Consider the following 57,671-nt stretch of genomic DNA (forward strand, 5'->3'; position numbering starts at 1 on the left):
CATACGATTAATATTTCGAAATTGTCTGACGGTGTAAAATCTTTGCAAGCTATCGCTTACGATACGCAAGGAAATAGCACAGAAACGGTGGAAATGAGCATTCGCACTGAACGGTAAATAAACACCCGGTTCAACACCAAACCGATATACAAAAGCCCCGCAAGGGGCTTTTTTTATGACCGCAGAAAGTACCAGTGTTAGCTGTATTTTCTACGACCTGCGACAAGACCTAACATACCCAAAAACATTAGAGCAATAGTGCCGGTTTCAGGCACTTCTTGTGGTGGACCTGAAGGTGGTTGAGCACTATTGTAGAACGTTAGGTGTGATAGTCCGGCTTGATTTCCGCCATTATTTAATGGCGTTGACCAGGTACCAGTGGTAACGGATACCGCTGCTTGCATACAAGAGTCTGTAAAGGCTCCGCCTGCACAAGCACTTTCATCGCTTACATACCAAAACAGATTAAATCCATTCCCAGCTTTTGCTGCCCAATATCGAATGCTTGGGTCGCCTTGATCTGGATCATATGTCCAGGTGCCTTCTTTGTTGCTATCACTAAGAAGCGAAAATTCCCACTCATCACCATCGATAATGTCTTTATATCGTTCACTAATATCGCTAGTGGCGGATAACTCAGCATTAAATTTGGCGATAACAGGAGATATCAATCGTTCACTGTCAGGTGCAAACACCCAACATGAAGAAAAACCCGTATAGACTGGATCTTGATTCTTGAAATAGGTTCCGCAATCATTACCGCTAATTTTTGTCGACTTCAGCGTTAACGGTGTTGCATTAGCTGATGTTGAAAAAAATACAGGGATCATTGCTAGTGGGATGACAGCCTTTAAAAGACTTTTTATTGAAAAAGAGCTCATTGCTTTTCCTTTAGGTGTTATTTTTGTTAATTGTTTCCGGTGATTTCCGAAATTCCATGCCTCAATCCTGCGGGCACTAAACGTGAAGCACAAAGCATGCCCAAAAATAAAATCCCAGTAAAAACAGTTGCTTATCGATTTGATGGGTGGTCTACTCTTTTGGTTTGTAAAGGAAGCTGACAGTATTGATCATGCAGCTAGGGAAGTCGGTATTTATGTAATGAGCATGGATTATTAAGATCAAAAAAGGTTACAGATATGTTGATTGTAGATTTGGGGAACGCCGTATTTTCCGCTTTCGAAGGATAGTAGATTTTAAAGGTAGTAAAAACTTGCTGCTTGTTTAGGCATTGCAATCCTATTCATAAGATATTTTTGAAAATTGGCATTGATATTAGTGGGTTCGATAACAATTTTATGTAATGCATTTTTCATGCGCGCGAACATTATAATGCGGGCTTATCTTAAGTCATTCATTTCCCGAGTATTGAATCATATTACGCCAGATCTTAAGTTTGGTATCGACATGAGGTGTCTTAAGCAAAACCTACTTATGACTTTAACGCTATATAGGTTGGAGGGCGAGACATCGGTGCGGATGCCCTATGTTAATCTCATGCTTTTGGTGGATAGAGTCTCCTCAGAGTTAGACAGAGATTTCACTCATGGATACTGCACTGTGACTGTCTCTCGCCCATTAAAAGACAATGATGGCACCTTACCTAGAAGCTTTGCGCATTTGTAAAACGGTAGTGCACGTTTTCGCACAAACGCTGAGTTGCTCCTGAGGTACGCCAAGTATGAAGATTAATCAGTATTTATTGTTAGGCCTAAAGCGGTGCAGGCCAATAATACAGGAAATGCTTAATAGAAATAGGGGGAGACTACTTCCCAACGGTATTTTTTCCGAAGGTGGCAAACCTGAATCATAAAAGGTGATATGTGATAAATCTTTTCCTCCCGTATCCCATTCACCTTCGGTAACCGTTTGTGCAGCGCTCATACAGTCAAAGGTGTTAATCTGATCCTGGGGACTGCAAAACGCTTCAAAATCTTCCGGTGACACTTCCCAGTAAAGGGTAAAACCATTGCCGGCTTTCGCTACCCAAAAGCGGATGCTTGGGTCGTCTTCTCCGGGGTTGTAATTCCAATTACCGGTCATGTTGCCATCAATTGTCCATTCGTCGCCGTCAATACTGGGAAACATATTCGAACTGTCATCTAGTTCAGAAAATGGCGGTTCGAATTTTCCTATTACGGGAGAAATAAGCTCTTCAGGGAGATCTTCAGCAAAGATCCAGCAATCATCAAATCCTCTTTGCTCAACGGAAACACCTGATCGCAGAAAGTAGCTTTCTTCAAAGTTCGAACTGTTGGGGTTGAAAACTCCTGAACAATCATTGCCATCAAAATCTAAGGATACGAGTGTCGCGAAAGCGGATTGAGTCGACAGTGCAATGATTAAAATCGAAGCGGTTAACAATTTTTCGACGATTGAGCGAGTAATCGGTTTCATTATTGTTCCTAAAGTTGCGGTTCACATCAATTGAATGTTCTTCCCATCAAAGTTTATTCCTTCGATAGGGTATTTTGTTTGGTGCTCCATGCCACAACTATGCGGAACAAATAGTTCGTCATACTCTAGTATAGTAATTGTTTTTAAATTAACAGGTTGGAGATCTTATTTTATTGAAAGCGAAACTATGCACGCTTTATTGTCTGTGGGTGGACTGGGGTGCACTGGCTAAACGGCGCAGCCATAAAGCACCTTAGTTGAGATGTAATAAACAAGGTGAGTAAGACCTCAGCAAGAGAAGTAAATTTCAATTACGCGAAATATATTCATCATCTTGAGTCTCAAAAGGAGCTAACTTGATTCTGTTGCTTGACGTTCACTTTGCTGAATACGCCACTGCTGTAATTTTTTATAATAAAAATCCCACACACAAGGATCGCAAACGCCACTTTCGCAGCATTCACCGTCACCCGGCGGTTGTGGTTTATCTTGTAAATTTTCAGTATTTTGCGTCATAGAAGTTACAGGGTTGATTATTTGTGCGAATTCTACCATAACGTCAAGTTATATGGCTTTTTCGGGTATAAAAAAACCCTGCAAGCAGGGTTTTTACAATATCGGCTTGTTACTTAAAAGCAACTTACTTTATGTCAGCAAGCTTTTTCTCAAGATAATGAATATTGGCGCCACCGCGGGCAAACCCAACATCATTCATAATGTCTTCTTGCAAGGTGATATTGGTTTTAATGCCGTCAATAACGATTTCATTTAACGCATTTTTCATTCGTGCAATGGCCACTTCCCGGGTTTCACCGTAAGTGATCAATTTACCGATCATGGAGTCATAATGTGGTGGCACAGAATAATCCGTATAGACGTGAGAATCCCAACGAACCCCTAACCCACCCGGAGGGTGGAATCGCGTAACTTTACCCGGTGACGGGATAAAGGAACGAGGATCTTCGGCATTGATACGACATTCAATCGCATGTCCATGAACCTTGATGTCTTCTTGCTTAATGCTGAGTTTTTGACCACTGGCAATGCGCAGTTGTTCTTTGATCAAGTCAACACCGGTGATCATTTCCGTAACCGGATGCTCTACCTGGATGCGAGTATTCATCTCGATAAAGTAGAATTCACCATTTTCGTACAAAAATTCAAACGTACCGGCACCGCGATAGTTGATTTCAATACAGGCATTACAACAACGGGCGCCAATTTCAGCACGCAATTCTTCACTGATGCCCGGTGCAGGTGCTTCTTCTACCACCTTTTGATGGCGACGTTGCATTGAACAGTCACGCTCGCCTAAGTGGATAGCGCTGCCTTGACCATCGGCCAGTATCTGAATTTCAACGTGACGTGGGTTTTCAAGGAATTTTTCCATGTAAACAACATCATTGTTAAATGCGGCGCGAGCTTCAGCTTTGGTAAGTTGAATCGATTCAAGCAGATCTGATTCTTCACGGACAACACGCATACCGCGTCCGCCACCGCCACCTGAGGCTTTGATGATTACTGGGTAACCAATGCGACGACCATGAGCCAGGTTTAACTCGTCGTCTTCGGTTAGCGGACCATCAGAACCTGGTACACATGGAACACCAGCATCTTTCATTGCATGAATTGCGGAAACTTTATCCCCCATCAAGCGGATGCTATCTGCTAATGGTCCAATAAAGGCAAAACCAGAGTCTTCTACTTGCTCAGCAAAATCGGCATTTTCCGCCAGAAACCCATAACCAGGATGGATACCATCGGCATTGGTCACTTCTGCTGCGGTAATAATGCGTGGAATATTTAAATAACTGTCGGTCGCTGCGGGTTTACCAATACAAATGGTTTCATCAGCCAATAAAACGTGCTTCAGGTTTTTATCGGCAGTGGAATGCACGGCAACGGTTTCGATACCCAGTTCTTTACAAGCTCGCAATATACGCAGAGCTATTTCGCCTCGGTTGGCGATCACTACTTTTTTCAACATGGAATCAGCCTTCCTTTGAGAACTTATTCAATTACGAATAGTGGTTGGTCAAATTCGATTGTATCTTCGTTTTGCGCCAAGATCTGTTTGATTACACCAGACTTGTCCGCTTCAATTTGGTTCATCATTTTCATGGCTTCAACGATACACAGAGTATCACCGGCATTTACATGCTGACCAACTTCTGCAAAATCTGGCGCATCCGGAGATGGCGCAGCATAGAATGTACCGACCATCGGAGAGCGAACCACGTGACCGCTTAGTTCCGCGCTTGCTGGTGCTGATTCAGCCGCTGGCGCAGCAACTGGCGCAGCAACTGGTGCAGGTGCAGCAACGTATGTTTGCGGAGCTGCTACTGTGCTCGCACGACTAATGCGTACCGACTCTTCACCTTCAGCAATTTCTAGCTCGCTGATGCCTGACTCTTCTACGAGTTCGATCAATTTCTTAATTTTACGAATATCCATAACAGTACCTTATATCTCTTTATTTATTCTGTGCTAACAATTGTGCGGCGGCGTCTAGCGCCATGGCGTATCCTTGGGGGCCACATCCACAAATTACCCCTTCGGCAATATCCGAAAGGTAGGAATGATGTCTAAATGGTTCGCGACTGTGAATATTGGACAAGTGCACTTCAAAAAACGGAACATCAATACTCAGTAAAGCGTCTCTTAATGCCACACTAGTGTGGGTAAACGCTGCTGGATTGATAATAATACAATCGGTTTTTTGATAAGCTTGATGGATACGTTCAATCAATTCGTGTTCTGCATTTGATTGAAAATGATCCAGTGCAACATTCAGGTCTTTAGCTTTTTCCGATAGAGAATCAATGATATCTGTCAACGTTTGATGGCCATAAATTTCGGGTTGACGAAGACCCAAACGATTTAAGTTGGGTCCATTGATTACGAGCACATTATGTTCTGTAGTCATTATTCTCTAACTTCCTGAATTTTAAGGTCCTTAGACGAACCATTTCATATCTATGGTTATTCAACATGAAAAATGATGAAAAAACCATCAGAAATTGAAATTATCTGCACATTATAGAGAGTTCGAAGAATATAGCACCAAAATACTGGTCTAATCACCGAAGTTCGCAGTAAATTAACCTTTGATTTCGAGGGTTTGGCGAATTTTTCAGGCTTGGCATACCGCTAGGAAATCCTCATAAACAGGCGTTGTGAGAGGTAAGAAAAGGGCACTTTGCGGTCAATGGTAGCAAAATACCCTTAAAAGAAGGTCAGGGATTAATTGAAAATTTCATTGATATGAGTGGAAAATTTGTCCGCATTCATAAATCCGGTAACGCGGTTTTTATCGAGTTCGCGTCCGGTTTTATCAAAAAATAAAATCGATGGTAAGCCGAAGACGTCATATTCTTCCATAAACGCTAAACTATCCGGATTACCCAAATCGGTAAGATCCGCCTGCAGCATCACTGTGTTGTGCAGTGCTTGTTGTACCGAAGGTTTGGGGAAAGTTTTTTGCTCAAACTCTTTGCAGGCAGCGCACCAATCGGCATATAAATCGAGCATCACCGTTAGTCCCCCTGCATTGGCTTTTGCAATTTCGCGATCCAATTCATCCAAGCTTGCCACTTTAATAAATTCTTTATGGCTCGCGGCGGCTTGTTTCAATGGTGCATCAAATAACGTTTGATAGGCCAATTGACCGCCTGAAAACAGCATTAGAAAGATAATTAACGAGCGAATGCCGTAACCAAACGTTGCGGGAGACTTGCGATTGTCGTTATTAACTACATAGAAATAAGTCGCACTACCTAACAGCAGCGCCGCCCATAACAAATTGGCAACCGTTGCAGGAAGCAGGCGCTCAAGTAAGAAGATAGGTACGGCAAGTAACAGCAAGCCAAACACGCTTTTTATCACATTCATCCAATTACCGGCTTTCGGTAATAACTTACCGCCAGAGCTACCAAGAACCAGTAGGGGTAAACCCATTCCCATGCTTAGAACATACAAAGCGGTAGCGCCAAGGACAATATCGCCGGATTGAGCAATGTAAATTAAAATGCCGGTTAAAGGCGCGGTTGTACATGGCGATGCCACCAGCCCGGAAATCGCCCCCATGACAAAGACTGAGACTAATGAGCCGCCCCGTTGTGAACTGCTTAACTGATTCAGTTTTTGTTGCCAGGATGACGGCATCGATAAATTAAATACGCCAAACATGGAAAGCGCTAACACCACAAACAAAATACTCAGACCGATTAGAATCGCCGGATGTTGAAATGCCGCCTGGAACTGCGCCCCAGCTAATGCCACCACGACGCCGAGAATGGTGTAGGTAATTGCCATACCCTGTACATAGGCCATCGACAGCGAGAATGCTTTTCCTGTTGATAGTTTGTCTCCCTGACCGACAATAATACCGGTCAGGATCGGGTACATGGGAAAGACGCAAGGAGTAAATGACAATAAAATACCTAAGCCAAAAAACGTTAACAGAATTAATGCGAAATTTTTCGACGTAAGCAGGGAAGCCAATTCAAACTGTTCGCTGTCCGAACCGTTTGCCGCTGCCTGCTCTGTTGAATCCGGTAAAACGTTTTTCGACGAGTTGTTAATGCTGTCGACATTATTGCCGATGATAGCTCCGAGAATTGCGGAGCTGTTTCCCTGTTCGTTATCAGCGTTATCATTAACCCCATTACCCGACCCAACAGCACTCAGAAAAATTACTTTTTTTGTTGGTGGGTAACACAGGCCTTTTTCCGCACACCCTTGGTAGGTCAATTCAATCGAGCTGTTATCCGTTGCTGATTCGATGGGGATATCGAATTTGAGCTTTTGATAATATACCTGTTGTACGCCGAAAAACTCATCTTCGTGTTCGCGACCTTGTGGCAAGGTTGGTTGTTGAAATTCTGCACTGTCACTTTTAAATACCAGCTTTTCCTTGTAAAGGTAATACCCTTCGGCAATGTTGAAATAGACCTCAACACTGTTGCCCTGCTGATTAAAATCAAACTGAAATGCCTGATCAACTTGGAGAAATTCATCCTGGTTGGAAAATAACGAATCCATTGAGGTATCGAATGGAGAGTTCTGAGCTTGCGTACTTGTGCCAGTAACACAGAGAGTCAAGATTAATAAACGAAGTAGAGCGCGCATTATTGTTTTGTCACCATTGAGTCTATCCAGTTTAAATAAGCCTCATTACCTTGCTGGATATCCAGGGCAATAATTTCTGCTACATCATAAGGATGCAAAGCCGTGATCCTTTCTTCTATTGCTGCAAACAAGCTGTGGGTTGATTTGATTATCATCATCACCTCCTGATCTTGTTGTCGCTCCCCTTGCCACTGGTAAACAGAAGTTACCGAGTCTTGAATATTAACGCAAGCGGCAAGTTGTTCATCAACCAGTGCATTCGCGATTGTTAATGCGCTGTTTTTATCGGGGCAAGTACACAAAATAATTTGATACATAGGGCACTAGAAATTGGTTTCTTCAGAGCTATAGTTTATCTCAGAAGAAACTCGGTTGAAATAGACCAGAAAACCCCCATATATGTTTCACTTTAACGGTAATTTGTTCCAGTCATTATGTTTCGAGTGTTATTTTTACTTTTTATCGCGGTTCCTGTTGTAGAAATCATGTTGCTGATTAATGTGGGCGGCATGCTTGGCGCTTTGCCTACTATTTGTTTGGTAATTATTACTGCATGGCTTGGAGCCACGCTGGTAAAGCAACAAGGGATGTCGACGATGCAGTCAATGCAGGCGAAAATGGCCAACGGCCAAATGCCATCGGATGAGATCATCGCATCGGTGTTATTGCTGGTTGCTGGCGTTACCTTACTCACACCAGGATTTTTAACGGATGGGTTAGGGCTCCTGTTATTGTGGCCGGTTTCACGTCAATGGCTGGTCAACAAGTTAAAGCCCCATATCGTTGCCAAGCAAGGGCAGAGCTTTGGTTTCCAACAAGGTTTTGGTGATTATCAGCAGCCTTCCAAGGACTTTGATGCCGACCCATATACTCAGCCCAAAGATCTTAATTCAAATCAGTCTTCGACATTGGAAGGTGAGTTTGAACGCAAAGATTAGTGAACAAAACTTTTTTTGAATTTTTTTTGTTTTTCACTTGAGAGTCACTTTTTAACCCCCATTTGAAATACATAAACTTATATTGTTGTTATTTATTAAAAACCAAATCAGGAGAGATTAATGAGCATTCGTCCTCTACATGACCGTGTGATCATCAAACGTCAGGAAGTAGAATCAAAATCAGCTGGTGGCATCGTATTAACAGGTAGTGCCGCTGAAAAATCTACTCGCGGTGAAGTTATTGCTGTTGGCAATGGCCGTATTTTAGAAAACGGTGAAGTTCGTGCCCTGGATGTAAAAGTTGGCGATAACGTTATCTTCAGCGAAGGCTATGGTGTAAAAACTGAAAAGTTAGACGGTGAAGACGTATTGATTTTAAGTGAAAGCGATATTCTGGCGGTTGTTGAATAATCGTTGAGTTCACGCTTTCTCTGACTAAACATAATCGTAAGTACCCGATGTAAAAAGAAAATGTATTGATCAATTGTCAAAACAGCCGGGTCAAACAAATAATTAAAGGAATCTATCATGGCAGCTAAAGAAGTATTATTCGGAAATGATGCTCGCGTAAAAATGTTAAACGGTGTCAACATTCTTGCTGACGCGGTAAAAGTTACTCTTGGTCCGAAAGGCCGTAACGTGGTTTTAGATAAAAGCTTTGGTGGTCCAACAATCACTAAAGATGGCGTTAGTGTTGCCAAAGAAATCGAACTTGCAGATAAGTTTGAAAACATGGGCGCACAAATGGTGAAAGAAGTTGCCTCTAAAGCCAATGACGAAGCCGGTGACGGTACGACAACGGCAACCGTTCTGGCACAATCAATTGTCACCGAAGGTTTGAAATCGATTGCGGCCGGTATGAACCCGATGGATCTTAAGCGCGGTATTGACCAAGCGGTAATCGCAGCGGTTGAAGAGCTAAAAGGTTTGTCACAAAAATGTGCAGACAATAAAGCCATCGAACAGGTTGGTACTATCTCTGCAAACTCGGATACAACGGTTGGTCAAATCATTGCAACGGCAATGGAAAAAGTTGGCACTGAAGGTGTTATCACCGTAGAAGAAGGGCAAGCACTTACCGATGAGTTGGACGTTGTTGAAGGTATGCAGTTCGACCGCGGTTATTTGTCTCCGTACTTCATCAATAATCAAGAAAGTGGTGCAGTTGAACTAGATAGCCCATTCATTCTTTTAGTGGACAAGAAAGTTTCTAATATCCGCGAACTTCTTACTACGCTTGAAGCCGTCGCAAAAGCAGGCAAGCCGCTTCTTATCATCGCCGAAGATGTTGAAGGCGAAGCATTGGCCACCCTAGTTGTGAACAACATGCGTGGTATCGTAAAAGTTGCAGCAGTGAAAGCCCCTGGTTTTGGTGATCGTCGTAAAGCAATGTTGCAAGACATTGCCACGCTAACCGCAGGTACCGTAATTTCTGAAGAAATTGGTATGGAGTTAGAGAAAGCATCTTTGGAAGATTTGGGTCAAGCCAAGCGTGTCGTTATCTCTAAAGATAACACCACCATTATCGATGGTATCGGTGATGAAGCTGAAATCCAGGCGCGTGTTGCGCAAATTCGTGGTCAAATTGAAGAGTCTACTTCGGACTATGACAAAGAAAAACTTCAGGAGCGATTAGCGAAACTTGCTGGCGGTGTCGCGGTAATCAAGGTTGGTGCAGCCACGGAAGTTGAAATGAAAGAAAAGAAAGCTCGTGTTGAAGATGCATTGCATGCAACTCGCGCTGCCGTTGAAGAAGGTGTTGTAGCCGGTGGTGGTACAGCGCTAGTTCGCGTAGCTGACAAGCTTAAAGCCCTTGAAGGTGCAAATGAAGACCAAACTCACGGTATTAATGTTGCGCTTCGCGCAATGGAAGCACCACTTCGTCAAATCGTATCGAACTGTGGTGACGAAGCCTCAGTCGTGCTTAATGAAGTACGTAATGGCGAAGGTAACTATGGTTACAATGCGGGTAACAGCACTTACGGCGATATGTTGGAGATGGGTATCCTTGATCCGACTAAAGTAACGCGTAGTGCATTGCAGTTCGCTGCATCTGTTGCTGGCCTAATGCTAACTACCGAAGCTATGGTTACTGAAGTTAAGGAAGATGCACCAGCTGCGCCAATGCCGGATATGGGCGGCATGGGTGGTATGGGTGGAATGGGCGGTATGATGTAAACTATAAGTACTTTTTAAGTTCTTGTAAATCAACCGCTTACAAACCCACCTAGACAGTGGAAGGGACAATATTCTAGACAGTTTAATAGACAGTCTACGATACGTCCCTTTTTTTATATCTGCATATAGCGCAAACAACAATTCAACCGATGAAGCTTACTCAAGCGTAATCACTAGATAAGCGGGCAGAGTCCTACTTTGCTCTGGTTGAACCCAAACAGCAAAGGACTACTATCGACCGTCTCTACTTCCCTTGTAGCCACTTGGCTTTAACTGCGGGTACACGAACCGATATTACTAGAATTCAGCTTTAAGCTTTACCTAAACCCGATAAATGAATTGCGAGCTTTGAAATTATCTGACAACCTTATGCGAGCAATCTTGATTGCTTTTCTGAGGATGCTAGATCGGTGTCTGCATAGTAATAAGAATAATGTAAGGGAAGTTATGTGTTTGAATTTAAGATTTTTAATTTTGCCAGCTTTGCTATCGCTTGCGGTTGGATGTTCTGGTATGAATCCGAGAACAGTTACTCCAGAAGATAATCTATCTTCTATCAAGTTAGAAAAAGATTATATCTTCATGGCTGAGTACGCTACCGGAGTTAAGTATGAATATACGATTAAATCAGGTATTTACGAACCTGCTGGCCTTGATTCAAAAGGGGTATATTACGGTGGGAGTCCTAGCTGCATAATAACAAAGGTCATCGAAACGAGTTGGGTATTGACCGAATCTTTAAAAGGGAAAGTTTTAGGTACGGCAGACTGCGGAGTTTACGTACCAAATAATAAAAAATCATTGAAGGTATATACCGTTATTGGAACTAATGAGGCCTGGGGTAACTCTGAACCAACTACTATTGAATCACAAAAAGTATCAACATCTACCTTTACTGAACATTCAATAACTCCAGGAGGAGCTGCTGGCGTAGGTATAGGTGTTGGCGTAGTTAATGCACTAATAGAAGCAGAAAAAGGACGTTTTACATTCGTACGAAATCAAAAGATAACAAGCGAATTAATTGAATCCATAAGCTTTCTAACAAAAACCAATCAAAACGCAGAAGACGCTTCACCAATAATTCAAACAGATTAAGGTAATGCCATTTGAATTTAAAGACTACCTGCGGTGACAAGATAGCTGCAGGTAGTGGGTAGCTTAATAGTATATGTATTGACCATTTATTTAGTTAGAAAAATCTGAGGCCACACCTCGACCCTAACTGAGCCGCCATCCCCCCATAATCCGCACCGGATTATCAATACGTTTATAAGCCATTAAAACCTTATATACCTAAAAGAGCGATGCTTTAGCATCGCTCTTTTTTTTCGCCTTTTTTATTATTTTTTTCAATTTCCATTCCCTGTACGTAGCTGGCTTAGTTGCAGTGCGGTGCTTCATTCCTGTCTAGGGCTGACTATTTCTGCCGTGCCACATCTTTAAACATCAATATTTCTTTGGTCTTTAATGACGAGCCGTTATAAAAGCCAATTTCGTCAGCATAGTTTTTTGGGTTTTTAAATGTGCCAAATAGCATGTCAAAAATCGGTAATTCAGAATAATTGTAATGATGCACGCCTTTTTGATGATGCACAGAATGGCTTTCCGGGCGTTGGATGAGATAGCCCAGCCATTGTGGCGTGTGAATATTGGTATGGGTAAATGTTTGTAAAAACATGGTGATGTATAAAAAGTACGACGTTGCCTCAGGAGAAATTCCCACAATCACATTTAAGCTAAAGCTGCCGACAAACGTAAAGCCAATAATATCTAACGGGCTAAAATAAAATGCTCCGAAGACATCCAAGCGCTCGGCACTATGATGCATCTGATGACAACCGCGCCATAACCAAGTGTTCTTGTGTAGACAGCGATGCCAAACGTACACCAAAAATTCAAACACAAACACCGCGAAAAACGTACTGAGATATATCGACAGTTCGGATAAATCGAGCAATTGGTATTGACCAAGATATTGATCCCAAACCAATGGTAAGTAGCTTGATAGATAGAAATACAGTAGGAAGAATCCCAGAGTTTTCGGTATCCAGCCTTTTATTGGTTTTAAGTTTTGAGCGGGAAATAGGGTTTGTAATAGGATAAGACCGAAATAAATCAAAATTAAGCCAAGAGAGATCGGATCAAGTAGCACTTCCAGCGGGGTAGGCATAAATTGTTCCTATTGCGTTTATGTCATTATCAGGTAACGTTAAGCATGAAAGATTATTGATTTTAAACAATAATCTTAGATAACCATTGCCTAATGGTTGAGTAACAATTCAATCACGCTCAACTTTGTCCACTATTCGTGGTAATTAATTAAGGAAATTTTGGTGATATATCGCTTAACGAATATTGATATCGACACCAGTAAATTTGAGGTAAGAGTTGACGGCAAGCGTATTCATGTCGAACCGAAATTATTCGATTTAATTGCCTACTTGATTAAAAACCGCGACCGAATCATTAGCCGGGAAGAGTTGTTTCAGGAGGTTTGGCTCGGTCGCGATGTTTCCGATACAACTTTGAGCAACCATATTAACAGTGCCCGTAAACTTCTCGGAGATAATGCAGAAACTCAGCAGGTGATCAAAACCATTCGTTCTCGGGGTTATCAATTTATTGGCAACGTAGAGGATCCCAAGAAATTAGATGATCAAAAAGAGACAGCAGTCAGTTCTTTGCTAAAACCTTTAGAGACACTGTCAGAAACAACGCCAGCACTAATATCAGAGCTAAAACCAGAGCTAAAACCAGAGCTAAAAACAGAGCCTGTAGCGATACCTGAGAAAGCTCAACAATCGCATTCATTATCACTAATGGGCCATTTATTCACCAAGTCAACATGGATGTTTTTAGTTGCAATTGCCTTGGTTGCGGTCGTTTTATCTGTACTGAACACCAAACCGGCGCAGGACAGTGAAACCTTACCTTACCTATTAGTTGTGCCATTTTCGGTTTCAAGTCATGAACCTCGGCAATGGCAGCCGTTTGCCGATCAGCTCACTCGTGAATTGATTCAGGATTTGCGGAAAATATCGGCGTTAAAAGCACTACCCCCTCCGTCATCGTTTGCATTTAAGAAAAATAAACACCGAGACTATATTCGTAGTCAATTGCCCGATGTCGATTATGTTCTCGATGGTGTGGTGAGCGAAGCGATGGATGGCTCCATACAGATCACCGCAGAAGTTGAACACCTTGCAAGCGGGCGCCTTATATGGAATGGCGATTTTTCGGTTAATCGAGATCAAAGTAGTGTGTTTGCCATCCAAAATGAAATCGCTTCCGCGGTTTCTGACGCTTTGCAGGTGTTGTTGGTCAAGGAAGAAAAACGAGCGCTGGCCCATACACCTACCCAAGTTCCCGCAGCCCATAAACTTTATACTCAAGGACAATTTCAACTCTCGCAGATGACCCATCAATCGGTGTTGAATTCAATCCAGCTTTTCAATCGAGCCATTGTGTTAGACCCACAATATGAGCAGGCCTATTTTGCCAAATCCAATGCCTACCGCTTGTTAATGACGACCTATGAACCACCAAAAGATGTGTTTCCTAAAGTGGTTTCTTCGGCAACCGATGTATTGACATTAAGTCCCGACTCAGCCGAAATCAAATCGTCTTTAGGCCTAGCTTATGTGCATGTCTGGTTGTGGAAAGACGCGTGGAAAATGTTAAATGAGTCCTGGCAAGCTGACAACACAATCGCCAATACCCAACTGGGATTTGCGCTTTATTATTCGGCAATAGGGGATTCCAATCGCGTTAAGCAAGCGTTAGCAATGGCGGATAAACTCGACCCCTTAAACCCGGAAATTGCCGATTGGGGGATTTGGGCGTTGATGATGGGGGATGATATCGAAGCGGCAGTTGCTTTTGCTCATCAGAAAATTAATCTAAATCCCGAGTTACCCCATGCCTATACGGCGCTAGCGGTCGCTGAATATATCCGTGGTGATTTGGACAAAAGTTTGAGTATGGCCGAACAGGGGGTAAAACTTAGCCACGGGGAGCCCTATCACAAAATAATTTTGGCGCAGGCCTATGCGGCCAAAGGTCGTGTCAAGCAAGCGGAAACATTGCTGCTTGATGTCGAACAGTTAGAGCAATATGTATGCCCCTATGAAACCGCTATGGTTTACCTGTTACTCAAGGACACAAAACAAGCGTTCCAGTATTTTGATAAAGCGCTAGACAATAAATCTAACTGCCTGATGTTCATCCGTAATGATCCCAGGCTGAAAACGCTTAAAAATGATCGACGATACTTGTCATTGTTAACCGCAGTTGGCCTTAATGATGATGCGATTGGACACCTGATAAACAAATAATGCACAGCAAAACTTTTAATCGCAGAATTTAGTGGCTTTAACTCAGCTTAAGGGCTTTTCCTGTAAAGGTTTCGTAAAGAGGTGCTATGGCGTAAACTTTTGCGTAAATCGTCGGTCTTAATTGACAGTGATATCACAACGACTTGAGCTAAATGAGATTCTACCGGAGTCAATATGAAAAAATTAATCACGTTAATCATTACTACCCTAAGCTTGTCTGTTTTCTCAACTTACTCAAATGCAGGGACGGCAGAAACTGAGTGGGTAGAGCCTGAAAAATTTGTCGATGTAAGGCCTGCAAATGGAAGTCGCGCTAAGTTTCGTGAAACAACATTTAATCAGCTAGAAAAGCATTTTCAAAAGCGCGCTGCTGAATTACCGGAAGATCAGCTATTGAAACTAACCTTTACCGATGTGGATTTAGCTGGCGATGTTAAATACATGGTGGGACCCAGTAATAATAATTATCGTGTGATTGAAGATCTGTATTTCCCGCGTCTTAAATTTAAATACGAGTTGTTGGATGCAGATAAAAATGTGCTCAAAAGCGGTGAAGAAAACATCAAAGATATGAATTTTATGAATGGCGTTCGCAGCAGTCGTAGCAACGACCCTTATATTTATGAGAAAAACCTGTTTGATGACTGGTTTTATAAAATCATCAAACCCAAAGCGTAGCGAGGATAGTTACAATCGATAAGTCCATGCAATGGTCGCGGCATTGGTATCATTACCCAAACGGGTGGTGATACCGGTATTCAATATCAGTTTTATACTATGGTGCCTGTTAAGGGAGTAACGATAGGCGATTCCACCGCGGACGTTGGTCTCTTTGAGGCCGGATGGCTGACCATCGATGTATGTGTCACCACCGCCAAAATAATTGAGATCCAGAGCTAACCAATGGGCCGGACCAAGATCGTAAACCAGGTGAAATTGCAGGTTATATACGTTGTCCTGACTCAGCGTCTGCGTGCCCTGCAGTTCATCATTGTCCTCAAAGAAAAACGCCGATAACGCCAAGTCTACTTCCCAATTGCCCAATGGGATTGTCGCACCGATTTCCGGTTTTATGTACCAGCGATTAGAGCCGATATTTAATAACTCATCTTTTACGTAATGACCGTTAGGCACGTTGACCTGGACGCTGGCGCCAATTATCGTGGTTTTTTGATAACTGAGGAAATCTTTTGCAGAAAGCGCCGGCGACCCGAAAAAATTGTAAGTAAATTTCAACTTAGTATCGGCAAATCCACAAAACTTTCGTGTCGTGATCTGCCCTTGGAAAATCGCAGAGCCATCCCCGCAAGACGTAGCAAATACTGCATCGAATTTTGCCAATTTGTCGTCGAGCGCAAAAGTGCGACTAAATTGTCCTGCCCAAGTCGTGGTTGTTAATCGAAAATCTTCAATCGGCAGGCTTGACGATGTATAAACATCACCATCCGAGTATATATACATACCGGTAAAAAATGTCTGATCAATTGGAATATTTAAATAGGAACGAGGCTCAAGATCTTGGCCTTGAGCCCGAAACACGATAAGTAAAAACAACAAATAGCAAAACTTGCAGCGTACCAAGATGTAATCCTGTTTTAATGAAATCAGGCGTTAACTACTGCATTTAGCCTTTGTTTGTGTAATGACTCTCAAATTCCGTTAATACTTTGAAAAGCTGCTCAATTTTTTTAACCAGCTTGATTAATAATGGCTTAGATTTGCTTTGTTGCCAAATCAATAAATCATCGGCGATTTCTTCGATATAGGGTTGAAACGTATTTGCTTTACGATCAAACGGAGAGTCGGCACTAAAAATCTGTGAAAACTTTGCCTTGTCCTCACTTCTTAGCTGCTGCAAAGCACTGTCAGCGACGATTGAACGCTTGAGTAATTGTGAGATATTGTCGATAAGTTGTTGTTCAACGGGATCGGCCATGATTTGCATTTCACTTGCTTAAATTTGCCGTGGATTATGCCAGATTATTACCAATTACGATAGGGTTGCGAGCAATTCAGAATGCCAGTCGAGGCATTTATACAAGGCGTTGTTATTTTTAGGAATGGTGATTGCATTGTAAAGAACAACAAAGACAATATACTCTTGCATTGTCATCTTACCCTACGTCCATGCAGGGCAACGCAAGAGAAATGTCTGTCGGGCATTGTGGGCGAATATGAATTGTTTTTATCGCTTGGTCTGGCATTAAAATTTTGGCTACCTGCCGGGTTTAATCAATCGATTTAAATATTCGCGAAATGATCAATCTACTTTCGTAATTGGTATTAGTGTCTTGTTAGCTTCACCGGCGATTTCTCTCACCAGTTTTGGCATTAAGAAACCAGGTAGCTGAGCCATCATTTTCTGAGCAATCCTTTTTGCTTCGTCATCACCCACATCAAAATGCGCAGCGCCTTGTACGGCGTCAAATAAATGCAGATAATACGGTTGAATACCAATATCAAACAATGCCTCGCTTAACTGGCACAACACTTGAGCACTATCGTTAATTCCCTTTAATAATACACTTTGATTAAACAGAGGAATAAAGGCTTTCCTGAGCGGCTCTATCGAGCGAGTAAATTCATCGTCAATTTCATTGGGATGATTAATGTGAAATACCATTACCGCTTTGAGGCGTGACGCTTTAAGCAAATTGACTAACTCAGGCGTGATCCGTTGCGGAATGACTACAGGTAAGCGGCTATGAATTCGCAAACGTTTAACATGCGCTATCTTTTCTAATTGAGTGACTAACCAGCTCAGATGTTCATCGGATGCCATCAGGGGATCGCCGCCGCTGAAAATCACTTCATTGATCTGGGGATGGGTTGCGATGTAATCCAGAGCTTGCTGCCAGCGTAGCTTGTTAGGGCTGTTGTCCTCATAAGGGAAATGACGGCGAAAACAATATCGGCAATTTACCGCACAACCGGATTTTACAATCATTAATACTCGGTTTTGATATTTATGCAGTAAACCTTCTGCAACGGTATCGTGCTCTTCCAAAGGGTCGGTGCTGTATCCGGACACATGCTCAAATTCCAGATCCTGGACCATCACCTGTTTGAGCAATGGATCATTAACATTGCCTTTTTCCATGCGCTGGATAAATGGACGAGGTACCCGAAGCGGGAAAAGCCGGCGTGCACAAAAGTGCTTTTCCTGAGTCTTTTCGTCGATTTGCAGCATTTGCAAAAGTACTCTGGCATCGGTGACCACATTGGCCAATTCTTTTTGCCAACAGGCGTGTAAATGATCGTCATTTAAGTGTATTATTTGCGGCATTAATAATCTCTGCTTAGCGTTCACGTTATGCTACGTTATTTGTATAACGTTAAGTGAATCGTTTAAAAGCACCGTTTACAAGAGAACCCTATGGCTAACTTTAGTACAAATGAATTTAAAGCCGGTCTGAAGCTAATGATTGATGGCGAGCCGTGCAACATCCTAGAAAACGAATTAGTAAAACCGGGTAAAGGTCAGGCTTTTAACCGAGTTAAAATTCGTAAACTAATCTCCGGTAAAGTTTTGGAAAAAACCTTTAAATCCGGAGAGTCAGTTGAAGGCGCCGACGTCATGGAAACAGATTTGGCGTATTTATACAATGACGGTGAATTCTGGCATTTTATGAATAATGACACCTTTGAGCAACTAGCAGCGGATGCAAAAGCCGTTGGTGACAATGAAAAGTGGCTAAAAGATGGTGATATGTGTGTCTTAACTCTGTGGAATGGTACTCCAATCACAGTCACACCACCTAACTTTGTTGAACTGGAAGTGACTGAAACGGACCCCGGCCTTAAAGGGGACACCGCAGGAACGGGTGGCAAACCTGCAACTCTAGTAACAGGTGCGGTAGTGCGTGTTCCTTTATTTATTCAAATTGGCGAAGTCGTCAAAGTGGATACTCGTAGCGGTGAATACGTTTCTCGCGCGGGTAAATAATCAAGCTAACAATCAGATGATTTGTAAAAAAGGGAGCGAAAGCTCCCTTTATTGTTTGTTGCGTATTGTTTGATAGGTATTGTTTGATATGTATTATTTGTTACGTATTGTTTTATAAGTGCTTATCAAGCGCATTCCGAGAAGTCTGGCAAGAGCGAGTGTATTATGTGGCAACCTTCAGCAACGATTGAAACGTTAAAGGTAAGGGCGGACTTTATTGCTCAAATCCGTCGATTTTTTGCGGAACGTAAGGTACTGGAAGTGGAAACACCGGCGCTGAGTCAGGCAACGGTCACCGATATTCATTTACAAAGCTTTACGACCAAGCTGGCGGCGACGGTGAGTGATGACAATCAAGCACAAGCCTTATATTTACAAACATCGCCGGAATTTGCGATGAAACGTCTGCTTGCTGCAGGCAGCGGCGCGATATTTCAAATCTGCAAAGCTTTTCGCAATGAAGAACAGGGGCGCTATCACAACCCCGAATTCACAATGCTCGAATGGTATCGCCCCGGTTTTAGTTATTTACAGTTAATCGATGAAATAGATGAACTGGTGTGTTGTTTACTGGGCACGGAATCGGCCCAGCTCATTTCTTATCAACAAATATTTATCGATATCTTGGGCATTGATCCACTTACCGCATCGAGCGAGCAATTAAAGCAAGTGATTAGCAAGCATCAGCAAATGTCGGACTGGCTCGAAAAAGAAGAAGATATTGATACCTTATTGCAGTTTATGTTCGCCACCTTTATCGAGCCATCGATAGGACAAGAGCGGCCTTGTTTTATTTATCATTTCCCTGCCTCTCAGGCGGCGCTTGCCAAACTGGCGCCAGCAGACAAGCGAGTCGCTTGCAGATTCGAGTTATATTATCGCAATATGGAGCTGGCGAATGGTTTTGATGAATTGACTAATGCGTCAGAACAAAGACTCAGGTTCGAACAAGATAACCGTCAACGTAAGGCACGGAATCTGCCGGAAAAACCCTTGGATGAGCGTTTATTAGCGGCACTGGAGCATGGCTTGGCTGATTGTTCTGGAGTTGCATTAGGGATTGATCGCTTGTTAATGCTGAAATTGAATAAAACCGAGATTAAAGATGTCCTGAGCTTTGATTTACATCGATGCTAACCCTGAATTTTAAGGCTTCGCGATAACGCCGTTTACAATTTAAATGTGTGATACTATCACTTTTGTGATATTATCACTGTTTAACAATTAACCTTTCCAAGGTCGCAGATACCCAATTACCGGGTTATTGCTTATTATTGGGGCAGACTGAGAGTTACATGCTTGATCGTTTAGGCATTACAGCAACGTCATTGTGCGCGTTGCATTGCATATTATTACCCGTCTTGTTACCTTCCCTGTCGCTTTTAGGCCTCGGGTTTATTGGTGATCATGAAGCGGAACATTGGTTTTTATTTGCAACCTTGCTGCTAGGCTCCATTGCGCTTTTCTCTGGCTTTAAGCGTTACCACAAAAAAATCTATCCGTTTTATCTACTGTTTCTCGGCGGATTTATTTATTGGCACAAACATAGCGTCGATGAGGCGTTGCAACCGATGATGGTAATTATTGGTGCAGCCTTGTTAGTGGCGGCTCATCTGGTGAATTTAAAACTGTGTAATAGTTGCCGTAGTTGCCAGTCTCAAAGCTGTGACTCTTAATCGAACTTCCCTCTGCAAATTCCATCACCTTTGCAAGCTGAGAACTTATTTTTTCATATCGCAATAAGTTCTCGATGCTCAGAGCTAAAAACCACAATAAACTCACCGCAAAGCGCAATTAGCGTTATTGTAAATCTTTCAGTTTTCTTGTTAACGTATTTCTTCCCCAGCCCAGTTTTTTCGCAGCTTCCTGTTTGTGCCCGTGGGTAAAATGCAAGGCTCTGTCCAGGCAGATACGCTCAAACTCAGGTAACGCTTCTGAAAGAATATCCATACTCCCTTTCTTAAGCTGATCATCCATCCAAAGTGAAAGCTGGCTTTGCCAGTTGCTGGCATTATTACCGCTGGAGCTGGTGACAGTGGTAAGCTCTTCCGGTAAATCGCTGAGTAAAATCTCTTTGCCTGAAGCCATCACGGTTAAATATCGACAGATATTCTCCAGTTGTCGGACATTACCCGGCCAGTCGCAGGTCTGCATAAACTTCAGCGCTTGAGAGTCAATGCTTTTACACTCTACTCCCAGTTCATCGGCGGCTTTAGAAAGGAAATTCAAAGCCAGTTGTTCAATGTCTTCCTTGCGCTCTTTCAAGCTCGGTAACTGAATGCGAATGACATTTAAACGATGGAATAAATCTTCTCGGAAATCGCCACTATGCACCAATTCCTCAAGGTGTTGATGCGTTGCGGCAATAATTCGAACATCCACCTGGATCGGGCTGTGACCACCAACCCGATAAAATTGTCCATCTGCCAGAACTCGCAATAGTCGAGTTTGTATTTCTAAAGGCATATCGCCAATTTCGTCAAGAAACAGGGTGCCGCCATGGGCTTGCTCGAAGCGTCCCTGACGCACTGAATTGGCGCCGGTAAATGCACCTTTTTCATGGCCGAATAATTCCGACTCAATAAGATCTTTTGGAATCGCTGCCATATTCAGAGGAATAAAAGGCGCGTCTTTTCGGGGACTATGACGATGTAGTGCATTGGCGACTAACTCTTTACCGGTACCAGATTCACCATTGATCAAAACACTTATGCTTGAACGAGACAACCGCCCGATGGCACGAAAGACTTCCTGCATTGCTGGCGCTTCGCCGATGATGCCGACGTCGGTGCCTCTTTGCGAACTTTTTGCCTTTTTCGCAGATTGCTCCTGTGAATGGGTTAATGCCCGTTTGATCAGCGCCTGAGCTTCATCGATATCAAATGGTTTTGGCAGATACTCAAAAGCGCCACCCTGATACGCATTAACGGCACTATCTAGGTCTGAGTGGGCGGTCATAATGATAACCGGAATGTCCGGTGCATTCTCATTAATCCGGCTTAGCAAGGTCATACCATCCATTTGTGGCATGCGAATATCAGAAATAATCACTTGTGGTTGACTGATTTCCAATGCCGTTAAGACATCCATGGCATTACTGAATGTCGCAGCAGATATATTTGCACCTTTGAGTGCTTTTTCTAAAACCCAACGAATTGAGTTGTCATCATCGACTATCCATACTTGTTCTGCATTCATTGATTCGGTCTCTTTGGTAAAGGCAATATAATCGAAAATTCGGTACGTCCGGGGTAACTGTGGCATGCGAGCTTGCCATGGTGTTGATGTACCAGTGTTTGTGCGATGGAAAGCCCAAGGCCAGTGCCGCTGGCTCGGCCTGATACCATGGGATAGAAAATTTTGTCCTGTAATGAGGCGGGGATACCCGGGCCGTTATCGATAATGGAAATCTTAATCGCCAGTTTTACTTTTTCACCGTTGATTGTTTGATTGGTCGCGATCCTGGTTTTCAATACGATTTGGCCATCTTCATCGAGTACTTGTAAGGCATTGCCGACGATATTTAGCAAGGTTTGCTGAAGCTTCTCGGGATCGACATCGATTTCCGGAATCGACGGGTCATAATCTCGAATAAAACGAACGCCTTTGGCATTATCATACTTTTTTAACTGGTAAACGGTTTCCAATACTTGATGAATATTCATCGGCGCAAGCTTAGGCAACTGGTTAGGCCCGAGCAGGCGGTCAACAAGGTTGGTTAAGCGATCGGCCTGCTCAATAATGAGGGATGTATATTCTTTTTGCTCCGTGGATAACTCGCGATCGAGCAATTGTGCCGCCCCACGCAAACCGCCAAGCGGGTTTTTAATTTCATGGGCCAGCCCACGAATCAAATCACGGGCCGCTTGCCATTGTTGCTCCTGGAACATTTCCGTATTGATCTGTTTTTGTTTATCAATTTGTTTGCACTCAAGTAGCACACGAGTTTTACCGTCGATACGAATCACCGACACAGAAACTTCCAGGGAGATACGGGAACCATCGATCAATTCAAGAATCACATCTGAATCGGTAAAGTCCTGACCGGTGCGAACGACTTGAGCTAAACGTTCCACATCTAATGAACAATGAACAAAGCATTCGACAAATGGCGCATCTAACAGTCGATTTAGGCTTTTATTGAATGTTGCTTCCGCAGACGGGTTTAGATATTTGACTTCCAGACGATCATTCAATACCACAACAGCTGTGCCTAATTGTGACACGAGTTGTTGTTGATAATATTGACGAATTTCTTTTAATTGGGTTGAACTGTGCAATCGCTTCTCCGTTTGCACCAATGTGGTGCGGTACAGATTTCAGTGTACGTAATAGCGATTTAAATTGCACGAATTTCGTGAGGTATAGCTTAGTTGACCCTGGCTCGGTGCAAATAAATCGTCCTTTCCTTAGACGATGCAATAACCTTGCCTTGATTGTTGATTAGCTCTAATTTTATTTTATGTTCGCCACGATCGACGTTTCTCAGAATAAATACTGAGCGGGTTTGCGGTTCACCATGTTTTTCACCGTTAAATATCAACTGTACGGTTAGGCCGCGTTTAAACACTGGCGACACCTGACCTGAGATATAAACAGAACCTGAGTTATCGCGAATGGTTGCGTGATCTTCTGGCTGATTAATTGATACATTAAACTCTTCGACTTTCGCTCTTGGAGTGATATCCAAAATCGATGTATCCACGGAACTGATAATCGTTTGTTGATCATCGACTTCGATTAATTCAGCACCGGGTTTAGCCGTATCAGAAAAAACCACATTGCCTTGCTCGTCCTTCCACGCATATATTTTGGATTGCGCATGCAAAGCCGCCGCGGATAGTAAGGATAAGAGTATTAAAACTGTGGTAGTCCATTTCCGTAACATAGGTCAGTATTCCGTTGGCTTGGTGCCTAAAATATTTTGCAAATACCCTCAGGTTTCTGCGATCTCTGATTGTTAATAATTATGTATTAATAACAAGGGAAACACCAATTTAACAAATTATCGGGGTTGAGGCTAATTCATGACTCTACAACAAGGCGTTGCTTTGACAATTGAACGGTCTGCCTTAAGAGGTTGAGCGCAGCCAACGTTACTTGGATAGAAAAAAGCCCGCATTAAGCGGGCTTTTTAAATCAGTAAAAAACCGATTAAACGCTGTAGTACATTTCGAACTCAACTGGGTGAGTTGTCATGTTCAGCTTCTCGATCTCAGCACGCTTAAGTTCAGCATAGGCTTCAATCATGTCAGTGGTGAATACACCACCAGCGGTTAGGAAGTCCATATCAGCGGCAAGGCAATCAAGCGCTTCTTCTAAAGAACTACAAACTTGTGGGATCGCTGCAGCTTCTTCAGCTGGCAGGTCATACAAATCTTTATCCATTGCATCGCCCGGGTGGATCTTGTTTTTGATACCGTCAAGGCCAGCCATAAGCATTGCTGCGAAAGCAAGGTATGGGTTCGCTGTTGGATCAGGGAAACGTACTTCGATACGACGCGCTTTCGGGCTAGGAACTACAGGGATACGGATTGAAGCAGAACGGTTACGTGCAGAGTATGCAAGCATTACCGGTGCTTCGAAACCAGGAACTAGACGCTTGTATGAGTTAGTAGAAGCGTTAGTGAAAGCGTTTAGTGCTTTAGCGTGCTTGATGATACCGCCGATGTAGTAAAGAGCAGTTTCAGAAAGTCCGCCATACTGATCACCAGAGAACAGGTTAACACCGTCTTTTGCTAAAGACTGGTGACAGTGCATGCCGGTACCGTTATCGCCAACGACTGGTTTTGGCATGAAAGTAGCTGTTTTACCGTAAGCGTGTGCAACGTTGTGTACAACATACTTGTAGATTTGGATTTCGTCGGCTTTGTTAACCATAGTGTTGAAACGCGTTGCGATTTCATTTTGACCCGCAGTCGCTACTTCATGGTGATGTGCTTCAACAACAAGGCCCATCTCTTCCATTACCAGACACATTGCTGAACGAAGATCCTGAGATGAATCAACTGGTGCTACTGGGAAGTAACCACCTTTAACGTTAGGACGATGACCTGTGTTACCGTCTTCATAGGTAGTTGCTGAGTTCCAGATTGCTTCTTTGTCATCAATCTTATACATAGAACCACTCATATCTGTGTGGAACTTAACGTCATCGAATAAGAAAAACTCTGGCTCTGGACCAAATAAAACAGTATCTGCGATACCAGTGCTACGCATATATTCTTCGGCACGCTTAGCAACTGAACGTGGGTCACGCTCATAACCTTGCATCGTTGTAGGCTCAACAATGTCACAACGGATGTTTAAAGTTGTTTCTTCTGTAAACGGGTCAAGTACGGCTGTTTCCGCGTCTGGCATTAGAACCATGTCAGATTCATTGATGCCTTTCCAACCAGAGATTGAAGAACCATCGAACATTTTGCCATCTTCAAAGAAGTCTGCATCGACTTGATGATGAGGAAGTGAAACGTGCTGCTCTTTACCTTTGGAATCAGTGAAGCGCAAATCAACGAACTTAACGTCGCTTTCTTTAATCAAATTTAAAACTGCTTGTGACATGTACGTCTCCGAAATTATTCTGCAGGTTAAAATATAAATGTACTAACATTTGCTATGCATAGCCCAAGCGATAATCGTGCCAACTTTATAACCACTGTTTTATCAAGGCATCGGCATTTTATGCTTGTCCGGTTTGCACCACCTTGGTGCTGCTGCGGATCATTATAGTGCGTAAATATCAGGTTGCCCTGAAATTTTTAGCGAGTATTCGGCTATTGTACCATTACAGTGAATTTTCACAGAATTATTTCCTCGCGTTGACAATTTGTTCGCATCTAAATTCGTCGCAATAACGAATATTTCATTTCACTATCGCGACGTTCATAATGTGATTTTGCTCCCGTACAATTTAAATTTTCTTTGTCGACAGCAGTGCTGTACAATACGCGCCCAAAGTTAAGGGCGAAACGCGCCCAAATATAGGTAAGGGCGAACACAGTGTTAGACAAATTACGCAATATTGCGATCATCGCGCACGTTGACCATGGTAAAACTACTTTGGTTGACAAACTGCTACAACAATCCGGAACTTTAGATTCTCGTGCTGATCTTGATGATCGTGTGATGGACTCTAATGACATCGAAAAAGAACGTGGTATTACTATCCTTGCGAAAAATACCGCGATTAACTGGAACGACTACCGTGTAAATATCGTCGATACTCCAGGTCACGCCGATTTCGGTGGTGAAGTAGAGCGTGTTATGTCGATGGTTGATTCGGTATTGCTAATCGTCGATGCTCAAGAAGGCCCGATGCCGCAAACACGCTTCGTAACCCAAAAAGCGTTCGCGCAAGGGTTAAAGCCTATCGTTGTTATCAATAAAATTGATAAGCCGGGTGCTCGTCCTGACTGGGTTATGGATCAAGTCTTTGATTTATTCGATAACTTAGGTGCGACTGACGAACAGTTGGACTTTAAAGTGGTTTATGCTTCAGCTATTAATGGTTGGGCAGCTCATGAAGAAGGTGTTGAAGGCGAAGACATGACACCATTATTTGAAACGATTATTGACGAAGTACCTGCACCAGATGCAGACATCGACGGCCCGTTCCAAATGCAAATCTCGCAACTCGACTACAACTCTTATGTTGGCGTTATCGGTGTTGGTCGTGTTACCCGTGGTACGGTTAAGCCTGGTCAGCAAGTAACGATAAACACAGCCGCGGGCAAAATCCACAACGGCAAAGTCGGTACGGTTCTTGGCTATCTTGGTCTGGAGCGTTATGAAGCGGAATCTGCGAAAGCCGGTGACATTATTGCGATCACAGGTTTAGGCGAACTGAAAATTTCCGATACGATTTGTTGTCCTACCGAAGTTGAGCCATTACCACCGCTAAGTGTTGATGAACCAACGGTGACCATGACATTCCAGGTAAACACATCACCATTTTCTGGTCAGGAAGGTAAATACGTCACATCACGTAATATCCTTGATCGTTTGCAAAAAGAATTGGTTCATAACGTTGCACTTCGTGTTGAAGAAACTGATGATCCGGACAAATTCCGTGTATCAGGCCGTGGTGAGTTACACCTAGGTATCTTGATTGAAAACATGCGTCGTGAAGGTTATGAATTAGCAGTATCTCGTCCTGAAGTTATCATGATTGAGAAAGACGGCGAAGTTCAGGAACCGTATGAAACGGTAACCGTTGATGTCGAAGAAGAGCATCAAGGTTCGATCATGGAAAAAATGGGGATTCGCAAAGCCGAATTAACCGATATGGCACCAGATGGTAAAGGTCGCATTCGTATGGACTTTATTATGCCATCGCGTGGCTTAATTGGTTTCCAAACCGAATTTATGACTCTAACCTCTGGTAGTGGTTTGATCTACCACACGTTCCTTCAGTACGGTCCTCATAAGGGCGGTGAAATTGGTCAGCGTATCAATGGTGTCCTTATTGCTAACGCAACGGGTAAAGCATTAACCAATGCCTTGTTTAACTTGCAAGAACGTGGCCGTTTAATGATTGGTCACGGTGTGGAAGTTTATGAAGGTATGGTGATTGGTATTCACAATCGTGATAATGACCTTACCGTAAACGCCCTGAAAGGTAAGCAACTAACCAACGTTCGTGCCTCTGGTACGGATGATGCGCAAGTACTTTCACCACCAATTGTGATGACCTTGGAGCAAGCTTTAGAATTCATCGACGATGATGAACTGGTTGAAGTAACCCCTGAGAACATTCGCATCCGTAAACGATTCCTGAAAGAGTCGGACCGTAAGCGTGAATCGCGTAACTCTAAGAAAGCCTAATCGCAAGCTAAATTAGATTTCGCTTTACTGAATTTGAAAACGCCGGCTAACGCCGGCGTTTTTGTATCTGAAATTATCACCTATAACAACTCGTAATCACCCTCTAATTTTTCTTAACCCTTACACTCGCTACGGGTGAGTTTTAAAGGCATTTATCCGGCGTTACTGATTTTGGCAAAGGAGCGACCATTCTCTGCAATCAAAGCCTTGCCGAAAAGCCTTTAATTTCTCACTGAATGGGAAAACACTTAGTGGAATAGGTGTTTTTTCTTGTAGGAAAAGCCAGTAATATCAATTTATTTCAATCGGTTATCGCCATGAATTGCGGGTGGGAGTGATTATGGCCTTAGGTGAAGTAATAAAACAAACACGACAAGACAGGCAATTGAGTCAACCTCAACTCAGTGAGCAGGCGGGTATAGAAACATCTTATTTATCCATGCTGGAAAATGATAAATCGATCCCTTCCGATGAGATTTTAACGGCCATACGAAAATCTTTAGATTTAATCCTTACTCAGGCTCTCGATTTTATTTCTTCGGCTGCAGAGCTCAACCGGTTGCAGTAGGTATCAGGGATTTTTCTATTCGTATTATCAATGATTGGATTTTTGCTGGAATCGCGAAGGGTAAGTCGAAATAAGTAAAATACTCGGTACTATACGAAATCTAAGGAAATCTAAGCAATAAAAAAGCGACCATCGGTCGCTTTTTCAACAAGTATCAATCGTAATTAGGCGTTGAAATTGTCGTTAGCAAATTCCCAGTTAGCCAATGCCCAGAACGCTTTCATGTAAGAAGGGCGCAAGTTACGGTAATCGATGTAGTAAGCATGTTCCCACAAATCAACCGTCAATAGCGGTGTTACACCTTCTTCAGTAAGCGGTGTTGCCGCATTTGAAGTGTTCACGATAGCCAGGCTGCCGTCAGCATTTTTCACCAACCAGGTCCAGCTTGAACCAAAGTTGTTTACAGCACTGTTATTGAATTGTTCCTGGAATGCGTCAAAAGAACCAAACTGAGCATCAATCGCTGCAGCTAATTCACCTGTTGGCTTACCAGCACCGCTTGGCGTTAGTGAATTCCAGTAAAATGTATGGTTCCAGATTTGTGCCGCGTTATTGAAAACACCACCAGAAGACTTCTTAACGATCTCTTCTAAAGAAGCGTTAGCAAATTCAGTACCTTCAATCAGGCCATTAAGCTTAACCACATAGGTGTTGTGGTGCTTGCCGTAGTGGTACTCAAGGGTTTCAGCAGAAATATGTGGTGCAAGGGCATCTTGTGCGTAAGGCAACGCAGGTAAGGTAATCGCCATGTCGAGGTCTCCGAGTTGAAAAAATAAAACAATCAGATAAAAGAAAGGGTATGCCACAATGTCCATCTGGGCAAAAGTAGGCACACGCCACGAAAAATCGGGAATAGTTTACTGAAAATTCCCGCTATTACTAGCTTTATCGGATAAAAATCCTGCAATTTACTGATTTACTGGTCGAATTTGCTAAATGGTTTGATAGAGGTTATGTTGGAGTCGATTCAATTACCCGTAAAGGAAAGCCTTTGTAAGGCGTTAACTTTACTCATAATAATAGTACCGATACCGTTTAGGTTTGGTCGATAACAAAGGGGAATTTATGTCGATAATGGACATGATTAACATGCTTACCCGTTGGGGGCATGTGCTTTTCGGTTTAACCTGGATTGGTTTGCTGTATTATTTTAATTTTATTCAAGGTGGTTATTTTAAAAAGGCGACACCTGAGGCGTTAGCGGATGCGAAGAAGCATCTTGCACCTGAAGCATTATGGTGGTTCCGCTGGGGCGCTATGTTTACCTTTATCACCGGTTTATTACTTTTGGTGGGCGTTCACAAACTGAACGTCATGAATGACTATATTGTGGTCGGTGTAGCCTTAGGTACGTTAATGTTCTTAAACGTTTGGCTAGTGATTTGGCCAAATCAAAAAGTTGCATTGGGTATGGTTGAAGGTGACGGTCCTGCCGCTGCGGGTAAAGCATTGCTTGCCTCTCGTACCAATACGCTTTTCTCCGGTCCAATGCTGTTTTTCATGTTGGCCGGTCCACATTACGCGGGTTATGGTATGGGCGTGGGGTCAACCGCTCTTTGGGTTTGTTTAGCAATTGCGGCGGTTCTGGAAATCAATGCATTAGCCGGTAAACAAGGCCCAATGACCACAGTGAAAGGGGTGATTACCTCAAGCATTGTGTTAACCGCAATAATGGTTGGATTGTTTGTCGCACTTTAAGGTGAACTGACAATCTCGATTTACTTGCCACACTTGTGGCAAAGTACACAGTAAAAGACCAGCCTGGTGCTGGTCTTTTTTATGGAAATTTCGCCAAGGTCGACATCGGTTAGTCGACTTGTTGGGCAAGACCCTTGTAGCGGGCGGCATCTACGATGGCCCAAATATGAACGACGGCGCCAATAAACCAGGCAACCACGGTGGCATATAATCCCGCCGTTGCGATAAAGAATATAATCGCCGGTAAGATCCTACCTTGTACAAGTTGGCCAAGCCCCGGAATAAAAAAACTACAAATTGCCGCCAGAACATTACCGCCGGAACCTTGTTGAGCCATATTTTTCTCCTTTATATATCTGCCATCAAAGTTGTAGATTGGTATAATTTTGTTAATCTATAGCCAATACCAATTAACGTAAGTCGTTGCCCATGCAGAGAAAACATTTTAAATGTCTGGGGCACCGCAGTCGAATGTCGGGTAATGCCACCTAAATATTGTAAAATACGCCCATGGAAATGCTTGAGAGTTATTCAAAATTGCGCACTTTTCTGTCTAATTGGTATTATTAATCAATAGTATAGCTGGATTTTCGAATCCTATATTTGCCCTCAACCAAGATCGTCAGGATCAATAATATTGCCAGGATAGCCATGATTAACATCACCCAGGAATCTTTAGTTGCTTATTGGCAACAAGTTAAACTTTTTTCACTGCATCTTTTTAATCGGTGTAAAGAAGACCAGATTAAGATTTCATCAGGGTATCTTTCCTATGTCACCTTAATGTCATTGGTGCCATTGGTTCTGGTGATGTTTTCGATATTTTCGGCATTTCCACTTTTTTCTGAAGTCTATGAAAAGATTGAAGAATTCACATTTAATCACTTTATGCCTACGGCGTCTGAACAGGTACGCGCTCATATTGATGGCTTTGTCGATAATGCGTCAAAGATGTCTGCGATATCCATTACCGTGCTTTTCGCTTTAGCACTATTGCTGATTTCGAATATTGATACGTCGTTGAATAAAATCTGGCGGGTTCATCGCCCGCGTCGTCCGGTAATTTCATTTGCGTTATATTGGATGATTCTGACTTTAGGGCCATTGATTGCCGGGATCAGCATAACTGCAACCTCCTATGTCGTGGCATTGGTAAACTCTTCCGGTGTCGACTTTGGTGGGCTCAGCAGCGTGTTATTGCGCCTGGTCCCTTATCTCGCGTCGTTGGCCGGATTTATGGGGTTATATCTGGTCGTTCCAAATACCAATGTCCGTCTTAAACATGCCTTTTGGGGAGGTCTGGTTGCCGCATTGCTGTTTGAGTTGGGTAAGAAAGGCTTTGCTTTATATGTCACCCATTTACCGTCCTATGAGGCGATATATGGAGCGATGGCTGCCATTCCAATTTTATTCGTTTGGGTTTATTTATCGTGGTTAATCGTGTTTATTGGCGCCGAGTTTACGGTTTGTTTTCAGGAGTTTTCTTCGAATAAAAGCAAACCAGCTAAAATTAATGATTGAACCCAAGCCTAATCGGTAGAAGTGAATCATGCTGCGGCCGCTACACCCAAACATTACGCCTTACGATCAACAGATGCTCGATGTCGGCGATCATCAAATATATGTCGAGCAAAGTGGCAATCCGCAAGGCATCCCGGTGTTATATTTACATGGTGGCCCTGGTGCTGGCAGTAGTGCTGATCATCGACGTTATTTTGACCCAGAAAAGTATCGTATTATTATTTTTGATCAACGCGGCTGTGGACGTTCTACGCCCCATGCGAGCATCCACAATAATACGACCTGGGATTTAATCGAAGACATTGAAGAGATCCGTCAGCTGCTGGCGATCAATCAATGGTTAGTTGCCGGTGGCTCCTGGGGAACAACCCTTGCTATAGCTTATGGTATCAAGCATGTTGAAAACGTACTTGGTTTTATTTTAAGAGGAATATTTCTCGGTACTCCCGCCGAAGTTCAGTGGTTATATTCGCATCAAGGCGCAGCCGCAATCTTCCCGGATTATTATCAAGATTTTCTCATCCCTTTGCAGCCACATATCCAACAAGAGCCGGTAAAGGCGTATCAGCAACTACTGGATAGCGACAATGAGCTGGTAAAATTCCAGGCGGCCAAAGCCTGGAGTTTATGGGAGCAACGAATTTCGACGTTACACGCAAGCCTACACGTCATTGAAACCCCTGAGCAAGTTCATAGTGCGGTTGCGATGGCGCACATTGAAAACCATTACTTTAATCATCATTGCTTTCTTGAAGCGGACTATTTACTCAATCATATCGATACTATCAGCCATATTCCTGCGGTTATTATTCATGGCCGCTATGATATGGTCTGTCAGTTGCAACGCGCCCACCAATTGCAGCAACGATGGCAAAATGCGACGTTAAACATCATTCCGGATGCTGGCCATAGTGGCTTTGAAGTGGGAATAATTAATGCCTTCTGTCAGGCATCTGATAAGATGGCAGCTTTCATAGAAGAACAAACAAACCGTTAGATAATTAGATAGACAATGAAAGCATTATTGCAACGAGTAAGTCATGCCAATGTCCGTGTCGACGATACCCTGATTGGTGAAATTAACGCGGGCATTTTGGTGCTGGTCGCCATTGAAGATGGTGACACACCACAAACCGTAAAGCGCATGGCTGAAAAAATCAGTAAATACCGTATGTTTAGTGATGCCGATGGGAAAATGAACCTCAATGTATCGCAAATTGGTGGCGAGGTGCTGGTAGTCTCGCAATTCACCCTAGCGGCTGACACGAATAAAGGATTACGGCCCAGTTTTAGCCGCAGCGCAGAACCATCCCTTGGTCATTCTCTGTATTTACAGTTGGCCGAGCATATTGCGAATACAGGGATCCCCGTCTCAACTGGCCAGTTTGCGGCAGACATGAAGGTCGCGTTGCTCAATGATGGCCCCGTTACCTTTATGCTGGAAATGTAAGGGGCGACATTGATGATAGAACTTCCGAAAGGCTTTACATTACTGCAGCCCATAACCGAGACTCAGTTAACCGCTTATCACCAATTACGATATCGACTACTCAGGGAGCCCTGGCAGCAACCCAAAGGTTCAGAAACCGATGAACTGGAGCGGCAAAGCACACATCGTATGATTGTTGATTCTGATGGTCGAGTTGCCGCAGTAGGGCGATTACATAAATCGGCTCAGGATCAAGGCCAGATTCGTTTTATGGCCGTAGATCCAGCCTACCAAGGCAAAGGCCTGGGTAAACTTATGCTGCAGGCATTGGAGCAACAAGCGATAAAGGACGGTGTCGCGACGATCCTGTTAAATGCCCGTGAAGTGGCGTTGGACTTTTATCTCGCCTGTGACTATCAATTAATCGGTGAAGCGCATACCCTGTATGGTCAGGTGAAGCATTTTGCGATGACAAAGTCCTTAACTTCAGAAAAGTCATTAACGGGCCAAACGGGCTATCAAAGTTCACTGCAAACACTGTCCAGCCTGTGGCAGCAAACCATTCCGATCACCCAGGCGTTTAAATTCATACCATGCTTTTATGATCAACAAGTGTTTGTTGTCAGCGCCGATCGCAGTGCCAATGTTAACCTTCATCAAACGATGTTCGCAGGCAGTATTTATTCTCTGGCAACGTTAACCGGTTGGGGCTGGGTTTATATGCAACTGCAACAGCACAAATTGCAAGGGGATATCGTCCTCGCTGATGCCAACATACGATATCACCAACCACTCCATGGCTATGGCGTTGGCCGTACCAAAACTTCGCTAAACCAAGGCGATTTTAGTCATTATCAGGAAAAAGGTAAGACACGATTTAATGTCAGTGTTGAAGTGTTCGATGGTGACAGCTTATGCGCCACATATACGGGCTTATTTGCAGTGAGAAGAGCGAATCATGAAAAATAAATCGATTACTATTATTGGTGCGGGGTGGCTTGGGTTACCGCTGGCGCAGCATCTCAAAGCCAATGGTGCCGATGTCCTGGTAACCGCAACCAGTGACGAGAACGTCAAGGTACTCGCTGGCAAAGGCTTGACCGCTGTTTGTTATCAGGTCAAACCTGAAAACAATTGCGCTAATGATCCAGTCGATGGCCTGATGAATGCTCAAAGCCGTAAATCTCGGGTTTTTGCCAGCGATGTTGTGGTGGTTTGTATTCCCCCCCGTATTCGCCATGGCCAAACCGATTATCCGAATATCATTGCTCAGTTAGTTAAAGATGCGAGTAGCGTTAAAAGCCAGGTGAAACAATTTATCCTGTGCAGCTCTACCGCCGTTTACAATGGTTTAGCCGCGGCAGTGGATGAAACCAGCGAATTAAATCTGACGACTGAGAAAACTAAAATTTTGGCTCAGGCGGAACAGCAGGTGTTAAGGAGTTCAATCCCGTTATCTCAGGTGATTCGCTTAGGGGGCTTAATTGGTCCAAACCGTCACCCGGGTAAATTTTTCCGGGCAGGACGCGTGATCCCAAACCCGGATTCAGTGATAAATTTTATTCATCAAGCGGATGTCATTGGTATCATTGGTTTTATGATCGAAAATTGTGCAACCTTAACCGCAGACATTATAAATGCGGTGGCACCAGCGCATCCAAGCAGACGCGAGTTTTATCAAGCGGCACACCGGGTAGTCAATGGTGATTGTCCTGAATTTTCCGAACAAGTTGAACAACAAGGTAAGCGGGTTGAGCCGAATGTGCTGTTAAGACAGAATTACCCATTTCAATACCGGGACGTCATGGCCTGGCTGCAACCTGGCAACGAACAGGGTTAAAGATTATGATGCAAAGGACGAATAAACTCCGCTGGATAATGGTACTTTTTATTCTTTGGCTACACGTCAGCCTGATTGATCTATTTTTGATTTCCAGCTCTGGGGCTAAACTTTTATTGCAGCAAAACCTGACATTTAAGACAATTATCGTTCACATTAGCGTTGCGGCGCTGGCAACACTGGTGATCTGGTCAGCCCATCGTTTACAATTAATGCTATGTCGCCGCAAACAATAATTGCCGTTTATTTGCGGTTTCATCAATACAAACAGGATATTAAGTAGGATCTTATGTTAAATAAATTCGGTTTTAAAATTATCACTGCCGCACTGCTGGCAGGCCCTGCGATCAGCACCTCGGCGGTTGCCGATTCAGGTCCTGAGATTGCAGACTCAAAGTTGCAAGCTGGCTTTGAAGCAACATTACTTACCGATGGTATTGATATCCCCTGGGGGATGACCCAGTTGCCTAACGGTGATTTACTGGTAACTGAGCGCGAAGGCGAAATTAAAGTGATTCGCGATGGCAAACTTCTTGAAGAAACCATTTCCGGGTTGCCGGATATTCACGATCACGGTCAAGGTGGTCTACTGGATATCGCCGTTGATCCGGATTACGCCAATAATGGCTGGATATATTTCACCTATTCCACCGAAGAGGGAGAGGGCAGTAATACCGCATTGATGCGTGCGAAGTTGCAAGACATGGAGCTTGTCGAAAAGCAGCAACTGTACAAAGCCCAGGGGGATAGCGAAAAACGTCAGCACTACGGTAGCCGCATCGCTTTCGACAAAAATGGCGATTTGTTTTTTTCGATTGGTGATCGGGGGATGCGTGACGACAACCCACAGGATACTGCACTCGACAGTGGTAAAATCTATCGCCTAAAATCTGACGGTGAAATTCCTGCGGACAACCCGTTTGTCGGGGATAAAGAGGCCAAACCTGCGATATACAGCTATGGCCATCGTAACCCTCAGGGGTTAGCAATGGATCCTGCTACCGGTAATATCTGGGCAACGGAACATGGGCCGAAAGGGGGTGATGAAATCAACATCATTCAAAAGGGTCTCAATTATGGATGGCCAGTGATCAGTTATGGTGTAAATTACAGCGGCACATCATTTACAGATTTAACCGAAAAAGAGGGGATGGAACAGCCTGCGTTGCATTGGACTCCATCATTAGCGCCATCGGGTTTAACTTTTGTGACGTCCGATAAATATCCCCAGTGGCAGGGCAAAATGCTTGCCGGCTCAATGAAGTTCAATTATTTAGTCTTGGTCACTGTCGATGGCGATAAAGTCGTGTCCCAGGAAAAATTATTTAAGGATGTCGGTCGTGTTCGTAACGTATTCCAGGCACCAGATGGTTTTATCTATATAGGTATTGATGGTCAGGGTATTAAGAAAATCGTTCCGGTGCAGTAACAGATTATGGCAACCACTGAAAAGTTTACCATCACGTTTGATTTGGACAAATCCTACCTTAGGGAGTGCTTTGACCAATCACGCATTGAAGTGAAAAAATCATTTTTACAAACCTATGGTAAGGCCTTTATCTTGTTACTCATTGCCGGATTTATTCTTCAAGTAGAGGTTCAGGGCTTAAGCAAACACTTGGGTGCGTTCTTTATTATCCTTTCGGTTATCGAAATCCTCAGCCAAATTTATGCTCGTGGATGGTGGGTGACCAGGCAGATGCTGGCACGCAACTATGGCCATGAAATTGAGATTGAAATGTCAGAGCAAGAAATTCGCTGGCAAGGGGGGAAGCATACTCTCGTGTACCAATGGCCGCAAATTAAGCATCACCAAAAAACGCCATTAGGTGTCGTACTCACGACCGATGATGGTGCCCGTCATTATTTATCTAAGTCTCACTTTGAAACGGATTCGTGGCAGTTTCTATCTGCAAGATTAACGACGGCTGAATTAGATTAAGATGTACTTATTGCAGTATTGATCAAAGTAATAAAAAAGCGCCTTTGGGCGCTTTTTTATTTTGACTTACGGCCTTCGGCTAGCTTGGCTTTGTGTCCTTACCAATACTATTTAGGCCAATGGAGTCCATCCATTGCTGATAATCCATTAAGTTTGCCGGTAATATCACTTTGTTATTAGCTTTGCTTAAGCCTTTAAACTGGGCAAGATATTGCTCACTTAATTGCATCTCCAGCGCCTGTTGACCGCCTTCCTGATTAATAACCAGCGCCACCTTAGAGATCGATTCACTAGTCGCCCTTGCAAGCGCCAGGATTTCCGCAGCTTTACCTTCGGCAGCATTGATTCGACGCTGCTTTTCACCTTCCGAGACATTGATAGTTTCGCGCTTAATACCTTCGGAACGATTGATCAAACTTTGCTTGTCACCTTCGCTTTTGGCAAGGATCGCCCGGCGCTCACGCTCGGCATTGACCTGCATTTCCATGGCATTTTTAACCGTTTGTGGTGGTGACAGATTTTTGATTTCATAACGGTGTACCCGAATTCCCCATGTGTCTCCTGCGGCATCTAAAACCTCAACCACTTTTGCGCTAATCAAGTCTCGCTCTTCAAAGGTTCTGTCTAGCTCTAATGTACCAATCACTGAGCGCGTCGTGGTTTGTGCCAATTGCATCGCCGCAAAACGATAATCGGTGATACCGTAACTCGCTTTTACCGGATCAACGACTGAGATATAAATGACACCATCAACTTCGACATTGACTTCATCCTTGGAAAAACACTCCTGAGGTGGAACGTCAATGGTCTCTTCTTTGAGATCCTGAATGTAGGCAACGCGGTCGATAAAAGGTAATAAGGCATGAAATCCTGCCTCCAAGGTACAGTGATATTTACCTAAACGCTCAACAATATATGCGGACTTTGTCGGTACCAGGCGAATCGACTGGAAGAATTTCACGATCAATATCAGGAATAAAACGCCCCAGATAATCATTACCAGACCATCCATAGGTGCAATATTTTGAATATCCATTATTTACCTCCTTGCACGTTCGCGGTGACGTTATCCATGCCTTTGAAAAACCCCTCAAGTCGGGCGATCTCTGTTGGCATGATAGAAACATCGGCTTCATTGATGATATCGCCAGTTTGTTGGATAAAGGCCTGCATAAGTCGCATTTTGATGGCTTCATCACCACAGGGCTGCTTAGCTGCCTGAGCAATTAAGCCCATACCATTAGCGGTAGCATCGGCAATTATTTCAATCTCCTGAGCCCGACCTTCAGCTTCGTTAATCTGCTTTTGTTTGTCACCTTCAGACAAATTAATCGCATGCTGGCGTTGACCTTCCGAAAGGTTGATAACCGAATCACGCTCGGCATTAGCCAGGGTGATTTCCGCGCGTTTTTTACGCTCCGCTTCCATCTGCTTTTCCAGAGTGTGAATCACGTTTATGGAAGGCGTGATATTACGCACTTCATAACGAAGTACTTTGATGCCCCAAGGGTCGGACGCTTTATCGATTTCCCGGACGATGGTTTCATTTAATGTGTCACGCTCACTGAATGTCTGGCTTAAATTAAGCTTTCCGATTTCAGAGCGCATGGTTGTTTGTGCCAAATTAACACTGGCGCGACGATAGTCTTCGATACCATAACTGGCTTTCGCACCGTCCATCACTTTAATGTAAACCAAGCCATCGACATCAATTTGAATATTATCTTTCGAAATACAACTTTGCGCCGGAATATCGAGAACCTGTTCACGGGTTTCGTGACGATAGGCAACACGGTCAAAAAATGGGATCAAAAAATGCAGACCCGGTTGCATTACGGCTCGAAATTTTCCGAGGCGCTCAATGACGCAAACTTCGCGCATTTCAACGATTAGGATGAGTTTGAAAAGCACAAACAACACCGCTAACAGGGTAAAGGTAAAAATCGCTAACACTATATACTCCTTGTTTTATACCGATGACGAAATAACACGGGCCAGTAATGATAAAGCCTTTAATTAAAGCCAAGACGAACCTTATCCGTTGACCAGTTTCCTATCGCGATTGGTATTTTATAAATTATTAATATTCCACTCGTTCAACGACCAGAGAAATGTTTTCTCGGCAGATTACTTTCGCGGCTTCGCCTGGTTTTATTTCGCTACCATCGCCGAGCGCGGTCCAACTAGAACCCTGAAACGTGACTCGGCCTTTACGATTGCCAGGGCCTATGGTCTCTACGACTTCCACTTCGGCACCGAACATATCGAGTTCTTCATCGGTATTATCGATACGAGTATCGCCGCCAACCATTTTTTGCGTAATATTTCGAAATAGCAGTAATAGCAGCAAAGATAAAATAAACCAACATGTGAATGCGTGTACCCAATGGTCAATCAAACCAAGTTGCAGGGTGAGCGCAACTACAACAGCAGAGATACCGAGAAAGATGATGATCCCGCCGGGAATTATTATTTCCAGCAACATCATTAAGATCCCCAGGCCTCCCCAGATCGCGACGTTATTCTCCATAATGCATACCTCCTTTTGCGTACTAATTTCGGCGAAACCGCCGAGATTTATAGCGGATTTAAGCTCTGATATGTGATCGGAATGTAAACCACTATAGCAGGGGTTAATTTAAAATGCGACATATTATGTCATGCAAGTGTCTGCGAGGTTTCCTGTTCTGGCGTTTCATTTTGTTGCTTATCGGTATTAAATATTCATATAAAACAATTGCTAAACAAATGCCTATGACATTGTTTATACTGAAACTGGAAATATTTATTCAAGGATGAAACTTAATGAACGATAAACTAATGAAGGATTTACCTGAGTCGAAAATGGAAAATGAACAAAGCGAGGCGAACCAAACGCCCTCCTTAGAATATGCAGAGCATTTAACGGAACATAAATATATCTTTACTACCATGGGTTGGATGGCATTGCTCTATATTCCCACGTTAATATTGTCGATAGCTGTCAGCATTTATGCCGGCGCGGTGCTAAAAGTGGAAGATATGAATTCCTGGTTTATGGACGGTGATGTTACCGCTTTATTGGGGATTGGCATGGCAATTGTGACACTGCCATTTGTGTTTTATGCCACGTCCACGACTCCGGTGACCGACAAAAACAGACTGCTAGGGTTGCAACCTTCGATAGCGCCCAAGCAACTACTTAGCTGGGGTCTGATTACCGCGGGTTTTATTTGCGTTTGGTGGGGGGTTAATGCCACATTGGAGATCGAAACCCCGGAATTTATGGTTGGATTGAAAGCGACCACCGACAATGTCTGGCTTTTATTTTTGGCCATTTGCATAGTTGCGCCCATCTTCGAAGAAATTTTATTTCGCGGCTTTATGTTTGGACGGCTTGAGCATACTGCCATCGGGAAGTGGGGAACGTTGCTGATAACATCGTTAGTGTTTACCTTTATTCATGGTCAGTACAACGCCGTTGAATTGACCATGGTCTTTTCTCTCGCGCTATTACTCGGATACTCGCGGTTAAAAACCGGCAATATCTATGTGCCAATTTTTATCCATATGCTCAACAATACCGTTTCCATGGTGACTTTATATCTATTTGAAGTGGTTTAACGTCACTTTTTATCCGTACTAACGCTCTCTTTTGAGAGCGTTTTCCTGTATTAGCGTACGAGCTTACGTGGATTTATGGATTTTCTGTTCCCGTATATGTCTGTTTGAATCAGGGTCCTTAATTGCAACGATTGAGGCTATTTTTGAGTCAATATAGCTTGCTGGTAAGCTTGCTTGTTTCGCGCCAATCAATACGTGATTTAAGTACCAACAATAAGGCGATAATGACGCATCGATATCCGTTGCATAATAGCTAAATGCGGCGATCGACTCGCCTTTATTCGTGCTCACCTGTACCGCTTTAATCTCATAACCTTTACCTACACCTTCAATGGCATCCAAATCCGGCTTTTGCTCTGGATCGATTGTAAATACCACACCGTGTACGACATCGTCTGGATTCGCGGTGAAATAGGCATCACACTTGCCGGAACCATCATGGCTGGATTTGTGAAAGCGTAGGTCGTGTTGAGCCAGACTATAGATGCCAATAGGCGTTGCACTTGGCACCCGCGCGGTTAAACGCGCAATCGACATGTTTGAGCCATAAGCGAAGTAGTGCACAGTCCTATGTCCTTAAGTCGGGGAAATTTTCTTGATAGTAACTTAAAACCCCGCTGATTTTCCATGGAGAAAGTGCGATGATGCAAAACGGGATCGATTTTCTGACTCTGGACTCGCCATTAAATGCAGTAAATTTTTACCACCGGCTTGGGTTTATCGATGCCGGGCAAGGCAAATTTATTACGCAAAATGGTACTAATCTTGATTCTGTGCAAATGATTAAGTATCTGACCAATTCGCATTAAGCCGCTTTAAAACATCCTATCGATTTGGGGCTCAGGACGCCTGCATTTTCGAACTTTAATCATTTAAACTCAGTCAATCGAACATTTTAATTGCCTAAATTATTTGCGGTTGAGTAAACAGCTTGAGAAGGAAAAAATGGGTTTGCATGGAGAGGCTTTGGTTGGTGTTGTCCCAAAAAAAGCCCGGAAGAAACCGGGCTTTGGAAATGGATGCTTATGCAACCTTTACACGCTAGGTAGGGTATTGGTTGGCATTAAATCGTGGGCAAATGCACTTGCCAATAACTGACTCGCAGCTTCAATATCCGGTGCAAAGTAGCGATCTTTGTCGTAAAAAGTGACATTCGCACGCAGGGCTGCTTTGGCCTTTTCGACATTTTCAGAGCCCTTAAGTGGCGTCCGAAAATCCAGACCTTGAGCGGCGGCAAGATATTCTACCGCAATAACACCTAAGGTGTTATTCGCCATATCCGCTAAACGGCGACCGGCAAAGGCAGCCATGGATACGTGATCTTCCTGATTCGCCGATGTTGGCATACTGTCAACAGACGCCGGATGCGCTAAGGTTTTATTTTCAGACGCTAATGCTGCAGAGGTTACCTGTGCAATCATAAAACCAGAATTAACACCGCCATTATCAACTAAAAATGCCGGTAACTTACTCAGACTTGCATCGATAAGCAATGCCATGCGACGTTCCGATAATGCACCGATTTCGCTAATGGCAAGTGCCAGATTATCGGCGGCCATAGCAACCGGCTCCGCATGAAAGTTACCGCCGGAAATAAAATCACCATCGTCAGCGAAGACTAAAGGATTGTCGGTAACACCATTGGCTTCAACCAACAAAACTTCTGCTGCCTGACGGATTTGGGTTAAACAAGCACCCATAACCTGAGGCTGACAGCGCAATGAATAAGGATCCTGAACTTTTTCGCAATCAATATGGGATTGCGCAATTTCAGAGCTGTCATTTAGCATGTGTCGATAGGCGGCGGCGGCATCGATTTGACCCTGTTGCCCCCGAATTGCATGAACGCGGTGATCAAATGGCGAACGCGATCCCATTGCCGCTTCAACGCTCATCGCCCCAACCATAGTGCTGGACGCAAATAGATCTTCAGCTCTAAACAGACCTTCTAAGGAGAAAGCAGTTGACGCCTGGGTACCATTTAATAGTGCCAGACCTTCTTTAGCAGCAAGGGTTACTGGTGTCATGCCCGCAATTTTTAAACCTTTCGCGGCACTGATTATCTGGCCCTTGTGGATCACTTCACCTTCGCCCAATAAAGGTAATACCATATGGGACAATGGTGCCAGATCACCCGACGCACCAACACTGCCCTGTTTCGGCACGTAAGGATACACTTGAGCATTTATCAAGTTGATCAACGCTTCGATTACCGATAAACGAATACCAGAATATCCGCGGGACAAGGAGTTTATCTTAAGCACCATCATCAGGCGCACCGTCGCTTCATCCATTGGCTCGCCATAGCCGGCCGCATGGCTCAGAACAATCGAACGTTGTAATAATTCCAACTCTTCTGTTTTGATGCGGGTATTGGCCAATAAACCAAAACCGGTATTAATACCATAAACGACTTTGTCTTCACGAATCACCTTTTGTACGGCTTCCGCACTTTTATTGATCGCATCAAAACAGCCTGGATCTAAGGAGATTTTAACTGCCTCACGGCTTACTTTTCTTAAATCCGCCAAAGATAACTCACCGGAAACAATATTTAATTCAGACATCACAGGCTTCCTTATTTGTTAGTGATCATTGGCAAATCGAGACCTTGCTCATTTGCACAGTTGATGGCGATATCATAGCCAGCATCAGCATGCCGCATCACTCCGGTGGCAGGATCATTCCACAGTACGCGAGCTAAGCGAGCTTTGGCTTCATCGGTACCATCGGCAACGATAACTACGCCGGCGTGCTGGCTAAAGCCCATACCAACCCCACCACCATGGTGTAAGCTAACCCAGGTTGCACCCCCTGAAGTGGATAGCAAGGCATTCAATAGTGGCCAGTCGGAAACCGCATCGGAACCGTCTAACATGCTTTCTGTTTCACGATTTGGCGAGGCGACTGAGCCGGAATCTAAGTGATCTCGACCAATCACAACGGGCGCTTTTAACTCACCACTTTTGACCATTTCATTAAATGCTAACGCAAGGCGGGCACGATCTTTGAGGCCAACCCAACAAATTCGGGCTGGAAGACCCTGAAATGCGATACGCTCTCTGGCCATATCTAACCAATTATGCAGATTTGGATTATCAGGAATAAGCTCTTTCACTTTAGCGTCGGTTTTGTAGATATCTTCAGGATCGCCAGAAAGCGCGACCCAACGAAATGGTCCAATACCTTCGCAGAATAATGGGCGAATGTAAGCGGGAACAAAACCCGGGAAATCAAAGGCGTTTTTCACACCTTCTTCTAATGCCATTTGACGGATATTGTTACCGTAATCTGTGGTTGCAGCGCCTGCAGTTTGCAGATCCAGCATTGCCTGTACCTGAACGGCCATCGATTGCTTCGCCGCTTTTACCACTGCTGCTTCGTCTTTTGCTCGCATTTCGGCAGCATATTCCATGGTCCAACCCTGCGGCAGGTATCCATTTAACGGATCATGTGCTGAGGTTTGATCGGTTACCACATCTGGGGTGATACCGCGTTTTACTAATTCTGGAAATACGTCTGCGGCATTACCTAAAAGACCCACTGAGATAGCCTGGCCATCACTGATAGCTTCATCAATCATGCTCAATGCTTCATCAAGCGTGGTGGCTTTTTTATCTACGTAACGGGTTTTTAAACGAAAATCGATTCGGGTTTCGTCACATTCCACCACTAACGCACAAAATCCTGCCATGGTTGCAGCTAGTGGTTGTGCACCACCCATGCCGCCCAATCCACCAGTAAGCACCCACTTACCTTTGGCGTCACCATTAAAGTGTTTATTTGCCATGGCTGCAAAGGTCTCGTAAGTACCTTGAACAATACCTTGTGAGCCAATGTAAATCCATGAGCCTGCGGTCATCTGACCGTACATCATCAAGCCTTTTTTATCTAACTCGTTAAAATGCTCCCAGTTACCCCAGGTTGGTACTAAGTTAGAGTTGGCAATCAACACGCGCGGAGCATCTTTATGGGTTTTAAAAACACCTACGGGTTTACCCGATTGCACCAATAGAGATTCGTCATCTTCAAGGCGATTTAAAACTTCGATAATCTTGTCGTAACATTCCCAGTTACGAGCTGCACGGCCAATTCCGCCGTATACAACCAAAGACTGCGGGTGCTCAGCAACTTCCGGATCCAGGTTGTTCATTAACATACGTTTGGCCGCTTCGGTCAGCCAGCTTTTTGCGGTGATTTCGCTACCGCGATCGGCACGAATAACACGTGATTTGTCGAGACGAGGGTCTGAAGACATGATCTCTCCTACTCCTTAATTAAAAACAGAATGCCCACCTAGACGATAACGATCCCCTGGTGAGGTTAAAATTGCGAATGAAACCACTCCGGCTCGAGACCAGGTGCGGCGTTTGATTTGTAGGCAGGCGTTGTGTTCTGAAGTCTGCAAGTACTCACAAATTTCATTGTTGGCAACGACCGCTGAAATTTCCTGACTAGCCTCGGTCAGAGGCGCAACCTTTGACAGATATTCATGGGGAGTTATTCGATGGAAATCTTGTTCCCCATATTCCGGCAATAAATCCGCATCAACAAAGCGTTGTTCCAGTTGCACCGGTAGGCCATTATTTTTGTGTAAAATTAGCGATTGAAACACATTGCTGCCGATCGCTATTTGCAGGTTTTTGGCGATTTCTTCACTGGCTTCAAGGGATGTTAGTTGCAACAGTTGCGCAGAATAATCCCCACCATTTTCATTAATTTCATCTTTGATGCTGCGGATTTGCAACACCGATGACTGGGATTTGAAGCTGGCGACAAAGGTACCGGCACCTTTAGCCCGGCTAAGTACACCTTCTTCAGTGAGCTCCTGCAATGCCCGGCGGGCCGTCATTCTTGAAACCTGAAACTGATCCGCCAGCTCATTTTCTGAAGCCACCCGCGCCAGTTCAGGCAATACACCAGATTCAATTTGACCACGGATATGATCTTTAATTTGAGTAAATTTTGGTGTGGTCATAACAGCGTTGTACCTTTTCTGACAATATCGTTGAAGCCATCGTCACATGAATTATATAGCATAGAGAAAAATCTGAAGAGAATTCACTTGTATATACATCTTGTGAGGCTGAGGATCATAGACGATCTTTGTTGTATATACAAGTTGTGGGTCAGAGCAATTTATTGGCACAATTAATCCGCACTCCTTCATGCAATGTATTGGTGTGATTGGTCGTTAGGTTTAGTTGCCTGTTTTGGCTCGCGACATTACCCCTTCAGGTCGCTCGGCAATTTGCAGGTGTGTCAACAGGGATTATGGAAGGTTTAATACTGAACTTGGGTATTGCGATTGATACGTTTGTTCACGGCTTATTGATTTTTGGGGTTGCTGTTTTTGGCGTTGTTGTTTTTAGGGGCTTGGTAAACCCATAGCCCCACAACCATGTTATCAGAGCATCAAAAGAACGCCTGTAAGCCAGTTTGTGCACGCCCGAGAATCAAGGCGTGGATATCGTGAGTGCCTTCGTAGGTATTCACCGTTTCCAGATTGATCATATGGCGAATCACATGGAATTCGTCAGCAATACCATTGCCTCCGTGCATATCGCGGGACATGCGGGCTATTTCTAAAGCTTTGCCACAGTTATTACGCTTTACCAGAGATATCATCGTCGGATCGAAATCTTTATCATCAATCAAACGACCAACCCGCAAAGACGCCTGTAAACCCAATGTGATCTCGGTTTGCATATCCGCGAGTTTTTTCTGGAATAACTGAGTTTGCGCTAGCGGTTTGTTAAACTGCTGGCGATCCAAGCCATACTGACGCGCTCGATGCCAGCAATCTTCCGCCGCGCCCATAGCACCCCAGGAAATGCCGTATCTGGCCATATTCAAACAGCTAAATGGGCCGCGTAATCCGCGTACATCCGGAAACATGTTGTCTTCGGGAACAAATACATTGTCCATGACAATTTCACCAGTAATGGAGGCCTTTAAGCTCATCTTGCCTTCAATTTTTGGGGCTGATAAGCCGGACATACCCTTTTCTAAAACAAATCCGCATATTTGGTTGTCGTGTGCCGCGCTTTTCGCCCAAACCACAAAGACATCGGCAATTGGTGAGTTAGTGATCCACATCTTGCTGCCGGACAGTTGATAGCCTCCCGGTACTTTTTTGGCTCGGGTTTTCATACCCGCAGGATCAGAACCTGCATCGGGCTCGGTCAGACCAAAACAGCCGATCCATTCACCGGTCGCTAATTTAGGCAGGTATTTTTGTTTTTGTGCTTCACTGCCCCAGGTGTATATCGGGTGCATGACCAGTGATGACTGCACACTCATGGCGCTACGGTAACCAGAATCAACCCGCTCGACTTCTCTGGCAACCAAGCCATAAGACACATAAGAAACCCCAGGGCATCCATAGCCATCAATCGTCGCACCCAACAATCCAAGTTCACCAAATTGGCGCATAATATTGGCATCGAAGTTTTCATGACGATTGGCCATTAAAATGCCTGGTTGTAATTGTTGTTGACAAAAATCATGAGCCATATCACGGATCATTCGTTCTTCATCACTCAGTTGCTTGTCTAGTAAAAGAATATCTTCCCAGTTTGATTTTGAGGTCATCGACTCATTCCTAAATCAAATTATATTCTTTCATTATGGGGCTAAAATACTTTAAATTCATCTTGATATGTCACTCATTAACAATAATTATGTAAACTCTATTGAGGTTATTAAGGTCGACTTGATAAACCTTGATAACGGTAAATTGACAGTTCAACAGAGAATTTTTAACGCATTTAGGGGCATTTATGAAAGCTACGGGGAATTTCGATATCACCATGGATCCACAAACCGATGATGTGGCCCCGGTTGGGCGCATTGTTATCAATAAGAAGTACCGCGGCGATCTCTGTGGCTCGGGTATTGGGCAAATGATCAGTAAACGGACTGAGGATGGCCATGCCGCATATGCGGCAATCGAAGAGTTTACTGGTACTTTGCATGGCAAGTCGGGTGGCTTTACATTATTACATCAAGGCCTGATGTCCCCCGATTCCCAACAATTGAATATCCAAATCGTTGACGGCTCAGGTCATGGCGAATTAGTTGGCATTCGTGGGATTCTCGAAATTATTCAGTCGCAGCAAGGCCACAGTTATCAATTAAGTTTTGAGGTTTCATCTCCGCTTACAGAATAACTAAGCGCTGAATCAGCCAAATGCTCGCGACAGTACCTATGGTATAAGCAGGGATCATTTTTCCCGAAGCTAACAGGGCATTTGGCATTTTTCGAATAAAATACAGCGCAGTCAGCACGACTCCAATAAAAAATAGCTGACCAAATTCGACACCAATATTAAATGCCAACAAGGCAAGTACGACTTCATTTTCCGGAATGCCAATTTGCGCCAGTGCGCCAGCAAAGCCCATGCCATGCAGTAAACCAAAACTTAATGAGACCAGCCAGGGATACTGGGCAGTAATACTGGGTTTATTGCGATGAATGAATACCATTTCCCGGGCCAGAAAAACAATCGACAAAGCAATAATTGCTTCCACAGCTCGAGCGGGCAAACTAAACCAGTTCAGGGTAACGGCAGCTAAAGTCAGGCTGTGAGCCAGGGTGAAAAATGTGATGGTCCAGATCAAATTGCGAACACTTTTAATCATTAAAATTAGCGCCAAAACGAACAGTAAATGATCGAGGCCAATAAGAATGTGTTCAAATCCGAGAATAAGGTAATTTCCGGCAACGGCGATTGCTGAGGGATCTAATGTGTCAGGCACCTGATAGTGGATGGTTTCGGTATTAAGAATACCGCTGTGTAACGCGCCAGAGGGGCTAATAAAGCGCAGAATAACATCGTAATTTGAACCTCGTAAACCATCGACCATTAGCGATAACCCAGCGAGCCCCTGAGGACGGGAAATTTGCCAGACCTGTATATGTGACGCACCTTGAACCCGTTGCGCCGGTTGACTAATTTGTTCGGTATCTTTATCAAAAATCACCGTGAATAGCGGCATTCGTTGTTGCTTTACCGGTACTTTTAATGTGACCTGATATGTGTCTTCTGTTTGCCAGGCAATGGTTAGCGATGCGGGGCGAAAATCATCAGCTATGGCCATAAAGCTGCCGCTAAGGCTAATTATAAATAACAGCAATAGCTTGCCAGGCGATAGGAGCCTCAAGGCGTTTCTCCCTGGCTTTGAGGCCAGCGTACTTCAATCTCGTATTCTTGTAACATGGTTTGTTCATAGGATTGTTTGAATATCTGTGCCTGCTGATATTGCCAATCCAAGATAACCTTACGTTTGATATTTGCCAGTGGGATAGGGGCTTTGGGTTGACGTTGCACAAGCCGCACAAAGTGCTGACCGTAACTGGAAGTGATAGGTCCATGCCATTGTTCTAAAGGAAGTTTAGCGAGCTGTTGAGAAAAATACAGACCAAATTCTTTGCCAATATAATCGAGTGGGGCATCCTGGTAGTTTTCAGGTAATAAAATATGATCTCCGGTTGGAATTTGCCCTTGCTTTATTCGGCTTTGCTGGGTGGCAAGTAGCTGGGTAAATTCGGCTTCGGGTCGGTCATTGGATATGTAAACCTGGGCAAAACTAATTGTCGCACTGGTTTGATAACGTTCAATATTCTGATGATAGAAAAGGGATAGTTGTTGTTCGTCAGGCGTCGATAAGATCGCCATTTCATCGAGCAGATATTCCATTTTCTGTCGTAGGCGACGATCAATAACACGATCGTTTATATTTAATCCTAACTTTCTCGCTTGGTGCAGGTACACCTGATTTAAGGCAAAGCTTTCAACGGCAATCTCCAGCTCTTCCTGGGTGGGCTGGCGCTCGTTGCGGCGAGCAAAATCATTGCTTAATTGGTCGATTCGCCCTGCAGAAACGAGAATATGTTGAGGGCCAACCTGTGGTTCTTCTTTGGCAACCAATACAATAAGGGCCGCGAGCAAAAAGAAATGGGTTAATGGCTCTTTTATTATTTTGGTGAGCATAGTGTTTCTTAACCTTGGTCGGCTTGTAAGCCGACCATATTGTGTATTAACGAATAATTGTGAACTTGGTCAACTTATTTTGGTGAATACCAAATTGGTGACGTATAAGCTCGTTCCTGACCGACAAGCTCTGCTTCCTCAGGGACGTCAGCACCTAATCTAACTTTGTCATACAAGACCCAGCGTGGCGTTGGAATTTCCAATACCCGAACATAATAGAAGGCTGATTCATCGGCATCAAAATCTGGATCTGTCCATACGGCCGATAGCTGAGCATCGCCAATACTGTTGCTCCAGGTAGCGGTTTCAATGTCGACGGTGTTGCCCACTGGATCTTTACAGCGACCGTCAGCATCGATTTCACGATCATCGGATACCGCGACATCGTAAATGCGTTCATGGACCTTGCCGTCTTCATCAAGCCAGCCTTTGATTATCTGCACCCGGTCGAGGTTGCCACTCAATGGGTCCTTCATTGCTGAAACCATAAAGCTTGGCGCCTTTGCACCATCGCCGTCAGGCAGGTCTGAGCCCATTGGCACGCCTTTGTCATAGCCAATCGCCGCTGCATTACTGCCATGAACATCGTCTTTTGAATATTGCCAACCACCAAAGAATCGCACCGTCATCCTTGGTCCCGTCGTTGCATAGGTTTCTTTGCGCTCAATTGCGTCATAAATGGATTCTCTGGTATTTTCGTGAGCCCAAACACCGGTATAACCTGAGGCGACAATTTTGTATCCTTCGATGGCACCCATCTCATTTTCAATGAATGGGTGCGCGATGCGATCCGGACTGGGTTCAACACTCACCGACTTACCAAAAAAATTATCCTCATCGGCTGTCGCCAAAGACGTGTGGGTGTCGGTGGCACCACCGACGCCGAACTTATATGGGTTGACGCCCAGTTGTTGTTCCAGCAATAAACCCTGCTTTAATGCTTCCCGACCATATTCGCCTTTGAGCATTTCCGGCTTTTTCAGCTCGGATAAATCCAGGTTACCGACATCCCAATTTTCATAATCGGCAAATTCATCATCTGGAGATAAATGAGGATGTGCTTCCCCATCGCCTTTTATTTGCGTGATTTCGTAATGGGGTTCCCATTTTGCACGCTCAGTAACGTAGCTTTTATCAACCTTGCCGCCGTGGTAGGTATCCGTGGTTGGGAACATCCAGCCATTCGATAAGTTGCCGTTATGAGCAAAGGCAAAGGCCTTACCGCCGGTTTTGTTTTGATAATCTTCCAGCCATTTGTAAAGGGATTTAGGATTGGTATCACCACTCGGGGCCTGTGTGGTGGCGGGCACCACCTGCAGAGCTTTATCGGCGTTATCGCGGAAAATTACGTTGCGATGCAGATTAAAACCTTTCGGTACTGAGGTCCACTCATAACCAATAAACGCGGTAAACAAACCCGGCTCATTGTGTTTATCTGCCGCCTCAACAATTTCCTTCCAGACACCATTAAATACATCAGAGCCGGGGCTGTAATCTTCAACAAACTCTTTGGGCAGAGTCATCTGAGAAAAATTCTGAATCAAATCAAACGCCGCTTTACCGGCTTCTTGGCCGCCTTTTTTAAAGGCTTCATGATATTCACGGCCTTTATCAACCGCCAGTATATTGTCGCTGCCATTTTTAATGTCATCGGCAATCCCCATTAAATCGGTGTGATCGGTAATGATCATCCAATCTAAAGGGCGAGCGAGCCGCACCGGTAAGCCGGTGGAAGAGGTGATTTTTTCCCCTTTGGCAAACCGATAGGCTTCATCTAACCCTACCGTATTGCCAAATAAGCCGGCATCGAGGGACAAACCGGTATGAACGTGAGTATCCCCCCAGAATACACGGTTAGGCATTTCAGATGTTGCGGGGAGTGAATAGTCTTTATCGGTTTGCGATGATTGAGAGGAAGATGCGAATGAACTGGGGACAACTGAGCTTAAGATGCTGGCAAAAATTAAGCTGTATTTAAATTTCATGGTCTGTTCCACGTAAGCCTCTATTAGATATCAGCTTAGTACAAAAGTAGAAACAGTAAATAGAGTCTTGGTTTGATCACTTAACCGAGGGCGTAATTGAGTGACTTTTGTCAATCATGTGCCTATTGATGTCAATTTTTCTAGTAAAATTAGCTCGGAATCGTGCCGTGATGAGATTGCACCGGCCAAGCCAGCCAATCAAAGTAAATCAATCATAAAAACACCGGCGGATTATGGCCAAGGGTTGATACAATATGCGTTTGAGATGTTTACTTCGGAATGGTAATTTCATTCACTCGGAATTTTTGTGGTTTGCTAACAGTAAGTTTTCCGATGAAAAATACAATGTGATTTCCTCACCGACCGAAATCCTCTGCTTGCTATCCAAATAAAATGACACAAGTTGCTGGTGACAACGTACGTTTACGGTAATTTGCTTACCGTAAAATGTTGTCGACTCTACCTTGCCCTGAATCCATAGTTTATCGAGATCACATGAATGGCTCTTGGAGTGTAGAGTCTCACTCGTTTGCGTTCGCGAAAGATTTTCAGGGCGAATCATTAGAGTCGTGTAACAAGCATTTTGGTCAACGGCTTTAACCAGGTGCAATGCCTGTTGCAACCATATCCGGTTTTCTTTGCCCAGATGACAGAGTTGAATTTCATTGAGTGACCCCATAAATCGAGCCACAAAAGGAGAGTTGGGTTTTTGATATAAGGTTTTTGGTGAGCCCGTTTGCTGAATTTTACCATTGTCCATCAAGGCAATCGTATCGGCAAAAGCAAAGGCTTCATCCTTACTGTGTGAGACAAAAATCGCGGCAACACCAGAACGTTTAATAATGTCACGGATTTGCCGGATTAATTCAAATTTCACTTTGCTGTCGATATTGGAAAACGGTTCGTCTAACAGCAGCATGTTCGGTTGATAAGCCAATGCTCTTGCCAGTGCGACTCGTTGTTGCTGGCCTCCGGATAACTGATGTGGATACTTGTCGATGATGTCCGGTAATTGCACCAATGTTAGCATTTTAAGTACCCGTTCTTTGCGCGCATCTTTAGAGAGCTTGCGCAGACCATAGGCAATATTCTCACCAACATTGAGGTGCGGAAACAACGCATATTCCTGGAAAAGCATGCCAAGATTACGCTGCTCTGGGGCGATTTGACGATTGTCGGAATTGACACATTGCTGATTAATGACAATGTCACCACTATCGGTCGAGACTAATCCAGCGATGGCTTTTAACAATGTCGTTTTTCCACAGCCGCTGGCACCGAGTAAGCAGACGATTTCGCTTTCGCGAACATTCAGATCGACACCTTGTAGAACGGATTGTTGCTGATAGCTAACTTGCAGTTGATGAATGGCTAATACCATGGCCGACTCCGTTACTGTGCGGCAACATCATTTGTCGGTGATGCCCGTTCATTGTTGGTAGATTTTGCGTGTCGCACCGATTGTTGTGACATGCGATTGACGATGAGTAGAGGAACTAAGCCCAAAATGACGATACTTAACGCTGCCAGTGATGCTTGTTCCAATTGCTCATCACTGACGTATTGATAGACATACGTCGCGAGGGTTTCAAAGCCAAATGGGCGTAACAGCAATGCCGCGGGCAATTCTTTCATCGACTCGATAAATACCAACAAACCACTCGTTAATAAAATACGCTTTAATAGTGGCACGTGAATTCTAAACGCGGTGCTCGTAAATCCTCTGCCCATGGAGCGACTTGCCTGATCTAAATGGGGCGAGATTTTGTGCATACTTTCTTGAACAGAACCTATCGGGATGGCACAAAAACGCACTACGTAGGCAAAGATAATGGCAAAGGTTGTACCGGTTAAAAATAACCCCGGTTGCCAGCCAAACCATTGCTCGAGAATCTCGTTACTCCAAAGTTCTATCGATGTCATTGGAATGATAACGCCAATTGCCAATACCGTACCGGGCAAGGCGTACCCCATGCTCGCGAATTGTCCCGGGAACTGTTGTGTCCAATGTTGATTTAGGCTGGTGTTTTGCTGTGATTGCCTCAAGCCGAAATTTATAACCATTGCGATAAATACACAGCAAGTTGCAGCAAGGAGTGCGATTATCAGGCTCTTACTACCATACGTGATAAAATCCTGATTCCAAACTTGATCATGATAATCCACAATAAATCCACACAACACCAACATTGGCAGAATAAATCCGGCGAATATGACAAGGGTTGCAAACCCCGTTGCTAAACCTGCTCGCCAACCCGTTAAATGGTACATTTCGCGAGTGTTAAAGTTATCATTGTGCGCATAATTTTGTTTATTGATCCGTTGTCGCTTTTCAATGGCAAGTAACAAAAAAATCATGGCTAACATTAATATCGACAGTTTTGCGGCAGCAGGCAGGCTGTAGTAACCAAGCCAGGTGTCATATACCGCAGTTGTCATAGTATTAATGGCAAAGTAATGCATGGTGGCAAAATCCGCTAAAGTTTCCATGCCCACTAAAGCAAGTGATGCAACAATAATTCCCCGGGTTTGTGGCACACTGATGCGCCAAAAGCTCTGCCAGGGGCTATCCCCTAAAAGTCTGCTTGCCTGTATTTGCCCCAGATTATTTTGCGAAAACGCGCTGCGTAAAAACAGGTAAACATAGGGGTAAAGCACCAAAGCCAAAACAACACAGGCACCGGGAATCGATCGGATATCGAAAAACCAGTATTCATCGGCATGCTGCCAACCAAATATGTCGCGTAGCCAAATTTGAACTGGACCGGCATAGTCAAAAAAATCGCTGTAAATATATGCGACTATGTAGGCTGGCATGGCCAGCGGCAGAACCAGCGCCCAGGAAAAAAAACGTTTGCCAGGAAACTGGCACATGGCGACAAGCCAGGCCAACGGCAGACCAATTAATAAACTCAATGCGCAGACACCGAACAACATCAATAAAGAGTTGCTGATATATGTAACTAAAACCGTGTCAGCCAATTGCGCAAAAATGCCTTCAGAGCTTTCCAGTGCCGTCAGCATTAAAGCCAGAATCGGGGCGAGCATAATCGCGACAATCAATAAACTGCCGATTTGCCAGGGATGTTTCACGACTTTGGTTAATGACAAATGTGGGATCCGTGTCGATAAAAGCTTGTGCATTTCGCTTGATCTAAAGAAAAAGGATGACGTGATTGCCATCCCTTTGATTTTTTAATCAACGTGCTGAATTATAAATCAAATTTTACCTGATCAAGAAGGCGTAATGCATCGCTTCGATATTTAGCTGCTTCACGAATTGCGATGCCATCCACTTTAAATTCACCCCAGGAAGCAACTAGATCAGAAAGTTCTACCCCTTCTTTCACTGGATATTCATAGTTTACCGAGGCATACATTGATTGCGCCGTGTCCTGTGTCAGAAACTCTATCAGAGCAAGAGCGCTTTGCTGATTTTTACTGTATTTGGTTAACACAACGCCACTAACATTGACGTGCGTACCACGATTGTTTTGATTGGGGAAGTTAATGTTCACTGCGTCCGCCCAGACTTTTTGATTTTCATCGGTTAGCATTTTACCCAGATAATAACTGTTGCCGAGAGAAATCGTGCACAGTCCTTCTTTAATCGCTTTTACCTGCGCTCTGTCATTCCCTTGCGGACGACGTGCTAGGTTATCTTTCACTCCTGTTAACCAAGCCAGAGTTTTTGCTTCACCGTGATGGGCGATCATAGAAGAAACCAGGCCCAGGTTATAAGGATGCTTTCCGCTACGGGTACAGATTTGTCCGTTATAATCTTCGCTCGCTAAATCTTCATAATTAATGTCGGATTTATCGCCTAAGGTTTTAGCACTATAGATAGCACGCGCACGTTTGGTTAGTGCAACCCAATTGTCATCACGAAATTGGGCTGGGATATTTTGATTGATTTCGTCACTTTGGATTTTTTGAGTTAATCCAGCGTCTTCTAATTGTAATAGCGATGCAAAGTTAGAGGTTAATACGATATCTGCAGGACTGAACTTTCCTTCCCGCTGTAAACGCTCAACCAAACCACTTTTGGCAAATACGATATTGGTTTTGATACCGGTTTTCTCAGTGAATTTTTCCAGGATTGGTTCGATAAGAAATGGTTGGCGGTAAGAGTAAATATTGACCTGTTCTGCGAACGCGCCAAATGTACTCGCCAGTAAAGTAACAGTTAGAATAATCTTTTTCATCGTCGGCAATCTATTTTAGTTAATGAGAATCATTATCATTAGCATATCAATTATATGCTAGCAACTCTAGTGAAAATTTCTGATATTCATCGTGCGGTATTCATTTAACCTTAGCACCCGATTGTGATCACGGTTCACTCGACTTGTGATAATTTTAAGAAAACAAAAGTTAAAAAAGGACACCCCTCGGTCGTTGTAGCTACGCAAGTAACCAAGGGGGTCCAAAAGCGTTATTGGTTTTGAGCGGTAAAGGTCATCCGATAACCACTGCTGGTGCTATCATCACGTTCCAGCAGGATAAATTGATTCGGACTATCTTGATCCAGTACCAATAACTCTGAGGCGAGAATAATGTCACTGCTGTCGTCCTGAGCCACGGCATATACCTCATAAGTATTGTTAGTCAGGGTAATTTCAGTGGGCGTTGCAAACCAGGCAGTACGCCAATATGAAGCGGTTTCGATGAGTTCATCACTGCGGACAAAATATAAGCGAATGCTAGGGTAATCGTCATTATTAACCAGATTCAGTATTTGTAAATGGTGTTGATAAAGAGACTCATTGAGGTTGTTTTCCACTACCATGGATTGAATTTTTATCTCTGTTTCATCCACATAGCCGTCGCCATCTTCATCCACGTCACCATCGCCATCATGATCAACATTTTCTTCGCTCAAATAGAAGAATACCGTTTTGAACGCATTCTCGCTGAGGGTAACCAAATGATTGCTGAGTAGGGGGTGCTCGCTATCCGTCGCGACTAAATCGATACTATAGTCACCTCGCTGGGCAGAGTATATTTCACTGTAATTGCCAATTTGCAACGATTCGATATCAATATCATCGCCGATAGTGGTGAAGCTGGCACTGATTTGGCCAGTATAATCCTCGAGTAATTCATGGGTTTCGATGCCATTGTAGACACGGAACTGACCAGTTTCGCCATAGTGTTGCAACGGTAAAAAGCTCGACCAGGAAAGAATATCGATACTAAAATCCGATTCACCATAGCCATTGCTGGGTTTTACCATCAGTAGATATTGATTCGCATAGGGGAAGTTGATCGAATCCGATTGGAACAATACGTCGTTACTTTGGGGTAAGGTGAGATAGAAAATATATTCTTCCTGAGCAAGTTTTTGGTTGTCGCTAAGCTGTTGAAACTCAAACTGACTAACGGGCATAGCTTCGTTAAATGTTTCATTTGCCAGAGAGGCGTGCAGTTGCAGACTACCAAACTGATCATGCAGGTTTAAAATTGACAGATTAAACAGCTCTTCGTCGTCATCGTTATCGTCATCAATAATTGCCAGGTTGTACTGAAGTACATTGGCCGAATTGATGTCACCATCTAAAACAAACAAAGCCAGTTGATCTTTTTCGATAGTGACCTGAGATTCGTGCAAAATGGTTAAATCGTCTCGAGAGGATGAGTCTTCACTTTGCCAGGAAAACTCAAGAAAATAGCGTTTATCTTCCAGCTCTCTTGTCGGAGATGTTTCGCCATAGCCGATGCTCGAATATGTCGCTTCAAACGCATCTTCATCCTCATCCTCGAGATCTTCGTCAATGGTGAAAAATATTTCAGGGGAATTGCTCGAAGCATTATAAAATTTAATTGCTCCATAATTATTGTCACTTTCCTCGCTCGAACAAGCAAAAAGCAACGTCATCATTGCTCCTAAAATCAGTAACTGTATCGTGCGGATTTGACTCGGTTGAGTCCGTTGGTTGCGCATTATCTATCTCCATCGAATTGTTGTTATGCATGCCGGTTTGTCATTGAAATCACAGTAACCAGCGTCCAATGGAGTGCGATTTTATAGCCCAAGTTCCGCAACTGAATCTGACTTTACGTAACTTTACATTGGTGATCTGGCCGTTGACGAAATCTTGACATAACAGCCACACATGCGCCGATTTTCGTACGATAAGTAAACAAAAGGGACTTTTCATTGAACAACCGGCTTTTCACCGGATTGCCTGGAATGTATAGAAAAAACGAGTTGTACAACAGTGTGCTGCGCACTTTTGACTTAGTGACTTTTGCGGAACTGGCGATGGTGAACTTTAATTAGGTTAGATAATTCTCTCGCCAATTTATATTGAAAACAGCGAGATAGCTTAAAACGGGC

General features: G+C 43.9%; 56 protein-coding genes. 23 read left to right on the forward strand and 33 right to left on the reverse strand.

What is annotated here, in order from left to right; all coding sequences use genetic code 11:
• Window positions 1-197 precede the first annotated feature (197 nt).
• The 8 genes from FE810_RS01960 to cutA all read right to left on the reverse strand — a co-directional run bounded on the left by FE810_RS01960 (window position 198) and on the right by cutA (window position 7,844).
• Window positions 198-881: a PEP-CTERM sorting domain-containing protein gene (locus tag FE810_RS01960; protein WP_138318356.1), complete on the reverse strand. Its 684-nt coding sequence runs from the start codon at window positions 879-881 to the stop codon at window positions 198-200.
• Between the two features lie 811 nt (window positions 882-1,692).
• Entirely contained in the window at window positions 1,693-2,397 is a 705-nt protein-coding gene (locus tag FE810_RS01965; RefSeq protein ID WP_138318357.1) for a hypothetical protein, read from the reverse strand.
• A 351-nt stretch (window positions 2,398-2,748) separates the two neighbouring features.
• Complete coding sequence (locus tag FE810_RS01970) at window positions 2,749-2,913, reverse strand: oxidoreductase-like domain-containing protein (RefSeq protein ID WP_138318358.1); 165 nt, start codon at window positions 2,911-2,913, stop codon at window positions 2,749-2,751.
• 124 nt (window positions 2,914-3,037) lie between these two features.
• Window positions 3,038-4,384, reverse strand: a complete 1,347-nt coding sequence (gene accC, locus FE810_RS01975) for an acetyl-CoA carboxylase biotin carboxylase subunit (protein ID WP_138318359.1) — start codon at window positions 4,382-4,384, stop codon at window positions 3,038-3,040.
• Window positions 4,385-4,407: 23 nt separating this feature from the next.
• Window positions 4,408-4,851, reverse strand: coding sequence for an acetyl-CoA carboxylase biotin carboxyl carrier protein (gene accB / locus FE810_RS01980; RefSeq protein ID WP_138318360.1), 444 nt, complete (start codon window positions 4,849-4,851; stop codon window positions 4,408-4,410).
• A gap of 19 nt (window positions 4,852-4,870) precedes the next feature.
• On the reverse strand, window positions 4,871-5,323 hold the full coding sequence (aroQ, locus tag FE810_RS01985) for a type II 3-dehydroquinate dehydratase (protein ID WP_138318361.1): 453 nt from the start codon (window positions 5,321-5,323) through the stop codon (window positions 4,871-4,873).
• A 317-nt stretch (window positions 5,324-5,640) separates the two neighbouring features.
• Window positions 5,641-7,527: a protein-disulfide reductase DsbD gene (locus tag FE810_RS01990; protein ID WP_138318362.1), complete on the reverse strand. Its 1,887-nt coding sequence runs from the start codon at window positions 7,525-7,527 to the stop codon at window positions 5,641-5,643.
• Window positions 7,527-7,844: a divalent-cation tolerance protein CutA gene (cutA, locus tag FE810_RS01995; protein ID WP_138318363.1), complete on the reverse strand. Its 318-nt coding sequence runs from the start codon at window positions 7,842-7,844 to the stop codon at window positions 7,527-7,529. The genes FE810_RS01990 and cutA overlap by 1 nt, the downstream gene beginning before the upstream one ends.
• A 117-nt stretch (window positions 7,845-7,961) precedes the next feature.
• Between cutA and FE810_RS02000 the strand changes: the two genes are divergently transcribed.
• The 4 genes from FE810_RS02000 to FE810_RS02015 all read left to right on the forward strand — a co-directional run bounded on the left by FE810_RS02000 (window position 7,962) and on the right by FE810_RS02015 (window position 11,741).
• Window positions 7,962-8,465 (forward strand): FxsA family protein, encoded by a 504-nt coding sequence (locus FE810_RS02000; protein WP_138318364.1) that lies wholly within the window; start codon window positions 7,962-7,964, stop codon window positions 8,463-8,465.
• Window positions 8,466-8,585: 120 nt separating this feature from the next.
• The gene (locus FE810_RS02005) at window positions 8,586-8,876 is read left to right on the forward strand and encodes a co-chaperone GroES (protein WP_138318365.1); all 291 of its coding nucleotides are present in this window, start codon (window positions 8,586-8,588) and stop codon (window positions 8,874-8,876) included.
• Between the two features lie 117 nt (window positions 8,877-8,993).
• Window positions 8,994-10,643, forward strand: a complete 1,650-nt coding sequence (gene groL / locus FE810_RS02010; RefSeq protein ID WP_138318366.1) for a chaperonin GroEL — start codon at window positions 8,994-8,996, stop codon at window positions 10,641-10,643.
• Window positions 10,644-11,096: 453 nt separating this feature from the next.
• Window positions 11,097-11,741 carry a hypothetical protein gene (locus FE810_RS02015; protein ID WP_171022204.1) on the forward strand — a complete coding sequence of 215 codons (645 nt, stop codon included), beginning with the start codon at window positions 11,097-11,099 and terminating at the stop codon, window positions 11,739-11,741.
• 322 nt (window positions 11,742-12,063) lie between these two features.
• Here the strand turns inward: FE810_RS02015 and FE810_RS02020 are convergent, their stop codons facing one another.
• Window positions 12,064-12,816 (reverse strand): sterol desaturase family protein, encoded by a 753-nt coding sequence (locus tag FE810_RS02020; RefSeq protein WP_138318368.1) that lies wholly within the window; start codon window positions 12,814-12,816, stop codon window positions 12,064-12,066.
• A gap of 163 nt (window positions 12,817-12,979) precedes the next feature.
• On the opposite strand from FE810_RS02020, the gene FE810_RS02025 reads away from it, so the two are divergent.
• Window positions 12,980-14,980, forward strand: coding sequence for a transcriptional regulator (locus FE810_RS02025; protein ID WP_171022206.1), 2,001 nt, complete (start codon window positions 12,980-12,982; stop codon window positions 14,978-14,980).
• Between the two features lie 174 nt (window positions 14,981-15,154).
• Window positions 15,155-15,658 carry a DUF3016 domain-containing protein gene (locus FE810_RS02030; protein WP_138318370.1) on the forward strand — a complete coding sequence of 168 codons (504 nt, stop codon included), beginning with the start codon at window positions 15,155-15,157 and terminating at the stop codon, window positions 15,656-15,658.
• Between the two features lie 9 nt (window positions 15,659-15,667).
• Here FE810_RS02030 and FE810_RS02035 read toward each other — a convergent pair whose 3' ends face one another.
• The 3 genes from FE810_RS02035 to epmB all read right to left on the reverse strand — a co-directional run bounded on the left by FE810_RS02035 (window position 15,668) and on the right by epmB (window position 18,266).
• Window positions 15,668-16,537: a transporter gene (locus FE810_RS02035; RefSeq protein ID WP_138318371.1), complete on the reverse strand. Its 870-nt coding sequence runs from the start codon at window positions 16,535-16,537 to the stop codon at window positions 15,668-15,670.
• A 67-nt stretch (window positions 16,538-16,604) separates the two neighbouring features.
• Entirely contained in the window at window positions 16,605-16,925 is a 321-nt protein-coding gene (locus FE810_RS02040) for a hypothetical protein (protein ID WP_246036853.1), read from the reverse strand.
• A gap of 315 nt (window positions 16,926-17,240) precedes the next feature.
• Window positions 17,241-18,266, reverse strand: coding sequence for an EF-P beta-lysylation protein EpmB (gene epmB, locus FE810_RS02045; protein ID WP_138318372.1), 1,026 nt, complete (start codon window positions 18,264-18,266; stop codon window positions 17,241-17,243).
• Between the two features lie 90 nt (window positions 18,267-18,356).
• Here epmB and efp point away from each other — a divergent pair, with 90 nt between their 5' ends.
• The 3 genes from efp to FE810_RS02060 all read left to right on the forward strand — a co-directional run bounded on the left by efp (window position 18,357) and on the right by FE810_RS02060 (window position 20,602).
• Window positions 18,357-18,926: an elongation factor P gene (gene efp / locus FE810_RS02050; protein WP_138318373.1), complete on the forward strand. Its 570-nt coding sequence runs from the start codon at window positions 18,357-18,359 to the stop codon at window positions 18,924-18,926.
• A 165-nt stretch (window positions 18,927-19,091) separates the two neighbouring features.
• A complete protein-coding gene (epmA, locus tag FE810_RS02055; protein ID WP_138318374.1) occupies window positions 19,092-20,063 on the forward strand; it encodes an elongation factor P--(R)-beta-lysine ligase in 972 nt (323 codons plus the stop codon).
• A 158-nt stretch (window positions 20,064-20,221) separates the two neighbouring features.
• Window positions 20,222-20,602 (forward strand): MerC domain-containing protein, encoded by a 381-nt coding sequence (locus FE810_RS02060; protein ID WP_138318375.1) that lies wholly within the window; start codon window positions 20,222-20,224, stop codon window positions 20,600-20,602.
• Between the two features lie 124 nt (window positions 20,603-20,726).
• Here FE810_RS02060 and glnG read toward each other — a convergent pair whose 3' ends face one another.
• From glnG to glnA, 4 genes are all read right to left on the reverse strand, one after another.
• Window positions 20,727-22,124 (reverse strand): nitrogen regulation protein NR(I), encoded by a 1,398-nt coding sequence (gene glnG, locus FE810_RS02065; protein ID WP_138318376.1) that lies wholly within the window; start codon window positions 22,122-22,124, stop codon window positions 20,727-20,729.
• Window positions 22,121-23,206, reverse strand: a complete 1,086-nt coding sequence (gene glnL / locus FE810_RS02070) for a nitrogen regulation protein NR(II) (RefSeq protein ID WP_138318377.1) — start codon at window positions 23,204-23,206, stop codon at window positions 22,121-22,123. The genes glnG and glnL overlap by 4 nt, the downstream gene beginning before the upstream one ends.
• 89 nt (window positions 23,207-23,295) lie before the next feature.
• Window positions 23,296-23,814: a DUF4124 domain-containing protein gene (locus tag FE810_RS02075; RefSeq protein ID WP_138318378.1), complete on the reverse strand. Its 519-nt coding sequence runs from the start codon at window positions 23,812-23,814 to the stop codon at window positions 23,296-23,298.
• Window positions 23,815-24,080: 266 nt separating this feature from the next.
• Window positions 24,081-25,487 (reverse strand): glutamate--ammonia ligase, encoded by a 1,407-nt coding sequence (gene glnA / locus FE810_RS02080; protein WP_138318379.1) that lies wholly within the window; start codon window positions 25,485-25,487, stop codon window positions 24,081-24,083.
• A gap of 438 nt (window positions 25,488-25,925) precedes the next feature.
• Between glnA and typA the strand changes: the two genes are divergently transcribed.
• Together typA and FE810_RS02090 are read left to right on the forward strand one after the other, a co-directional pair.
• Window positions 25,926-27,749, forward strand: a complete 1,824-nt coding sequence (typA, locus tag FE810_RS02085) for a translational GTPase TypA (RefSeq protein WP_138318380.1) — start codon at window positions 25,926-25,928, stop codon at window positions 27,747-27,749.
• 340 nt (window positions 27,750-28,089) lie between these two features.
• Window positions 28,090-28,317 (forward strand): helix-turn-helix domain-containing protein, encoded by a 228-nt coding sequence (locus FE810_RS02090; protein WP_138318381.1) that lies wholly within the window; start codon window positions 28,090-28,092, stop codon window positions 28,315-28,317.
• Between the two features lie 164 nt (window positions 28,318-28,481).
• Here FE810_RS02090 and FE810_RS02095 read toward each other — a convergent pair whose 3' ends face one another.
• On the reverse strand, window positions 28,482-29,066 hold the full coding sequence (locus FE810_RS02095; protein ID WP_138318382.1) for a superoxide dismutase: 585 nt from the start codon (window positions 29,064-29,066) through the stop codon (window positions 28,482-28,484).
• Window positions 29,067-29,382: 316 nt separating this feature from the next.
• Here FE810_RS02095 and FE810_RS02100 point away from each other — a divergent pair, with 316 nt between their 5' ends.
• Entirely contained in the window at window positions 29,383-30,015 is a 633-nt protein-coding gene (locus FE810_RS02100) for a urate hydroxylase PuuD (protein WP_246036855.1), read from the forward strand.
• A 109-nt stretch (window positions 30,016-30,124) separates the two neighbouring features.
• Here FE810_RS02100 and FE810_RS02105 read toward each other — a convergent pair whose 3' ends face one another.
• Window positions 30,125-30,352 (reverse strand): hypothetical protein, encoded by a 228-nt coding sequence (locus tag FE810_RS02105; RefSeq protein WP_138318383.1) that lies wholly within the window; start codon window positions 30,350-30,352, stop codon window positions 30,125-30,127.
• A 314-nt stretch (window positions 30,353-30,666) separates the two neighbouring features.
• Here FE810_RS02105 and FE810_RS02110 point away from each other — a divergent pair, with 314 nt between their 5' ends.
• Genes FE810_RS02110 through FE810_RS02145 form a run of 8 tightly spaced genes read left to right on the forward strand, consistent with a single transcriptional unit; the run spans window position 30,667 to window position 36,747 of the window.
• On the forward strand, window positions 30,667-31,536 hold the full coding sequence (locus FE810_RS02110) for a virulence factor BrkB family protein (RefSeq protein ID WP_138318384.1): 870 nt from the start codon (window positions 30,667-30,669) through the stop codon (window positions 31,534-31,536).
• Window positions 31,537-31,564: 28 nt separating this feature from the next.
• Window positions 31,565-32,533: a prolyl aminopeptidase gene (gene pip, locus FE810_RS02115; protein ID WP_246036857.1), complete on the forward strand. Its 969-nt coding sequence runs from the start codon at window positions 31,565-31,567 to the stop codon at window positions 32,531-32,533.
• A 15-nt stretch (window positions 32,534-32,548) separates the two neighbouring features.
• Window positions 32,549-32,986 (forward strand): D-aminoacyl-tRNA deacylase, encoded by a 438-nt coding sequence (dtd, locus tag FE810_RS02120; RefSeq protein WP_138318385.1) that lies wholly within the window; start codon window positions 32,549-32,551, stop codon window positions 32,984-32,986.
• Between the two features lie 12 nt (window positions 32,987-32,998).
• The gene (locus FE810_RS02125; protein ID WP_138318386.1) at window positions 32,999-33,934 is read left to right on the forward strand and encodes a bifunctional GNAT family N-acetyltransferase/hotdog fold thioesterase; all 936 of its coding nucleotides are present in this window, start codon (window positions 32,999-33,001) and stop codon (window positions 33,932-33,934) included.
• Window positions 33,924-34,805, forward strand: a complete 882-nt coding sequence (locus FE810_RS02130) for a Rossmann-fold NAD(P)-binding domain-containing protein (protein WP_138318387.1) — start codon at window positions 33,924-33,926, stop codon at window positions 34,803-34,805. Before FE810_RS02125 ends, FE810_RS02130 begins: the two co-directional genes overlap by 11 nt.
• Window positions 34,806-34,810: 5 nt before the next feature.
• Window positions 34,811-35,041: a hypothetical protein gene (locus FE810_RS02135; RefSeq protein WP_138318388.1), complete on the forward strand. Its 231-nt coding sequence runs from the start codon at window positions 34,811-34,813 to the stop codon at window positions 35,039-35,041.
• Between the two features lie 53 nt (window positions 35,042-35,094).
• Window positions 35,095-36,234 carry a PQQ-dependent sugar dehydrogenase gene (locus FE810_RS02140; RefSeq protein ID WP_138318389.1) on the forward strand — a complete coding sequence of 380 codons (1,140 nt, stop codon included), beginning with the start codon at window positions 35,095-35,097 and terminating at the stop codon, window positions 36,232-36,234.
• Window positions 36,235-36,240: 6 nt separating this feature from the next.
• The gene (locus FE810_RS02145) at window positions 36,241-36,747 is read left to right on the forward strand and encodes a hypothetical protein (protein WP_138318390.1); all 507 of its coding nucleotides are present in this window, start codon (window positions 36,241-36,243) and stop codon (window positions 36,745-36,747) included.
• Between the two features lie 79 nt (window positions 36,748-36,826).
• Here FE810_RS02145 and FE810_RS02150 read toward each other — a convergent pair whose 3' ends face one another.
• The 3 genes from FE810_RS02150 to FE810_RS02160 all read right to left on the reverse strand — a co-directional run bounded on the left by FE810_RS02150 (window position 36,827) and on the right by FE810_RS02160 (window position 39,277).
• Complete coding sequence (locus FE810_RS02150; protein ID WP_171022210.1) at window positions 36,827-37,783, reverse strand: SPFH domain-containing protein; 957 nt, start codon at window positions 37,781-37,783, stop codon at window positions 36,827-36,829.
• A complete protein-coding gene (locus FE810_RS02155; protein WP_246036858.1) occupies window positions 37,783-38,700 on the reverse strand; it encodes an SPFH domain-containing protein in 918 nt (305 codons plus the stop codon). Before FE810_RS02155 ends, FE810_RS02150 begins: the two co-directional genes overlap by 1 nt.
• Window positions 38,701-38,827: 127 nt before the next feature.
• Window positions 38,828-39,277, reverse strand: coding sequence for an NfeD family protein (locus tag FE810_RS02160; protein ID WP_138318391.1), 450 nt, complete (start codon window positions 39,275-39,277; stop codon window positions 38,828-38,830).
• A gap of 275 nt (window positions 39,278-39,552) precedes the next feature.
• Between FE810_RS02160 and FE810_RS02165 the strand changes: the two genes are divergently transcribed.
• Window positions 39,553-40,350: a CPBP family intramembrane glutamic endopeptidase gene (locus FE810_RS02165; protein WP_138318392.1), complete on the forward strand. Its 798-nt coding sequence runs from the start codon at window positions 39,553-39,555 to the stop codon at window positions 40,348-40,350.
• A gap of 63 nt (window positions 40,351-40,413) precedes the next feature.
• On the opposite strand, the gene FE810_RS02170 is transcribed toward FE810_RS02165, so the two are convergent.
• Window positions 40,414-40,914: a gamma-glutamylcyclotransferase family protein gene (locus FE810_RS02170; RefSeq protein WP_138318393.1), complete on the reverse strand. Its 501-nt coding sequence runs from the start codon at window positions 40,912-40,914 to the stop codon at window positions 40,414-40,416.
• Between the two features lie 77 nt (window positions 40,915-40,991).
• Between FE810_RS02170 and FE810_RS02175 the strand changes: the two genes are divergently transcribed.
• A complete protein-coding gene (locus FE810_RS02175; protein WP_138318394.1) occupies window positions 40,992-41,159 on the forward strand; it encodes a GNAT family N-acetyltransferase in 168 nt (55 codons plus the stop codon).
• A 225-nt stretch (window positions 41,160-41,384) separates the two neighbouring features.
• Here the strand turns inward: FE810_RS02175 and hutH are convergent, their stop codons facing one another.
• The 4 genes from hutH to FE810_RS02195 all read right to left on the reverse strand — a co-directional run bounded on the left by hutH (window position 41,385) and on the right by FE810_RS02195 (window position 46,944).
• Window positions 41,385-42,917 carry a histidine ammonia-lyase gene (hutH, locus tag FE810_RS02180; protein WP_138318395.1) on the reverse strand — a complete coding sequence of 511 codons (1,533 nt, stop codon included), beginning with the start codon at window positions 42,915-42,917 and terminating at the stop codon, window positions 41,385-41,387.
• Window positions 42,918-42,928: 11 nt separating this feature from the next.
• The gene (gene hutU, locus FE810_RS02185; RefSeq protein ID WP_138318396.1) at window positions 42,929-44,608 is read right to left on the reverse strand and encodes a urocanate hydratase; all 1,680 of its coding nucleotides are present in this window, start codon (window positions 44,606-44,608) and stop codon (window positions 42,929-42,931) included.
• A 15-nt stretch (window positions 44,609-44,623) separates the two neighbouring features.
• A complete protein-coding gene (gene hutC, locus FE810_RS02190; protein WP_138318397.1) occupies window positions 44,624-45,328 on the reverse strand; it encodes a histidine utilization transcriptional repressor HutC in 705 nt (234 codons plus the stop codon).
• Between the two features lie 437 nt (window positions 45,329-45,765).
• Window positions 45,766-46,944 (reverse strand): acyl-CoA dehydrogenase, encoded by a 1,179-nt coding sequence (locus FE810_RS02195; protein WP_138318398.1) that lies wholly within the window; start codon window positions 46,942-46,944, stop codon window positions 45,766-45,768.
• A 188-nt stretch (window positions 46,945-47,132) separates the two neighbouring features.
• Between FE810_RS02195 and FE810_RS02200 the strand changes: the two genes are divergently transcribed.
• Entirely contained in the window at window positions 47,133-47,522 is a 390-nt protein-coding gene (locus FE810_RS02200) for a DUF3224 domain-containing protein (RefSeq protein ID WP_138318399.1), read from the forward strand.
• On the opposite strand, the gene FE810_RS02205 is transcribed toward FE810_RS02200, so the two are convergent.
• From FE810_RS02205 to FE810_RS02235, 7 genes are all read right to left on the reverse strand, one after another.
• Entirely contained in the window at window positions 47,512-48,453 is a 942-nt protein-coding gene (locus FE810_RS02205) for a HupE/UreJ family protein (protein WP_138318400.1), read from the reverse strand. The two genes, FE810_RS02200 and FE810_RS02205, sit on opposite strands and share 11 nt — an antisense overlap.
• 59 nt (window positions 48,454-48,512) lie before the next feature.
• The gene (locus tag FE810_RS02210; RefSeq protein ID WP_138318401.1) at window positions 48,513-49,346 is read right to left on the reverse strand and encodes a peptidylprolyl isomerase; all 834 of its coding nucleotides are present in this window, start codon (window positions 49,344-49,346) and stop codon (window positions 48,513-48,515) included.
• Window positions 49,347-49,420: 74 nt separating this feature from the next.
• Window positions 49,421-51,331 (reverse strand): DUF3604 domain-containing protein, encoded by a 1,911-nt coding sequence (locus FE810_RS02215; RefSeq protein ID WP_138318402.1) that lies wholly within the window; start codon window positions 51,329-51,331, stop codon window positions 49,421-49,423.
• 292 nt (window positions 51,332-51,623) lie between these two features.
• Complete coding sequence (locus tag FE810_RS02220; protein WP_138318403.1) at window positions 51,624-52,712, reverse strand: ABC transporter ATP-binding protein; 1,089 nt, start codon at window positions 52,710-52,712, stop codon at window positions 51,624-51,626.
• An 11-nt stretch (window positions 52,713-52,723) separates the two neighbouring features.
• The gene (locus FE810_RS02225; RefSeq protein WP_246036884.1) at window positions 52,724-54,379 is read right to left on the reverse strand and encodes an ABC transporter permease; all 1,656 of its coding nucleotides are present in this window, start codon (window positions 54,377-54,379) and stop codon (window positions 52,724-52,726) included.
• A gap of 164 nt (window positions 54,380-54,543) precedes the next feature.
• Window positions 54,544-55,536, reverse strand: a complete 993-nt coding sequence (locus FE810_RS02230; RefSeq protein ID WP_138318405.1) for an extracellular solute-binding protein — start codon at window positions 55,534-55,536, stop codon at window positions 54,544-54,546.
• A gap of 230 nt (window positions 55,537-55,766) precedes the next feature.
• Window positions 55,767-57,275, reverse strand: coding sequence for a hypothetical protein (locus tag FE810_RS02235; protein WP_138318406.1), 1,509 nt, complete (start codon window positions 57,273-57,275; stop codon window positions 55,767-55,769).
• Window positions 57,276-57,671: the final 396 nt, after the last annotated feature.

This window comes from Thalassotalea litorea, assembly GCF_005843925.1.
GTDB lineage: Bacteria > Pseudomonadota > Gammaproteobacteria > Enterobacterales > Alteromonadaceae > Thalassotalea_A > Thalassotalea_A litorea_A.

Excerpts from the sequence above, each read along its gene's own strand:
- FE810_RS01960 (WP_138318356.1), bottom strand. The coding sequence starts at position 881 with ATGAGCTCTTTTTCAATAAAAAGTCTTTTAAAGGCTGTCATCCCACTA.
- FE810_RS01965 (WP_138318357.1), bottom strand. The coding sequence starts at position 2,397 with ATGAAACCGATTACTCGCTCAATCGTCGAAAAATTGTTAACCGCTTCG.
- FE810_RS01970 (WP_138318358.1), bottom strand. The coding sequence starts at position 2,913 with ATGACGCAAAATACTGAAAATTTACAAGATAAACCACAACCGCCGGGT.
- accC (WP_138318359.1), bottom strand. The coding sequence starts at position 4,384 with ATGTTGAAAAAAGTAGTGATCGCCAACCGAGGCGAAATAGCTCTGCGT.
- accB (WP_138318360.1), bottom strand. The coding sequence starts at position 4,851 with ATGGATATTCGTAAAATTAAGAAATTGATCGAACTCGTAGAAGAGTCA.
- aroQ (WP_138318361.1), bottom strand. The coding sequence starts at position 5,323 with ATGACTACAGAACATAATGTGCTCGTAATCAATGGACCCAACTTAAAT.
- FE810_RS01990 (WP_138318362.1), bottom strand. The coding sequence starts at position 7,527 with ATGCGCGCTCTACTTCGTTTATTAATCTTGACTCTCTGTGTTACTGGC.
- cutA (WP_138318363.1), bottom strand. The coding sequence starts at position 7,844 with ATGTATCAAATTATTTTGTGTACTTGCCCCGATAAAAACAGCGCATTA.
- FE810_RS02000 (WP_138318364.1), top strand. The coding sequence starts at position 7,962 with ATGTTTCGAGTGTTATTTTTACTTTTTATCGCGGTTCCTGTTGTAGAA.
- FE810_RS02005 (WP_138318365.1), top strand. The coding sequence starts at position 8,586 with ATGAGCATTCGTCCTCTACATGACCGTGTGATCATCAAACGTCAGGAA.
- groL (WP_138318366.1), top strand. The coding sequence starts at position 8,994 with ATGGCAGCTAAAGAAGTATTATTCGGAAATGATGCTCGCGTAAAAATG.
- FE810_RS02020 (WP_138318368.1), bottom strand. The coding sequence starts at position 12,816 with ATGCCTACCCCGCTGGAAGTGCTACTTGATCCGATCTCTCTTGGCTTA.
- FE810_RS02030 (WP_138318370.1), top strand. The coding sequence starts at position 15,155 with ATGAAAAAATTAATCACGTTAATCATTACTACCCTAAGCTTGTCTGTT.
- FE810_RS02040 (WP_246036853.1), bottom strand. The coding sequence starts at position 16,925 with ATGCAAATCATGGCCGATCCCGTTGAACAACAACTTATCGACAATATC.
- epmB (WP_138318372.1), bottom strand. The coding sequence starts at position 18,266 with ATGCCGCAAATAATACACTTAAATGACGATCATTTACACGCCTGTTGG.
- efp (WP_138318373.1), top strand. The coding sequence starts at position 18,357 with ATGGCTAACTTTAGTACAAATGAATTTAAAGCCGGTCTGAAGCTAATG.
- epmA (WP_138318374.1), top strand. The coding sequence starts at position 19,092 with ATGTGGCAACCTTCAGCAACGATTGAAACGTTAAAGGTAAGGGCGGAC.
- FE810_RS02060 (WP_138318375.1), top strand. The coding sequence starts at position 20,222 with ATGCTTGATCGTTTAGGCATTACAGCAACGTCATTGTGCGCGTTGCAT.
- glnG (WP_138318376.1), bottom strand. The coding sequence starts at position 22,124 with ATGAATGCAGAACAAGTATGGATAGTCGATGATGACAACTCAATTCGT.
- FE810_RS02075 (WP_138318378.1), bottom strand. The coding sequence starts at position 23,814 with ATGTTACGGAAATGGACTACCACAGTTTTAATACTCTTATCCTTACTA.
- glnA (WP_138318379.1), bottom strand. The coding sequence starts at position 25,487 with ATGTCACAAGCAGTTTTAAATTTGATTAAAGAAAGCGACGTTAAGTTC.
- FE810_RS02090 (WP_138318381.1), top strand. The coding sequence starts at position 28,090 with ATGGCCTTAGGTGAAGTAATAAAACAAACACGACAAGACAGGCAATTG.
- FE810_RS02095 (WP_138318382.1), bottom strand. The coding sequence starts at position 29,066 with ATGGCGATTACCTTACCTGCGTTGCCTTACGCACAAGATGCCCTTGCA.
- FE810_RS02100 (WP_246036855.1), top strand. The coding sequence starts at position 29,383 with ATGTCGATAATGGACATGATTAACATGCTTACCCGTTGGGGGCATGTG.
- FE810_RS02105 (WP_138318383.1), bottom strand. The coding sequence starts at position 30,352 with ATGGCTCAACAAGGTTCCGGCGGTAATGTTCTGGCGGCAATTTGTAGT.
- FE810_RS02110 (WP_138318384.1), top strand. The coding sequence starts at position 30,667 with ATGATTAACATCACCCAGGAATCTTTAGTTGCTTATTGGCAACAAGTT.
- pip (WP_246036857.1), top strand. The coding sequence starts at position 31,565 with ATGCTGCGGCCGCTACACCCAAACATTACGCCTTACGATCAACAGATG.
- dtd (WP_138318385.1), top strand. The coding sequence starts at position 32,549 with ATGAAAGCATTATTGCAACGAGTAAGTCATGCCAATGTCCGTGTCGAC.
- FE810_RS02125 (WP_138318386.1), top strand. The coding sequence starts at position 32,999 with ATGATAGAACTTCCGAAAGGCTTTACATTACTGCAGCCCATAACCGAG.
- FE810_RS02130 (WP_138318387.1), top strand. The coding sequence starts at position 33,924 with ATGAAAAATAAATCGATTACTATTATTGGTGCGGGGTGGCTTGGGTTA.
- FE810_RS02135 (WP_138318388.1), top strand. The coding sequence starts at position 34,811 with ATGATGCAAAGGACGAATAAACTCCGCTGGATAATGGTACTTTTTATT.
- FE810_RS02140 (WP_138318389.1), top strand. The coding sequence starts at position 35,095 with ATGTTAAATAAATTCGGTTTTAAAATTATCACTGCCGCACTGCTGGCA.
- FE810_RS02145 (WP_138318390.1), top strand. The coding sequence starts at position 36,241 with ATGGCAACCACTGAAAAGTTTACCATCACGTTTGATTTGGACAAATCC.
- FE810_RS02150 (WP_171022210.1), bottom strand. The coding sequence starts at position 37,783 with ATGGATATTCAAAATATTGCACCTATGGATGGTCTGGTAATGATTATC.
- FE810_RS02160 (WP_138318391.1), bottom strand. The coding sequence starts at position 39,277 with ATGGAGAATAACGTCGCGATCTGGGGAGGCCTGGGGATCTTAATGATG.
- FE810_RS02165 (WP_138318392.1), top strand. The coding sequence starts at position 39,553 with ATGAACGATAAACTAATGAAGGATTTACCTGAGTCGAAAATGGAAAAT.
- FE810_RS02175 (WP_138318394.1), top strand. The coding sequence starts at position 40,992 with ATGATGCAAAACGGGATCGATTTTCTGACTCTGGACTCGCCATTAAAT.
- hutH (WP_138318395.1), bottom strand. The coding sequence starts at position 42,917 with ATGTCTGAATTAAATATTGTTTCCGGTGAGTTATCTTTGGCGGATTTA.
- hutU (WP_138318396.1), bottom strand. The coding sequence starts at position 44,608 with ATGTCTTCAGACCCTCGTCTCGACAAATCACGTGTTATTCGTGCCGAT.
- hutC (WP_138318397.1), bottom strand. The coding sequence starts at position 45,328 with ATGACCACACCAAAATTTACTCAAATTAAAGATCATATCCGTGGTCAA.
- FE810_RS02195 (WP_138318398.1), bottom strand. The coding sequence starts at position 46,944 with ATGACCTCAAAATCAAACTGGGAAGATATTCTTTTACTAGACAAGCAA.
- FE810_RS02200 (WP_138318399.1), top strand. The coding sequence starts at position 47,133 with ATGAAAGCTACGGGGAATTTCGATATCACCATGGATCCACAAACCGAT.
- FE810_RS02205 (WP_138318400.1), bottom strand. The coding sequence starts at position 48,453 with ATGGCCATAGCTGATGATTTTCGCCCCGCATCGCTAACCATTGCCTGG.
- FE810_RS02210 (WP_138318401.1), bottom strand. The coding sequence starts at position 49,346 with ATGCTCACCAAAATAATAAAAGAGCCATTAACCCATTTCTTTTTGCTC.
- FE810_RS02215 (WP_138318402.1), bottom strand. The coding sequence starts at position 51,331 with ATGAAATTTAAATACAGCTTAATTTTTGCCAGCATCTTAAGCTCAGTT.
- FE810_RS02220 (WP_138318403.1), bottom strand. The coding sequence starts at position 52,712 with ATGGTATTAGCCATTCATCAACTGCAAGTTAGCTATCAGCAACAATCC.
- FE810_RS02225 (WP_246036884.1), bottom strand. The coding sequence starts at position 54,379 with ATGCTCGCCCCGATTCTGGCTTTAATGCTGACGGCACTGGAAAGCTCT.
- FE810_RS02230 (WP_138318405.1), bottom strand. The coding sequence starts at position 55,536 with ATGAAAAAGATTATTCTAACTGTTACTTTACTGGCGAGTACATTTGGC.
- FE810_RS02235 (WP_138318406.1), bottom strand. The coding sequence starts at position 57,275 with ATGCGCAACCAACGGACTCAACCGAGTCAAATCCGCACGATACAGTTA.